General features: G+C 71.8%; 51 protein-coding genes (1 of these 51 only partly in view). 21 read left to right on the forward strand and 30 right to left on the reverse strand.

Features of this window, described 5'->3' with window-relative positions:
• Positions 1-384: 384 nt before the first annotated feature.
• The 3 genes from AB0J02_RS08460 to AB0J02_RS08470 are packed head-to-tail and all read right to left on the reverse strand — an operon-like array spanning position 385 to position 3,640.
• Positions 385-1,434 carry an alcohol dehydrogenase catalytic domain-containing protein gene (locus tag AB0J02_RS08460; protein ID WP_363193038.1) on the reverse strand — a complete coding sequence of 350 codons (1,050 nt, stop codon included), beginning with the start codon at positions 1,432-1,434 and terminating at the stop codon, positions 385-387.
• Positions 1,435-1,491: 57 nt separating this feature from the next.
• Positions 1,492-2,688 carry an acyl-CoA dehydrogenase family protein gene (locus AB0J02_RS08465; protein WP_363192810.1) on the reverse strand — a complete coding sequence of 399 codons (1,197 nt, stop codon included), beginning with the start codon at positions 2,686-2,688 and terminating at the stop codon, positions 1,492-1,494.
• A gap of 37 nt (positions 2,689-2,725) precedes the next feature.
• Positions 2,726-3,640: an SDR family oxidoreductase gene (locus AB0J02_RS08470; RefSeq protein ID WP_363192811.1), complete on the reverse strand. Its 915-nt coding sequence runs from the start codon at positions 3,638-3,640 to the stop codon at positions 2,726-2,728.
• Between the two features lie 101 nt (positions 3,641-3,741).
• On the opposite strand from AB0J02_RS08470, the gene AB0J02_RS08475 reads away from it, so the two are divergent.
• Complete coding sequence (locus AB0J02_RS08475; protein WP_363192812.1) at positions 3,742-4,668, forward strand: cyclase family protein; 927 nt, start codon at positions 3,742-3,744, stop codon at positions 4,666-4,668.
• 334 nt (positions 4,669-5,002) lie between these two features.
• Here the strand turns inward: AB0J02_RS08475 and AB0J02_RS08480 are convergent, their stop codons facing one another.
• The 3 genes from AB0J02_RS08480 to AB0J02_RS08490 form a co-directional block, all read right to left on the reverse strand.
• A complete protein-coding gene (locus AB0J02_RS08480) occupies positions 5,003-5,464 on the reverse strand; it encodes an ATP-binding protein (RefSeq protein ID WP_363192813.1) in 462 nt (153 codons plus the stop codon).
• 457 nt (positions 5,465-5,921) lie between these two features.
• Positions 5,922-6,782, reverse strand: a complete 861-nt coding sequence (locus AB0J02_RS08485; RefSeq protein WP_363192814.1) for an acyl-CoA dehydrogenase family protein — start codon at positions 6,780-6,782, stop codon at positions 5,922-5,924.
• A gap of 1 nt (position 6,783) precedes the next feature.
• Positions 6,784-7,932: an acyl-CoA dehydrogenase family protein gene (locus AB0J02_RS08490; protein WP_363192815.1), complete on the reverse strand. Its 1,149-nt coding sequence runs from the start codon at positions 7,930-7,932 to the stop codon at positions 6,784-6,786.
• 164 nt (positions 7,933-8,096) lie between these two features.
• Between AB0J02_RS08490 and AB0J02_RS08495 the strand changes: the two genes are divergently transcribed.
• Entirely contained in the window at positions 8,097-9,644 is a 1,548-nt protein-coding gene (locus AB0J02_RS08495; protein WP_363192816.1) for an AMP-binding protein, read from the forward strand.
• A gap of 15 nt (positions 9,645-9,659) precedes the next feature.
• Here the strand turns inward: AB0J02_RS08495 and AB0J02_RS08500 are convergent, their stop codons facing one another.
• Together AB0J02_RS08500 and AB0J02_RS08505 are read right to left on the reverse strand one after the other, a co-directional pair.
• Entirely contained in the window at positions 9,660-10,157 is a 498-nt protein-coding gene (locus AB0J02_RS08500; protein ID WP_363192817.1) for an EF-hand domain-containing protein, read from the reverse strand.
• A gap of 139 nt (positions 10,158-10,296) precedes the next feature.
• Positions 10,297-10,671 (reverse strand): STAS domain-containing protein, encoded by a 375-nt coding sequence (locus tag AB0J02_RS08505; protein WP_363192818.1) that lies wholly within the window; start codon positions 10,669-10,671, stop codon positions 10,297-10,299.
• 314 nt (positions 10,672-10,985) lie between these two features.
• Between AB0J02_RS08505 and AB0J02_RS08510 the strand changes: the two genes are divergently transcribed.
• Both AB0J02_RS08510 and AB0J02_RS08515 read left to right on the forward strand, forming a co-directional pair.
• Positions 10,986-11,558 carry a sigma-70 family RNA polymerase sigma factor gene (locus tag AB0J02_RS08510; RefSeq protein WP_363192819.1) on the forward strand — a complete coding sequence of 191 codons (573 nt, stop codon included), beginning with the start codon at positions 10,986-10,988 and terminating at the stop codon, positions 11,556-11,558.
• Positions 11,555-12,811: an MDMPI N domain containing protein gene (locus AB0J02_RS08515; RefSeq protein WP_363192820.1), complete on the forward strand. Its 1,257-nt coding sequence runs from the start codon at positions 11,555-11,557 to the stop codon at positions 12,809-12,811. Before AB0J02_RS08510 ends, AB0J02_RS08515 begins: the two co-directional genes overlap by 4 nt.
• Before the next feature lie 23 nt (positions 12,812-12,834).
• On the opposite strand, the gene purU is transcribed toward AB0J02_RS08515, so the two are convergent.
• Together purU and AB0J02_RS08525 are read right to left on the reverse strand one after the other, a co-directional pair.
• Positions 12,835-13,713 carry a formyltetrahydrofolate deformylase gene (purU, locus tag AB0J02_RS08520; protein ID WP_363192821.1) on the reverse strand — a complete coding sequence of 293 codons (879 nt, stop codon included), beginning with the start codon at positions 13,711-13,713 and terminating at the stop codon, positions 12,835-12,837.
• Between the two features lie 64 nt (positions 13,714-13,777).
• Positions 13,778-14,278, reverse strand: a complete 501-nt coding sequence (locus AB0J02_RS08525) for a hypothetical protein (RefSeq protein ID WP_363192822.1) — start codon at positions 14,276-14,278, stop codon at positions 13,778-13,780.
• Positions 14,279-14,395: 117 nt separating this feature from the next.
• On the opposite strand from AB0J02_RS08525, the gene AB0J02_RS08530 reads away from it, so the two are divergent.
• Positions 14,396-15,664, forward strand: a complete 1,269-nt coding sequence (locus AB0J02_RS08530) for an ABC transporter substrate-binding protein (protein ID WP_363192823.1) — start codon at positions 14,396-14,398, stop codon at positions 15,662-15,664.
• Positions 15,665-15,685: 21 nt separating this feature from the next.
• Here the strand turns inward: AB0J02_RS08530 and AB0J02_RS08535 are convergent, their stop codons facing one another.
• Both AB0J02_RS08535 and AB0J02_RS08540 read right to left on the reverse strand, forming a co-directional pair.
• Complete coding sequence (locus AB0J02_RS08535) at positions 15,686-17,218, reverse strand: hypothetical protein (RefSeq protein ID WP_363192824.1); 1,533 nt, start codon at positions 17,216-17,218, stop codon at positions 15,686-15,688.
• Positions 17,219-17,374: 156 nt separating this feature from the next.
• Complete coding sequence (locus AB0J02_RS08540) at positions 17,375-18,763, reverse strand: transcriptional regulator (RefSeq protein ID WP_363192825.1); 1,389 nt, start codon at positions 18,761-18,763, stop codon at positions 17,375-17,377.
• Positions 18,764-19,078: 315 nt separating this feature from the next.
• On the opposite strand from AB0J02_RS08540, the gene AB0J02_RS08545 reads away from it, so the two are divergent.
• Genes AB0J02_RS08545 through AB0J02_RS08555 form a run of 3 tightly spaced genes read left to right on the forward strand, consistent with a single transcriptional unit; the run spans position 19,079 to position 22,181 of the window.
• Complete coding sequence (locus tag AB0J02_RS08545) at positions 19,079-19,765, forward strand: bifunctional DNA primase/polymerase (RefSeq protein ID WP_363192826.1); 687 nt, start codon at positions 19,079-19,081, stop codon at positions 19,763-19,765.
• Positions 19,766-19,821: 56 nt separating this feature from the next.
• Positions 19,822-20,607: an ABC transporter ATP-binding protein gene (locus AB0J02_RS08550; RefSeq protein WP_363192827.1), complete on the forward strand. Its 786-nt coding sequence runs from the start codon at positions 19,822-19,824 to the stop codon at positions 20,605-20,607.
• Positions 20,604-22,181, forward strand: a complete 1,578-nt coding sequence (locus tag AB0J02_RS08555; protein ID WP_363192828.1) for a transporter — start codon at positions 20,604-20,606, stop codon at positions 22,179-22,181. The genes AB0J02_RS08550 and AB0J02_RS08555 overlap by 4 nt, the downstream gene beginning before the upstream one ends.
• 265 nt (positions 22,182-22,446) lie before the next feature.
• Here the strand turns inward: AB0J02_RS08555 and AB0J02_RS08560 are convergent, their stop codons facing one another.
• The gene (locus AB0J02_RS08560; RefSeq protein ID WP_363192829.1) at positions 22,447-22,779 is read right to left on the reverse strand and encodes an RRXRR domain-containing protein; all 333 of its coding nucleotides are present in this window, start codon (positions 22,777-22,779) and stop codon (positions 22,447-22,449) included.
• A 121-nt stretch (positions 22,780-22,900) separates the two neighbouring features.
• Between AB0J02_RS08560 and AB0J02_RS08565 the strand changes: the two genes are divergently transcribed.
• The gene (locus tag AB0J02_RS08565) at positions 22,901-24,280 is read left to right on the forward strand and encodes a PAS domain-containing protein (protein ID WP_363192830.1); all 1,380 of its coding nucleotides are present in this window, start codon (positions 22,901-22,903) and stop codon (positions 24,278-24,280) included.
• 32 nt (positions 24,281-24,312) lie between these two features.
• Here the strand turns inward: AB0J02_RS08565 and AB0J02_RS08570 are convergent, their stop codons facing one another.
• The gene (locus AB0J02_RS08570) at positions 24,313-25,077 is read right to left on the reverse strand and encodes an SIS domain-containing protein (RefSeq protein WP_363192831.1); all 765 of its coding nucleotides are present in this window, start codon (positions 25,075-25,077) and stop codon (positions 24,313-24,315) included.
• Between the two features lie 213 nt (positions 25,078-25,290).
• Between AB0J02_RS08570 and AB0J02_RS08575 the strand changes: the two genes are divergently transcribed.
• Positions 25,291-25,983, forward strand: coding sequence for a metal-dependent transcriptional regulator (locus AB0J02_RS08575; RefSeq protein WP_363192832.1), 693 nt, complete (start codon positions 25,291-25,293; stop codon positions 25,981-25,983).
• Positions 25,984-26,478: 495 nt separating this feature from the next.
• Positions 26,479-27,342, forward strand: a complete 864-nt coding sequence (locus AB0J02_RS08580; RefSeq protein WP_363192833.1) for an alpha/beta hydrolase — start codon at positions 26,479-26,481, stop codon at positions 27,340-27,342.
• 15 nt (positions 27,343-27,357) lie between these two features.
• Here AB0J02_RS08580 and pdxH read toward each other — a convergent pair whose 3' ends face one another.
• Positions 27,358-27,996, reverse strand: a complete 639-nt coding sequence (gene pdxH / locus AB0J02_RS08585) for a pyridoxamine 5'-phosphate oxidase (protein WP_363193039.1) — start codon at positions 27,994-27,996, stop codon at positions 27,358-27,360.
• Between the two features lie 367 nt (positions 27,997-28,363).
• Between pdxH and AB0J02_RS08590 the strand changes: the two genes are divergently transcribed.
• On the forward strand, positions 28,364-29,491 hold the full coding sequence (locus tag AB0J02_RS08590) for a citrate synthase 2 (protein WP_363192834.1): 1,128 nt from the start codon (positions 28,364-28,366) through the stop codon (positions 29,489-29,491).
• Between the two features lie 251 nt (positions 29,492-29,742).
• On the opposite strand, the gene AB0J02_RS08595 is transcribed toward AB0J02_RS08590, so the two are convergent.
• Genes AB0J02_RS08595 through AB0J02_RS08630 form a run of 8 tightly spaced genes read right to left on the reverse strand, consistent with a single transcriptional unit; the run spans position 29,743 to position 39,847 of the window.
• The gene (locus AB0J02_RS08595) at positions 29,743-30,354 is read right to left on the reverse strand and encodes a TetR/AcrR family transcriptional regulator (RefSeq protein WP_363192835.1); all 612 of its coding nucleotides are present in this window, start codon (positions 30,352-30,354) and stop codon (positions 29,743-29,745) included.
• Positions 30,342-31,085, reverse strand: coding sequence for an enoyl-CoA hydratase family protein (locus AB0J02_RS08600; RefSeq protein WP_363192836.1), 744 nt, complete (start codon positions 31,083-31,085; stop codon positions 30,342-30,344). Before AB0J02_RS08600 ends, AB0J02_RS08595 begins: the two co-directional genes overlap by 13 nt.
• A complete protein-coding gene (locus tag AB0J02_RS08605; protein WP_363192837.1) occupies positions 31,085-32,656 on the reverse strand; it encodes a 4-coumarate--CoA ligase family protein in 1,572 nt (523 codons plus the stop codon). Before AB0J02_RS08605 ends, AB0J02_RS08600 begins: the two co-directional genes overlap by 1 nt.
• 38 nt (positions 32,657-32,694) lie before the next feature.
• Positions 32,695-33,867 carry an acyl-CoA dehydrogenase family protein gene (locus AB0J02_RS08610; RefSeq protein WP_363192838.1) on the reverse strand — a complete coding sequence of 391 codons (1,173 nt, stop codon included), beginning with the start codon at positions 33,865-33,867 and terminating at the stop codon, positions 32,695-32,697.
• On the reverse strand, positions 33,864-35,747 hold the full coding sequence (locus tag AB0J02_RS08615) for a biotin carboxylase N-terminal domain-containing protein (protein ID WP_363192839.1): 1,884 nt from the start codon (positions 35,745-35,747) through the stop codon (positions 33,864-33,866). The genes AB0J02_RS08610 and AB0J02_RS08615 overlap by 4 nt, the downstream gene beginning before the upstream one ends.
• Positions 35,748-35,754: 7 nt before the next feature.
• Entirely contained in the window at positions 35,755-37,353 is a 1,599-nt protein-coding gene (locus AB0J02_RS08620) for a carboxyl transferase domain-containing protein (RefSeq protein WP_363192840.1), read from the reverse strand.
• Positions 37,350-39,053 carry an acyclic terpene utilization AtuA family protein gene (locus AB0J02_RS08625; protein WP_363192841.1) on the reverse strand — a complete coding sequence of 568 codons (1,704 nt, stop codon included), beginning with the start codon at positions 39,051-39,053 and terminating at the stop codon, positions 37,350-37,352. The genes AB0J02_RS08620 and AB0J02_RS08625 overlap by 4 nt, the downstream gene beginning before the upstream one ends.
• The gene (locus tag AB0J02_RS08630; RefSeq protein ID WP_363192842.1) at positions 39,050-39,847 is read right to left on the reverse strand and encodes a TIGR03084 family metal-binding protein; all 798 of its coding nucleotides are present in this window, start codon (positions 39,845-39,847) and stop codon (positions 39,050-39,052) included. Before AB0J02_RS08630 ends, AB0J02_RS08625 begins: the two co-directional genes overlap by 4 nt.
• A gap of 157 nt (positions 39,848-40,004) precedes the next feature.
• Between AB0J02_RS08630 and AB0J02_RS08635 the strand changes: the two genes are divergently transcribed.
• Both AB0J02_RS08635 and AB0J02_RS08640 read left to right on the forward strand, forming a co-directional pair.
• On the forward strand, positions 40,005-40,853 hold the full coding sequence (locus AB0J02_RS08635) for a helix-turn-helix transcriptional regulator (protein ID WP_363192843.1): 849 nt from the start codon (positions 40,005-40,007) through the stop codon (positions 40,851-40,853).
• Entirely contained in the window at positions 40,813-41,016 is a 204-nt protein-coding gene (locus tag AB0J02_RS08640; protein WP_363192844.1) for a DUF397 domain-containing protein, read from the forward strand. The genes AB0J02_RS08635 and AB0J02_RS08640 overlap by 41 nt, the downstream gene beginning before the upstream one ends.
• A 24-nt stretch (positions 41,017-41,040) precedes the next feature.
• On the opposite strand, the gene AB0J02_RS08645 is transcribed toward AB0J02_RS08640, so the two are convergent.
• Entirely contained in the window at positions 41,041-41,991 is a 951-nt protein-coding gene (locus tag AB0J02_RS08645; RefSeq protein ID WP_363192845.1) for an EamA family transporter, read from the reverse strand.
• Positions 41,992-42,165: 174 nt separating this feature from the next.
• Here AB0J02_RS08645 and AB0J02_RS08650 point away from each other — a divergent pair, with 174 nt between their 5' ends.
• A complete protein-coding gene (locus AB0J02_RS08650; RefSeq protein ID WP_363192846.1) occupies positions 42,166-43,056 on the forward strand; it encodes a LysR family transcriptional regulator in 891 nt (296 codons plus the stop codon).
• Between the two features lie 140 nt (positions 43,057-43,196).
• On the opposite strand, the gene AB0J02_RS08655 is transcribed toward AB0J02_RS08650, so the two are convergent.
• Positions 43,197-46,043 carry an FAD-binding and (Fe-S)-binding domain-containing protein gene (locus tag AB0J02_RS08655; RefSeq protein ID WP_363192847.1) on the reverse strand — a complete coding sequence of 949 codons (2,847 nt, stop codon included), beginning with the start codon at positions 46,041-46,043 and terminating at the stop codon, positions 43,197-43,199.
• Between the two features lie 343 nt (positions 46,044-46,386).
• Here AB0J02_RS08655 and serC point away from each other — a divergent pair, with 343 nt between their 5' ends.
• Positions 46,387-47,505, forward strand: a complete 1,119-nt coding sequence (gene serC / locus AB0J02_RS08660) for a phosphoserine transaminase (RefSeq protein WP_363192848.1) — start codon at positions 46,387-46,389, stop codon at positions 47,503-47,505.
• An 81-nt stretch (positions 47,506-47,586) separates the two neighbouring features.
• Here the strand turns inward: serC and AB0J02_RS08665 are convergent, their stop codons facing one another.
• Positions 47,587-48,591 (reverse strand): WD40 repeat domain-containing protein, encoded by a 1,005-nt coding sequence (locus AB0J02_RS08665; protein WP_363192849.1) that lies wholly within the window; start codon positions 48,589-48,591, stop codon positions 47,587-47,589.
• Between the two features lie 68 nt (positions 48,592-48,659).
• Here AB0J02_RS08665 and AB0J02_RS08670 point away from each other — a divergent pair, with 68 nt between their 5' ends.
• Both AB0J02_RS08670 and AB0J02_RS08675 read left to right on the forward strand, forming a co-directional pair.
• Complete coding sequence (locus AB0J02_RS08670) at positions 48,660-49,337, forward strand: GDSL-type esterase/lipase family protein (protein WP_363192850.1); 678 nt, start codon at positions 48,660-48,662, stop codon at positions 49,335-49,337.
• 42 nt (positions 49,338-49,379) lie between these two features.
• Positions 49,380-50,372, forward strand: coding sequence for an aldo/keto reductase (locus tag AB0J02_RS08675; protein WP_363192851.1), 993 nt, complete (start codon positions 49,380-49,382; stop codon positions 50,370-50,372).
• 136 nt (positions 50,373-50,508) lie between these two features.
• On the opposite strand, the gene thpR is transcribed toward AB0J02_RS08675, so the two are convergent.
• The 3 genes from thpR to AB0J02_RS08690 form a co-directional block, all read right to left on the reverse strand.
• The gene (gene thpR / locus AB0J02_RS08680) at positions 50,509-51,069 is read right to left on the reverse strand and encodes an RNA 2',3'-cyclic phosphodiesterase (RefSeq protein WP_363192852.1); all 561 of its coding nucleotides are present in this window, start codon (positions 51,067-51,069) and stop codon (positions 50,509-50,511) included.
• An 83-nt stretch (positions 51,070-51,152) separates the two neighbouring features.
• Positions 51,153-52,502, reverse strand: a complete 1,350-nt coding sequence (locus AB0J02_RS08685; protein ID WP_363192853.1) for an MFS transporter — start codon at positions 52,500-52,502, stop codon at positions 51,153-51,155.
• Positions 52,503-52,572: 70 nt separating this feature from the next.
• Entirely contained in the window at positions 52,573-53,010 is a 438-nt protein-coding gene (locus tag AB0J02_RS08690) for a MarR family transcriptional regulator (protein WP_363192854.1), read from the reverse strand.
• 153 nt (positions 53,011-53,163) lie between these two features.
• Between AB0J02_RS08690 and AB0J02_RS08695 the strand changes: the two genes are divergently transcribed.
• A complete protein-coding gene (locus AB0J02_RS08695; protein WP_363192855.1) occupies positions 53,164-53,346 on the forward strand; it encodes a ribbon-helix-helix protein, CopG family in 183 nt (60 codons plus the stop codon).
• A gap of 19 nt (positions 53,347-53,365) precedes the next feature.
• Here AB0J02_RS08695 and AB0J02_RS08700 read toward each other — a convergent pair whose 3' ends face one another.
• Positions 53,366-54,814, reverse strand: a complete 1,449-nt coding sequence (locus tag AB0J02_RS08700; protein WP_363192856.1) for an NCS2 family permease — start codon at positions 54,812-54,814, stop codon at positions 53,366-53,368.
• Between the two features lie 254 nt (positions 54,815-55,068).
• On the opposite strand from AB0J02_RS08700, the gene AB0J02_RS08705 reads away from it, so the two are divergent.
• Positions 55,069-55,323 (forward strand): DUF2530 domain-containing protein, encoded by a 255-nt coding sequence (locus AB0J02_RS08705; RefSeq protein ID WP_363192857.1) that lies wholly within the window; start codon positions 55,069-55,071, stop codon positions 55,321-55,323.
• A 39-nt stretch (positions 55,324-55,362) separates the two neighbouring features.
• Positions 55,363-56,364, forward strand: partial view of an HAD-IC family P-type ATPase gene (locus AB0J02_RS08710; RefSeq protein WP_363192858.1) — the 5' end (the start) only. Its footprint extends 1,398 nt past the window's final position; only the first 1,002 of its 2,400 coding nucleotides appear in the window; the start codon lies at positions 55,363-55,365; its stop codon lies beyond the right edge, outside the window.

Here is a 56,364-nt window from a genome sequence, read left to right on the forward strand (position 1 = left end):
CAGCCACCCACGAGACCTCCATCACCAGAAGAGCCCGAAGGAACCGGCACTCAGCCACCAACGAGACCCCCATCGCCGCTGGAGGCGCTGAATCACCGGCGCTCAGTCGCTCGCGAGACAGACGAGGGCGGCCGGAGTGGGCGGCGATCCGAGCACCCCACCGGCCCTCAGGCCACGTACGAGACGGGAGGGGACGGTCGGGGTATGTGCGCGCGCAGCACAGACCACGCGGTAGCGGCGGCCGAAGGAGTGGGCGATGCCATCAAGATGGCGAGCACGGACATACCCCGGGCGGCCCCGGACCCACCCCGACACCTGCCGGAACGAGACGGAAAGCCGCCGGCGAAGCACCAGACGGCCACCCTCCACTCCTGGCGACAGGTTCTAGAACGTCAGAACCCCCCGGGCGACCCGCCCGGCCTCCGCGTCCGCGACCGCCTCCCCGAACTCCTCCACCGGATAAGTCCGTGTCACCAACTCATCCAGCAACAACCGCCCTTCCCCATAAAGATCCGCGTACAGCCGAATATCCCGCTGCGGCCGAGACGACCCGTACCGACACCCGAGCACGGACTTGTCCAGGAACAACGCGGCCGGCACAAAAGACGCCTCCGCATCAGCCGCCGGCATTCCGAGCAACACCGCCTGCCCATGCCGGTCCAGCAACTCGATCGCGGCCCGCACCAGCCCCACCCGCCCCACGCACTCGAAGACGTGATCGGCCCCGTCCGGCAGAACCCCCCGCACATCCGCCACATCCGTCAGGAACTCGGTCGCCCCGAACTGCCGCGCAACCCCCTCCTTCCCCGGGTTGGAATCGACGGCAACGATCCGCGACGCCCCGGCGATCCGGGCCCCTTGAAGCACGTTCAGCCCCACACCCCCCGCCCCGATGACCACCACGGAGTCCCCCCGGTCGACCCGGGCCCGGTTCAGCACGGCCCCGACCCCGGTCAGCACCCCGCACCCGATCAACGCCGCCGACGTCAGCGGAATCTCCTTGGGGATCTTCACGGCCTGCACGGCCTTCACCACGGTCCGCTCGGCGAAGGCGGAGTTCGAGGCGAACTGATAGACCGGCTCACCGCCCCGCGAGAACGGCTGCCCCGGCCGCCCGATCGCGTTGCGGCACATGGTCGGCCGCCCCCGGTCGCACTCGGCGCAGGTCCCGCAGTTGGCCAGCGTGGACAGCGACACGTGATCCCCGGCGACGACATGCGTCACCCCGGCGCCCACGGCCTCCACCACACCGGCCCCTTCGTGCCCGAGCACGACGGGCCGAGGAAACGGAATGGTCCCGTCGATCACCGACAGATCGGAGTGGCACAACCCGGCGGCGGCAACGGCGACAAGCACTTCTCCGGCCCCGGGCTCCCGCACTTCCAGGTCATCCACAACAACAACCTGCCGCCCGTCAAACAAAACACCCCGCATACGACCCCGCCCCGCACCCGCACCCGCACCCGCACCGCGATTCAACCCACTCATGACCTACGCCTCCCTGGGCAGGCCGAGCACGCGCTCGGCGATGATGTTCCGCTGAATCTCGTCCGACCCGCCATAAACGGTGTCGGCCCGGCTGAACAGGAACAACCGCTGCTGCTGATCAAGCTCGTACGGGGCCGCGGCCGACCAGTCCCGGGGCCCCACGGCCCCGCCCGCCCCCCGCACCCGCAGAGCAAGCTCCCCGAGCCGCTGATGCCACCCGCCCCACAACAGCTTGGCGACGCTGGGCGCCCCGCCCCCCACGGCGTCCGGCGCGCCCCCCAAGGTCCGCAGGGCGTTCCACCGCATGACCCGCAGCTCGCCCCACATCCGTACGAGATCCCCGGCGATCACCGGATCAGCCACCGCGCCGGACTCCACGGCACCCGCCACCACACCCCGCAACTCCTCCTCGAACCCGACCTGTTGGGCCAGGGTGGAGACCCCCCGCTCAAACCCGAGGAGTCCCATGGCGACCGTCCACCCGCCCCCCGCCTCCCCCACGACATCGGCCGCGAGGGCCCCTTCGAAGAACACCTCGTTGAACTCGCTCGTCCCGGTCAGCTGCCGGATCGGCCGTACGTCGATACGCCCCGGCTGATCCATCGGCACCAGCAGGAACGACAGCCCCCGATGCCGCCGCGACCCCGCTTCCGTCCGCGCGAGCACGAAGCACCAGTCGGCCTCATGGGCCAGCGAGGTCCACACCTTCTGCCCGGTGACCCGCCACCGCCCGTCCGCGCCCCGCTCGGCGGCGGTCCGCAGCGAGGCGAGATCCGACCCGGCGCCGGGTTCGCTGTACCCCTGGCACCACAGTTCCTCCCCGCGCGCGATGGGCGGCAGGAAGCGCCGCCGCTGCTCCTCGCTCCCGTACGCGAGCAGCGTCGGGGCGAGCAGGTTCTCGCCGATGTGCCCGTACCGCCCCGGGGCGCGGACCCGCGCGTACTCCTCGGCCCACACGACCTGCTGCGTCAGGCCGGCGACACGATTCCCGTAGGAGCCGTCACCCCACCCGATCCCGATCCACCCGCCGCGCCCCAACTCGGCTTCCCAGGCCCGCCGTTCACCCGCCGCGACGTGCTCACTACCGGGCCCGCCCCGCCCGGCAACACCGGAGAACCGCCCACCGATCAGTCGCTCCTCCAACCACGCCCTGGCCTCCAGCCGAAACGCCGCGTCCTCAGCTCCGAACCCGAACTCCACGCCACCACCGCCCACTTGGGAATGCACCGGCAACGGTTCACTGATTGGGCCGTTCCTTGGCGGCAGCGGCCCGCGCCATCTCCTCCAGCACCGCAAGCATCGGCATCGGATCGACACCGACCGTCCCGGGCAGGAAGTCGGCGATCCGCTCGGGCGTCCACGGCCCGTCCGCCGCGTACCCGGCCCGCAACTCCCGCGGCTGCGCCCACACGGCGATCTTCGGCCCGGCCACGGTGTACACCTGCCCGGTGATCTTCTCGGCGCGGGCCCGCTCGCTCAGCAGGTAGACGACGAGGGCCGCGACGTCCTCCGGCTCCCCGATCTCCTTGAGCTCCATCGGCACGTTCGCCGACATCCGGGTACGGGCGACGGGCGCCACGGCGTTCGCGGTCACCCCGTACTTGTGCAGCCCCAGGGCGGCGCTGCGCACCAGCGAGATGATCCCGCCCTTGGCGGCGCTGTAGTTGGCCTGGGCGACGGACCCCTGATGGTTGCCGCTCGTGAATCCGACAAGGGTCCCCGCACCCTGCTTGCGCATGACGGCGGAGGCCGCCCGGAAAACGGTGAACGTCCCCTTCAGATGCGTCGCGACGACCGGATCCCACTCCTCCTCGGACATGTTGAAGAGCATCCGCTCGCGCAGGATCCCGGCGACGCACACCACCCCGTCGAGCCGCCCGAACTCCTCCACGGCCGTATCCACGATCCGCTGCCCGCCGGCCATGGTCGACACGTCGTCGGCCACCGCCACGGCGGTGCCCCCCGCGGCCTCGATCTCCTTCACCACCCCCAGCGCGACCTCGGACGTGGGCTCGGATCCCTCCATGGACACCCCGTAGTCGTTGACGACGACCTTCGCGCCCTCGGCGGCGCACGCCAGCGCCACCGCGCGCCCGATGCCGCGCCCCGCCCCCGTCACGGCGACGACCTTGCCAGCCAAGAAGTTCCCCACGCCCGGCCCCTTCCCGCAGTTTCTGACGACCCGTTAGATTTCGCTCAGGTTCGGATTCTACGACCCGTCAGATACCGGAACACAAGACCCGGGAGGCCCCGATGCCGCTGCCCGCCGAGTTCCACGACATCGCCAAACGCGTGAACAACTGGGGGCGTTGGGGTGCGGCCGACGAGATCGGCACCCTGAACCTGGTCACGGACGAGGTGGTCCGCGAGGCGGCCTCCGAAGTTCGTACGGGCCGTCGCGTGCCCCTCGCGCTGCCGCTCAAGGAGGACGGCGTGCAGTCGGGCCTGATCCCCGGCCGCGTCAACCCGTTCCACACCATGGTCCAGATCAACCAGCAGATCTTCGGCCCGGGCACGGTCGCCACCAGCGACGACGCGGTGACGATGGGGCTGCAGGCAGCCACCCACTGGGACGCGCTCACCCACGTCTCGCACTCGGGCCGGCTCTACAACGGCCGCCCCGCGGACACCATCACGGCGCACGGCGGCTCGGAGTTCAGCGGCATCGACAAGGCCCCGTACATCGTCTCGCGCGGCGTCCTGCTCGACGTGGCGGCGGCGAAGGGGCTCGACCGGCTGCCCGGCGACCACGCCGTGACGCCCGAAGACCTGGACGAGGCCGCGGAGTTCGGCCGTGTCACGGTGCGCGCGGGCGACATCGTGCTGGTCCGTACGGGCCAGGTGCAGGTGTATCTGACCGGCGACAAGCACGGTTACGGCTATCCGTCGCCGGGCCTGTCGGTGCGGACCCCGGAGTGGTTCCACGCCCATGACGTGGCGGCGGTCGCGAACGACACCCTGACCTTCGAGATCTTCCCGCCGGAGATCGAGAACCTGTGGCTCCCGGTGCACGCGCTCGACCTCGTGGAGATGGGCATGCTGCAGGGCCAGAACTGGAATCTGGAAAGTTTGTCCACAGCCTGTGGAGAAGAAAGCCGCTACGCGTTCCTGCTCTCGGCGATGCCCGAGCCCTTCAAGGGGGCGACGGGCACCCCGGTCGCACCGGTCGCGGTGCTCTGAACTCCGGGGAAGGGTCAGGTAAGAGTCGGGGAAGGCCGGGGAAGGGGCGAAGCCTCAAGGGGCGCGAGGGCCGCGCCGGGAGCGGCCACGACCCGCACCCGGCAACGAACCCGGCACCCCCGAGGCGACGATCCGGATTTTCGCCGAGGGCCCCCGTCACAAGGGCCCTCGACGTCCCCTCACAGCGAATCGCTGACCATAAGCGTGATCAAACGGACACTCCACGTCAACAGCCGTCCGGGTATTTGCCTTTAATGCGTCTATTGTTCGGGGCGCGCACGGAAGCATGGGGCGGGGGCGGACCCGGCGCGTTCGCACCTGGGCCCCCTCGGCATCACACCGCCTCGACAACCACTCCGTCATACACAGGGAGCCCCCTGACGGCGGACGCGGCGCAGCGGTCGATCTCGCACCAGATCGCCTTGCCCGCCCCCTCGGGCCGCCAGCCCCAGCGGTCGGCGAGCCCGTCGACGAGTTCCAGACCGCGTCCGTTCGTCTCCTCGCCGGCCGCGTGCCGGGGAGCCGGCGGGCGGTCGCTGGAGTCGGCCACCTCCACCCGCACCGTGCCCGGACACTGCTCCTGGATCCCGGGCAGCACCATGCGGAGCACCGCCGGATGCCCGGTGTGCACCACCGCGTTGGTGACCAGTTCGGAGACGAGCAGGATCAGCGTCTCGGCGAGCGGCTCGTCGGCCTGTATCCCCGAACCGGCGAGGCGCGAGCGCACCCACCTCCGGGCCCGCCCCACCTCTGCGGGGTCGGCCCCGACCTCCAACTGAACCTGAAGCACCTGCACCGCTCACACCATCCGAACCGGCGGACACGTCGCCTCGCGCCACTGACCATCCTGGACACTGCCATGGATCACAGTCCGTGATCCCGTTGCTGCACAGCATGGTTGACGTACAGTCACCCCAACAAGCGCTTCGGGCATATTCCAGCGCGAAGGAGTACGCGTACGGCATACTGTGCGACGCGTCTCGCGGGGGGTCGAACAGGCGGGCGTGACGCTCCGCCCTGCACTGCGAGCGGCGCACATCCCCGGTCCGGAGGCCGCCTCGGAGGCAACCCCGGCACCTTCGCTCGGGTTCAGCACCACTCGCATCTGCCACAAGGTACCGGAGCCGAACCCCGACTCCACGCCGTGACGACCCTCCCGAAGGACACAACCCGGTATCGACGTACGGTCACTGTCCGTGCACCCTTGCGGGCACCCTTCCGGGGCTCCGTCCCTCATGGCATCGGCCGGGCCCTCACAGGGCGGCGGCGAGCGCTTCCTCGGCGGCCCGCGCGCTGCCGCCCAACTCGGCCCGCACCCAGGCCCGCTTCAGATGCAGATGGACGTCGGCCTCCCACGTGAACCCCATGCCACCGTGCACCTGGAGGCAGTCGCGGGCTCCCTGGACGGCGGCCTCGTCGGCGAGCAGTTCGGCCGCGGCGATCTCGACCGGGTCCCGGGTGACGGCAGCCGCGTAGACGGCGGCGCGGGCCACCTCTACCCGTACGAGCATCTCGGCACACAGGTGCTTGACGGCCTGGAACGCTCCGACGGGCTGCCCGAACTGCTCGCGTTCCCGGGCGTGTTGGACCGCCGCCTCCAGGGTGCGACCGGCCGAGCCGAGCTGTTCCGCGGCGTACAGGAGGGTGGCCTCGGCCGGGGGCGCCGCCTCGTCACCGGGCACCTTGTGCAGCGGGGTGAGGGGGTCGACCGACGCGAGCGGCTCGGCGCCCCGGGTCTCCCCGCGCACCACGTCGGCCGCGTCCAGCCAGGGCACGAGCGCACCGAACGGGCGGGTCACGACCACGTCGCCGGATGCCGCGCCGGGCACGTCCCCGGCCGCGAGGAACGTCGCCACCAGGGGCCCCGGCAGCAGCGCCCGCCCGCACTCCTCGAACATCACGACGGCCTCCGGCAGACCGAGCCCGGTACCGCCCGCCGCTTCCGGCAGGCACAGCGAGAAGAGGCCCGCCGCCCCGAGCTCCCGCCACAGCGCCCGGTCGAGCGCGGGCCGCCCCACCGCGCCGCGCAGCGCGTCCCGGCCGAACCGCCCGGCGAGCAGCTCCCGGGTCCCGCCCCGCAATGCCCGTTGTTCCGGCGTCAGTTGGAAGTGCATGTCAGCGGCCTCCCCGCGGCCCTCTGGGCAGTCCGAGAATGCGCTCGGCGACGATGTTGCGCTGGATCTGGGACGTACCGGCCGCGATCGTGTACGACAGCGACGACAGCCGGTCGAGCGTCCACTCCTGGCCGGCGTCCAGCGCCCCGGCGGGTCCGAGGACCCGGGCCGCGGCGTCATAGAGCCGCTGCCGTGCGTGCGAGTACCGCAGCTTGAAGACCGATCCGCCCACGCCGGGCACCCCGCCGCTCGACTGCGCCTCGCTCACGTTCCACTGCGTGAGCCGCCACAGGGCACTGAACTCGGCGGACAGCAACGCGAGTTCGCGGCGCAGTACGGCGTCGTCCCAACGTCCGCTCTTGCGCGCGTGCGCCGCCAGCTCGCCGAGGACCCGCCGGCAGGCGACGACCTCGCCGACGAAGGCGGTCCCGCGCTCGAAGGACAGCGTCACCATCGTGACGCGCCAGCCGTCGTTCTCGTCGCCGACCCGGTTGGCGACCGGCACGCGTACATCGTCGAGGAACATCTCCGCGAACTCCGTGGACCCGGCGAGCGTGCGCAGCGGGCGCACGGTGATCCCCGGCGTGTCCATCGGCATGGCCAGCCATGAGATGCCGCGGTGCCTGGGCGCGTCGGGGTCGGTCCGCACGAGCAGCTCGCACCAGTCGGCGACCTCGGCGTGCGAGGTCCAGATCTTCGAGCCGTTGATCACGTACGTGTCGCCGTCGCGTACCGCACGGGTGCGCAGAGCCGCGAGATCGGAGCCCGCGTCCGGCTCGCTGAACCCCTGGCACCACACCTCGTCGCCGCGCAGGATGGCCGCCAGCCAGCGGGCTCGCTGCCGCTCGCTGCCTTCGGCCGCGACGGTCGGTCCGGCGTGCAGCAGGCCGACGAAGTTCGCGCCCACGTACGGCGCGCCCGCCTTCTCCGTCTCCTCCAGGAAGAGCAGCCGGGTGGTCGGCGAGGCGTCCCAGTGGACGTCCCCGTACCCGGCGTCGTAGAGCCTGCGCTGCCAGGCCGTGTCGTAGGCGCGCCGGCCCGGCCAGTCGTCGGGCGACGGCTTCGCGGGCAGCGTGGGGAGCACGTTCGCGAGCCACTCCCGCAGCCGCGTCCGGAACTCCTCTTCCTCCTCGGTGTACGTGAGGTCCATCCGCGTACCCGCCCCTCCGCCACATCTGATGACCCGTCAGATGAAGGCTAGTCCCGCGCCTCTGGACCGACAAGAAGCACGGACTTACCCTCTCCTCAGAATCTGACGTGCCGTCAGTTGTGGCGGTCGTGAAGTCACTCGCGCACTCGTTGGAGGTCACGGCAATGACGCGGAGCACCGCACACGCCCTGGGCGCGTCCCGCACACTCTGGGAACTGGTGGAGCGACGGGCCGCGCTCACCCCCGACCGTCCGGTCCTGCTGCAGGGCGCCCGGGCGCTCACCTTCGGCGCGTTGCGGGACCGCGCCGAGCGCGTCGCGGCGGCCCTGTACGAGCGGGGCGTCCACCCGGGCACCGTGGTCGCCTGGCAACTGCCCACCCGCATCGAGACAGCCCTGCTCACCTTCGCCCTGGCCCGGATCGGCGCCGTCCAGACCCCCGTCATCCCGTTCTACCGGGATCGTGAAGTCGGCTTCGCGCTAAGGGAGTCCAAGGCCGACTTCTTCGCGACCCCCGGGGTGTGGCGCGGCTTCGACCACACGGGGATGGCCCGCCGGCTCGGCGCGCGCGGCGTCTTCGAGGCGTACGAGAACCTGCCGGAGGCCGATCCGGCCGCGCTGCCGCCACCGCCCGCCGACGGCACGGCGGTCCGCTGGATCTACTGGACCTCCGGGACGACCTCCGACCCCAAGGGCGTGCTGCACACCGACCGTTCGCTCATCGCGGGCGGCTCCTGCCTGGCGCACGCGCTGCACCTGTCCGCCTCGGACGTCGGCTCCATGGCCTTCCCGTACGCGCACATAGCGGGCCCGGACTACACGGTGATGCTGCTCCTGTACGGGTTCCCGGCGGTGATGTTCGAGCAGTTCGCCCTGCCGGACGCGCTGGACGAGTACCGGCGGCACGGGGTCACGGTGGCCGGCGGGTCGACGGCGTTCTACTCGATGTTCCTCACCGAGCAACGCAAGGACCCCGAGCGGAAGTTGATCCCGACGCTGCGCCTGCTGGCAGGCGGCGGCGCGCCGAAGCCGCCCGAGATCTACCACTCGGTGGTGCGCGAGATGGGCGTCCAGCTCACGCACGGGTACGGCATGACCGAGGTGCCGATGATCACGATGGGGGCGCCGGACGACACGGCGCACCACCTGGCGACCGCGGAGGGCCGCCCGCCCGAGGGCATGGAGATCCGCATCGTCGATCCGGACGGGAGCGGCGAGCGGCTCCCCGCCGGGACCGACGGCGCGGTGCGGCTGCGCGGGGAGGCGGTCTGCCAGGGCTATCTGGACCCGCGCCAGAGCGCGGACGCCTTCGACGCGGACGGCTTCCTGATCACGGGCGACCTCGGCCACGTACTGCCCAGCGGGCACCTGGTCCTCACCGGCCGGGCCAAGGACATCATCATCCGCAAGGGCGAGAACATCTCGGCCAAGGAGATCGAGGACCTGCTGCACCGGCACCCCGCGGTCCAGGACGCGGCGGTGATCGGCCTGCCCGACGCGGAGCGCGGGGAGCGGGTCTGCGCGGTCCTCGAACTCCGGCCGGGAGCCGAGCCGTTGACCCTGGACGCGGCCACGGCGTACCTGCGGGAACAGGGCCTGTCCACGTTCAAGCTGCCCGAGCGACTGGAGGTCCTGGACGCCCTCCCCCGCAACGAGACGCTCCGCAAAGTCCTCAAGTACAAGCTGCGCGAGCGGTACGCGGACGGGGGGTGAGCCTGCCCGGAGGGCTCAGTCCGGGACGGTGAAGTACCGCGCGAAGCCCTGGACGACCTCTTCCTCCGAGATCCGGCCGTCCCCGTCCGCGTCCAGCGCCGCGGCCGCCTCCGAGGCGACCTCGGCCTCGACCCCCAGCACTCTCAGCACGCGCTCGGCCGCGTCCGCGCCGAGCCCGGCGCCCTCCGGGTCCGCCACCGCGATCGCGGCGCGCAGGAACGGCCGGGCGATCTCGGCGAACCGCTCGGGGCTGTCCCGCAGCCGCTTCACGGCCCCGGTCACGAACTCGCCCCGGGTCACCCGCTGGTCCCCGTCCACGTCCGCGATCCCGGCCATGCCCTGCCAGAACGCCTCGGCCCCGGCGAACAGCGCCTGCCCCTTGTCGCAACGGGCGGTCGTGCCGAACTCGGCGAGCAGCGCCTTCGCCGCGACGTAGAAGTCCTCGCGGTCGATGTATCCGTTGCCGTCCTGGTCGAAGCCGGCGAACCGGGCCGCGATCCTCCGCTCGTCCATGCTGATGAGCCGCCTCTCGCATCGGTGGGTCCTACATCTGGGAGCGTACGTCGGCAGGCGGCACCCAGGGCCACAAGTGCGACGTTTGTGGCAGGACCGGCGAATTTCCGGGACATGGATGTGGCCCGGCGGCCGCCCCTCAGGCCGACATCGGCTCCGCCTCGTCGTCCACCGCCGCCGCGACGTCCGGGTACACCTCGAAGAGGCGGCGGACGCCGAGGGCGCCGAGCACCCGGTTCACGTGCGAGCCGTCGACCGCGCCCTTGGCCGGCAGGATCACCCGCAGCCGTCCCTGGCAGGAGCGCATCAGACGGCGCGCGGCTATCAGCACCCCGACGCCGCTGGAATCGCAGAACAGCACGTCGGAGAGGTCGAGCACGAGACTGCGGCGCCCGTCGGCGACCGCTTCGTGGACCTGCTGGCGCAGCGCCGGGGAAGTCACGAGGTCCATCTCGCCCGATACCCGCACGACGGCCCAGTCGCCCCGTCCTGTTTCGGTCACCCTGAGCGTCACTCGCCGCGCCTCCTCTCACTCACCGATCCGGAATTCATCACTACGCTTGCACTGCGCGGCTGCCCGGGGGCAACGCGCTGAAACACCCCCGCAGGCCTATCACATATGACCTGGTTAAGGCCTGGCCGGTCACATTCGGGAGCTTCCGGTCGGAGGGCCGGGGCCGGACCGGCCCCGGCCCTTCCGCTCTTTATCACCCACTGCCCCACCGATACGCACAATGCGGCAAAGGGTCGTGCGTTGTCGGCACCGAGCATTACATTCGAGTAGTAAGAACGCAGTTCAGAAATACGGGCGGTCGGTGAGGGGGCCCCATGCCCAAGGACACTCCGTCCCGCTGGGACCGGAGGATGCAGCAGCGCCTCGCGCACGGCGAGGCCGCCGCGCTCGGCGAGCTGTACGACCGGTTCGCCTCCCTGGTGCACGGTCTCGCCCACCGCGTCCTGGACGACGAGGACGCCGCCGACCAGATCACCCGCGAGGTCTTCGCCCGGATCTGGGAGAACCCCGACTCCTACGACCCCAAACAGGGCCCCCTGCGCTCCTTCATCGCCACGCTCGCCCACCACCAGGCCGTCCAGCGGCTGCGCCAGACCGAATCCGCCGCCCTCGTACGCACCGGCCTCGGCACCACCGAGGACCTGGAGCGCAAGGTGCGCCGCGCCTCCGCCGCCGCCCGCGCCGACTACATCGTGACGTCGATGCCCGCCCCGCTGCGGGCCGCCCTGGAGCTCGCCTACTTCCAGCGCCGCGACTACCGCCAGACCGCCGCCGACCTCGGCGTCACCGAGGACGAGGCGCGCCGCCGCCTCCGCCTCGGCCTGCAACTGCTGTCCACGGCACACGACAGCGGCACACCGCCCGGCCGGTACGGGAGGCCTGCGTGAGCGGGGCACACGGGCCAGGACGATTCGACCCCTTCGACGACGATCCGGACGGCGGACAGCACCCCGGCGGACCCGCGGACGCGCCCCGTATACCGACACCCCGCGTCTCCGTCGAGGACACCGGGCGCCCGCTCCCCGACCTGCCCGCGCCCGAGCGCCTCGTCCTGGACCACCGCGTCCTCAAGTCACTGCTCGGCGCCTGGGCGCTCGCCGCCTGCTCGCCCGAAGAAGCCGCGGCCGTCGACGACCATCTGGGCGACTGCGGCACCTGCGCCGAAGAAGCACTGCGGCTGCGCGACGCCGTCGGCCTGCTGCACGCCGAGGAGTCCCTCGACCTCGACCCGCTGCTGCGCTCCCGCGTCCTGGAGGGCTGCCTCACCCGACGCCCCGCGCGCATCCCCGTCCCCGCCTGGGCCGCCCCGTACGACGCCGAGACCGCCCGCCTCGACGCGCTGCTCCAGGACATCGGCGACGGCGAGTGGCACGCGCCGGTGCGCCTGCGCTGGTACGAGCAGGAGGAGCAGGTCAGCCGCAGGACCACCGTCGCCGGAGTCATCGCCCACCTCACCAGCGTCGACGGTCTGATCGCCCGCGCCATCGGCCTCGACGACCCCCTCGGCACCCCCGCCCCGGACGGCCTCGGCCCCGCCGCCCGCACCGAGGCGTACTGGACGGCGTCGCACTACCCGCCGACCCGCGCCGTGCGCGCGCCCTGGCGGGACCAGTCCCACTCCCTGATCCGCACGGTCTCCTTCGCCGGATCGGGCGCGCCGGGCGCCGACGGCTCGGGCCAGCTCCCGGTCCCGTACGGCGACTTCGACCTGGCCCTGCGCGACGCCATGATCGACCGGGCCTTCGAGTGCTGGATCCACGCGGGGGACATCGCCGACGCGGTGGACTACCCGTACGAACCGCCGGCCCCGCGCCACCTCAACCGCATGATCGACCTCGCCGCCCGGATGCTCCCCGGCTCGCTCGCCGCCCGCCGCGGTACGGCTCCCCCCGGTGAGCCCGGGCGCAGTCTGCGTCTGGAGGTCGAGGGCGCGGGAGGCGGTGAATGGCTGATCGCGCTCGACGGGGGCACCGACGGCTCCGCCGGGCGGCAGGTCGCTCATGTCGCCCTGGACGGGGTGGAGTTCTGCCGCCTTGCCGCGGGTCATGTGTCGCCGGACGAGGCGGCCGCCGGGCAGGTCGGCGACCGGGTCGCGATCAGGGACGTGTTGTCGGCGACGGCGGCGCTGAGTCGGATGTAGGGGCCCCGCCGGCCCGCGGCGAACTACGCGAACACGACCGTCCGGCGCCCGTTCAGCAAGATGCGCCGCTCCGCGTGCCACTTGACGGCCCGCGCCAGCGCCTGGCACTCCACGTCCCGGCCGATCGCGACCAGCTGGTCCGGCGTGACACCGTGCCCGACCCGCTCGACCTCCTGCTCGATGATCGGCCCCTCGTCGAGGTCGGCGGTCACGTAGTGCGCGGTCGCCCCGATCAGCTTCACGCCACGGGCGTGCGCCTGGTGATACGGCTTCGCGCCCTTGAAGCTCGGCAGGAACGAGTGGTGGATGTTGATGATGCGCCCGCTCAGCTGCTTGCAGAGGTCGTCCGAGAGGACCTGCATGTACCGGGCGAGCACGACCAGCTCGACCCCCTCGTCCCGCACCAGGTCGATGACCTGCTGCTCGGCCATCGCCTTGGTCTCCTTGGTGACCGGGATGTGATGGAAGGGGATGTCGTACGAGCCGACGAGCTCGCGGAAATCCGTGTGGTTGGAGACCACGGCGGCGACGTCGACGGGCAGCGCGCCGATCCGGGCGCGGAAGAGAAGATCGTTCAGGCAGTGGCCGAACTTGCTGACCATCAGGATGACCTTCATCCGGTCAGAGGCCCGGTGGATCTGCCAGTCCATCTGGAACGAGTCGCCGATCGCGGCGAAGCTGGCGCGCAGCTTCTCCGCGGTGACGGGGGCGTCCGCGCTGAAGTGGACACGCATGAAGAACAGTCCCGTGTCGTGGTCACCGAACTGCTGACTGTCCTCGATGTTGCAGCCGGTCATGAAGAGGTAGCTCGACACGGCGTGCACGATGCCCTGCTTGTCGGGGCAGGAGAGGGTGAGGACGTACTGCTCGGGGCCGGTGGCGACAGGTGCGGACGCGTTCATGCGAAAAGGTTCGCACATCGGCGGCGCCGGGGGCTTCCCCGTCTTGGGAACCGGACCGCCGGTGTCACGCCGCCCGGGTCATGATCCGCAGCACTTCGAGGGTCTGGGGCGGCGCCTCGGGGTCGTCTCCGTCGCTCGTGGCGAGCCGCACGTGCGCGTCCCGGGCCGACCGCACGGCCTCCGGCCATCCCGGGTCGTCCACATAGGCGGAGACGGGCGCGTCGGGTCCGACCTGGTGCATGATCCGCAGGACGCGCAGCACGGCGGTGTCGACCAGGGCGGCCTCCTGCGAGTCCCTGAATATCGTCCCGACGTATTTCTCGGCGGACCAGTTGTCCAGCCAGGTGTCCTCGACCAGACGGTAGACGGCGTCGGTCACGTCGCCGTACCCGTCCACGCCGGCCAGCCAGACGTTTCGCTGGAACGACGGGTCGGAGAGCATGTGCAGCGCGGAGCGCACATTGCTGCGCCAGCGCCACCACGGCATGTCGTTGAGTGGCATGCCGTCCATCTTTGTGGAGCGACGGCCGCGACGGGAAGAGTTCTCCGAGCTTTGCACGGTCATCGATCGTACGTCCCGGCCGCCGACGCCCCGACCACCCCCCGTAATTCACCTGCGTGTCACCACACGTTGACCGCGGGTCACTCGGCGGTTCGGGATGCGGCGGAATCGTGCGGGTCCATGACCGGTCGGCGTCACACCACCATCAAGAGCACCCTCCGTATCGCTGCCGTCGTCACGGGCGCCGCCCTGGTGACCGGCTGCGGACTGGTCCCCGGGGCCACCGGGGGCGCCGGGGACCGGACGGTCACCGTGATGACCTGGGCCCCGGAGAAGACCGACGCGACGAACATGCCCGGCATGCCGGCCATGGCCCAGGCGTACGCGCGCTGGGTCAACGCCCACGGCGGCATCGGCGGCCGGCAACTGAAGGTCCTCACCTGCAACGACCACAACGACAGCGTGGAGGCCGCGAAGTGCGCCCGCTCCGCCGTCGACCAGCACGCCGTCGCCGTCGTCGGCTCCTACAGCCAGCACGGCCGCGCGTTCCTCTCGCCGCTGGAGTCCGCCGGCATCCCCTACATAGGCGGCTACGGCGTGAGCGACGCCGAGTTCACCAGCCCGCTCTCCTACCCGGTCAACGGCGGCCAGGCCGCCCTCCTCGCGGGCAATGGCGAGCAACTCGCCGACGCCTGCGAACGCACCGTCCTGATCCGCCCCGACACCATCGCCGGTGACGAACTCCCCTCCCTGCTGAACACCGGCCTCGCCCTGCGCGAACGCCCCGCCGCCACCGACCTGCGCGCCGCGGAGAACGCCACGGACTACGGCGGCCAGGCCCGCCGGGCACTGGCCACCGCGAGCGCGGGAAGCGCCGGAGGCGGCTGCGTCGCGGCTGTCCTCGGGGACCGCACGGACACCTTCTTCGACTCGTTCCGGCGGCTGCGCGCGGACTATCCGGCGGTACGCACGGCGTCCGTCCTCGGCAGCGTCGACCAGACCGTCATCAACCGCACCGGCGGCGCGAGCAGCCCGTACGAGGGCGCGTACGTCACCGGCTGGTACCCGGCGGCCGACGACGCGCGCTGGAAGCCGATGCGCGCGGCCATCGGCGAGCAGGCCTTCGGCGACAACCGGATCGACCCGGCGGACGCGGGCGTGCAGACCACCTGGATCGCGTACACCGTCCTGAAGCAGACCATCGAGAAGCTCGGCGACGCCGACGTGACCGCGCGCGCCCTGCAGACCACCCTCGACACGGGCGTCAAGATCACCACGGGCGGGCTCACACCACCGCTGCGCTGGGGCTACGACCACATGTCGGCGGCCGGTGACTTCCCCCGCCTGGTCAACTCCCGGGTCGCCTTCCAGCAGGTGCGCCAGGGCCGTCTCGTCGCGACCCGCAAGGGCCTGGTGGACGTGATGGACACGCTGGCGAAGGCGCCCTGAGCAGGGCGCCCGCCCACAGCCTCACAGCTGTACGGCCGTCCGCTGGGTCAGCCCGAACTTCGAGGCGATCTGGTTCCACAGCCCGGCGGCCTTCGTCTTCTGGGTGGAGGCCGTTGCGCTGGACGAGTCACCCGCGTGGCGCTGGCCCGTCACCTTGGCGTGCCCCTTGTGGCACCCCTTCTTCCCCGCCGCCTGGTCGCCCCACGCCGCGTAGTGGCTGTCCGCCGACGCGGACGCCTTCCACGCCCGGGTGAGCGCGTCCTTCAGCTCGGCGTTGCCGGGGAGCTGGTCCACGGCGAGGCCGTTCAGGCGCGTCACCAGGTTGTTGCGCTGAGTCGCGGCGTCCCGCAGGGCCTGCGAGGCCGGGCCGAGCTCCTTGCAGCCACCGATGTTGGCGACGGCCCCGACAACGGCCTCGCGGCTGTTGTTGGAGTCGGCGAGCAGCTTGTCCAGGGCGACGGCCTGCGCCTTCGCCGGGTCCGCGGCCGGCGACGACTGGTCCGAGGCCGCGGGCGAGGAGTCCGAGACGGTCTTGGTCGCGTCCGACTTGCTGTCGTCGTCACCGCCGCTGAGCAGGGCGCCCGCGCCGACACCGACGATGAGGAGTCCGACGCCGATCGCCGCGATCAGCGGCACCTTCGAACCGGTGCGGGGCTTGCGGCGCGGCTGCTCCGGCTCGTACGAGTGCTGCTGCGGCGGTACCTGGGGCCCGCGCCCGCCCGGGGCCTGCTGGGCGTGCGCGGCGCGCTGCGGGTGCGCGGTGTGCTGCTGGGCGTGCGGGTCGAAGCGCGGCATCTGCTGCGTCGACGCGGCCTCGCCCTCCGGCTCCGTACGGAACAGGGCGTCGAACTCGGCCGGCGGCTGCCGCTCGCCCGGGGCGCCGGGGCGGATGTCGTAGGGCATGCCCTGCGGCTGCGACGGCTGTGCGGGCACCGGCGGTATGTACTGGGTCGCCTCGCTGTCCGGGCCCCCGGGCACCGCGTCGGGCAGCGCGCCCGGCATCGGCTGCTGGACCGCGCGGCCCAGGTACTGGGTGGCGTCCGCGACAGGAGCCTCGGGCGGCAGCGGAGCGGCCGCGTACTGCTGAGGCTGCTGGTTCTGGTGCTGGTACTGGTTCTGGTGCTGCGGCGGCTCCGCGACCGGCGCGATGTACTGCGTGGCGTCGCCGTCGAAGGACTGGCCGTACGAGGCGCCGTAGGCACCGCCGTGCGAGCCGTCGTAGCCGGTGGGCGCGGCGGGCGGCAGCGGGGCCGCCGGACCGTGCTGCGGCGGCAGCGCCTGGGCCGGCATCTGCGGCGGCAGCGGGCTGCCCGCCTGCTGCTGCGCGGCCGGCTGCCCCCACTCGTACGTCGGCATCGGCCCGGCGGCCTGTGCCTGCTGGGACTCGGGCCCCCACGGCCGGCCCCACGGGGCGGCGCCCGCGGGTCCTGCCTGGTCGCCGAACGTGCCCGGCAACAGGGGCTCTCCACCGTCCGCGGGCAGCACGACGCCTTCGTGCGCCTGCCGTGCCGCGGGGAGATGCGGATCTTCGCCCTGTCCGCGCTGCTGGGTCACCGGGACTCCTACGTATGGGGGACCTTCGGAATCGTCGGCTCACGCTACCGGGTCCCCGTACGCCCGTGCTACGCACCTCAAAACCCGGAAGCCTCCCCCGTGACCGGAGTAACAAAACAAGGCTGCCGGGCGCTGATTACGCGCCCCGCCCCAGGATCACGCCGCCTGAAGCTCCACGCGCGCCCCGAACTCCCGCACCACGGACTCCTCCCGGAACGGTTCCAGCCGTTCTCTGAAGTCCTCCAGATACTCCGCGCCCCGGTTGGAACGCAAGGTGTTGAGCAGCTCCACCGCCCGGTAACCGGTGTGGCAGGCCTGCTCCACCTCACGCTGCTGCACCTGCGCCGTGGCCAGCAGGACGAGCCCGATGGCACGCCGTCTGGCCCGCGACTCCGGGTGCCCGTCGAGCGCCTCCTGCGCACATCGCGCGGCATCCCGCGCCTGCCCCAGATCCCGGTGGCAGTGCGCGAGTTCGTCCGCGAGATAGGCGTGATCGAAATGGCCGATCCACACCGGGTCGTCCCCGGAGTCCGCCCGCCCCTCGGCCCGCTCCAGCGCGGCAACCGCCTTGCCGGAGGCGTCCTGTGCGGACCTGGCGTCCCCGAGAAGCGCGTGACCGCGCGCCTCGGCGGCGTGGAACATCGCCTCCGCACGCGGCGTCACACGCCCGCGCGTCCCCTCCTGCGCCGCGCGCGCGAGCTGCGCGATCTCGCGCGGATTGCCGAGCTGCGCCGCCAAGTGACTCATGGACGCGGCCAGTACGTACCCGCCGTACCCGCGGTCCCCGCCGGCCTGGGCCAGCCGGAGCGCCTGGATGTAATAGCGCTGGGCCAGGCCCGGCTGCCCGGTGTCGACCGCCATGTATCCGGCCAGCTCCGTCAACCGGGCGACGGCGGCGAACAGTTCACGCCCCACCGCCTCCCGGTACGACCCGGCGAGCAGCCCGCTCACCACACTGTTCAGGTAATGCACCACCACCGGGCGCACATGCCCGCTGCCGTACTGGTGGTCCAGATCGGTCAGCGCCTGCGTCATCGCCCGCACCGCCGCCACGTCCGAGGGGCCGACACGCGGCCCCGCGGACCGCGCGACCTGCGCGTCGGGCACGGAGATCAGCCAGTCGCGGCTCGGTTCGACGAGCGCGGACGCCGCCACCGACGACCCGGACAGAAAGTCCCTGCGCCCCACGTCACTTCGCCACAGCTCACACACCTGCTCGATGGCGCCGAGCACGGTCGGCGAGAACTGCAGGCCGACACCGGACGCGAGGTTCTTCCCGTTGGCCATGCCGATCTCGTCGATCGTCACGGTGCGGCCGAGCTTGCGGCCGAGAGCCTCGGCGATGATCGCCGGCGCCCGGCCGCGCGGCTGCTGCCCGCGCAGCCAGCGCGCCACCGACGTCTTGTCGTAGCGCAGGTCGAGACCGTGCTCCGCTCCGCACATGTTGACCCGGCGGGCCAGGCCCGCGTTCGAGCAAGCCGCCTCCTGGATGAGTGCCTGCAGCCGTTCGTTGGGCTGTCGCGCGACGAGTGGCCGTGCGGCCATGGCGTACCCCCTGCTGTGCCCGTCTCCCGGTGTCCGGCTGCCGATGGACAGCCGGTCGATGGATCACTGCCCGGCGGAGAAACGGAAGATGCACCACAAACGGGTACCAAAGCGCCCGCCCGGCGTGGCGTCGCCACGCGTGGCCTCCTCCCGCGATCTCCCCCTCGTACAGTCACCGCACTACCCATCCCCCGCTGCCGCCTCGCATGCGCGCCCCCACCCATGCATCCATGCGCCCCGCATGCCGGAACGATGCTCCCGTCCCACCCTTGTATGCGCCCGTAACCCCTGATGGTGGCGGGAGTTGAGAACGTCGTGGAAGAGACCATCGCAGGCACATCGGACGTCACCTCACCCGTCACAGCTGCCGGACAGATCCCCCAGCAGCGCGGCGACTCCCTCCTCGACACGGCCGTGCGCTACGCGGAAGAGCGGCACTGGGACGTGGTCCCCGGCACCTGGCTGGAGTTCGACGGCGGCGTCCAGCGCTGCTCGTGCGACGACGCCCGGTGCGCCACGCCCGGCTCCCACCCCGCGCGCCCCGACTGGGCGTCGCAGGCGACCGGCAGCGCGACGGTGGCCCGCCGCATGTGGTCCAAGCACCCGAAGGCGGCGATCCTGCTGCCCACGGGCCGTACGTTCGACGCCATCGACGTGCCGGAGACCGCCGGATTCCTCGCACTCGCCCGCATGGAACGCATGGAACTCACGCTCGGCCCGGTCACCCGCACCCCCGACCGCCGCATGCAGTTCTTCGTGCTGCCCGGCGCCACCCTCAAGGTCCCCGACCTCATCCGCAAACTGGGCTGGCCCCCCGCCTCCCTCGACCTGGTCTCGCTCGGCGAGGGCGAGTACGTGGCGGCGCCGCCCACCCGCTTCGGCAGCCAGGGCGCGGCCCAGTGGGCCTGCCGCCCCACCGCCGCCAACCGCTGGCTGCCCGACGCGGAGGAGCTCATCTCGCCCCTCGCGTACGCCTGCGGGCGCGAGCGGGGCCGCGGCTAGGCGCTGTCGTATCGTGCGCAGACGCACGACGACGCCGACGAAGGGAGCGGGCCCAGGTGACCTCGGCCGAGGAGACTGCAGCCGTACGCGTACACGACCTCTGGAAGTCCTTCGGGCGGCAGACGGCGGTCGCGGGCATCGACCTCGTGCTGCCCGCCGGCAGGTTCATCGGGCTCGTCGGCCCGAACGGGGCCGGCAAGACCACCACCCTCTCCATGGTCACCGGACTGCTGCGGCCCGACCGCGGCACCGTGCACGTGGCGGGCCACGACGTCTGGGCCGACCCGGCCGAGGTCAAGGCCCGCATCGGCGTCCTGCCGGAGGGCCTGCGCCTCTTCGAGCGGCTCTCCGGACGTGAACTCCTCGCCTACACGGGCAGACTGCGCGGCCTCCCCGGCGCGGAGGTCGACAAGCGCGCGGCCCAGCTCCTCGACGTGCTCGACCTGTCCTCGGCGCAGCACAAACTGGTCGTCGACTACTCGACCGGCATGCGCAAGAAGATCGGCCTCGCCGCGGCACTCCTCCACAACCCCGAAGTCCTCTTCCTGGACGAGCCGTTCGAGGGCGTCGACCCGGTCTCGGCCCAGACGATCCGCGGCGTCCTGGAGCGCTTCACCCGGGCCGGGGCCACCGTCGTCTTCTCCTCCCACGTCATGGAGCTGGTGGAATCGCTCTGCGACTGGGTCGCCGTGATGGCGGCGGGCCGCATCCGGGCGCAGGGCCCCCTGGCCGAGGTCCAGGGCGACGCGGCCTCACTGCAGCAGGCGTTCCTGCACCTCGTCGGGGCGGACGGCCGCAACGACGGCGGCACGCTGGACTGGCTGGGCGGCGACCGACGATGACCCGCGTCCTCGTCCAGCTCAAACTCGCCCTGCTCCGCAACGGCCTGCGGCAGTCCGCCGGCCGGCGCGCCGCCTACATCGCCTCCGTCACCGTCGTCCTGCTGATCGCGGCGCTCCAGCTCCTCGGCCTCGTCCTCCTCCACGGCACCGCGCACGCCGCCACCGTCGGCATCCTCCTCACCGCCCTGCTCGCACTCGGCTGGGCCGTGCTCCCCCTCTTCTTCCCCAGCGGCGACGAAACCCTCGACCCGACCCGCCTCGTGATGCTGCCGCTCCGCCCCGACCCGCTGGTACGCGGACTGCTCGTGGCCTCACTCGTCGGCATCGGCCCCCTGTTCACGCTCTGCCTGACCGCCGGCGCGGCATACGCGGCCGCGCGCGGGCCCGCGGCCGCGGTCGTCGCCGTACTCGCGGTCCCCCTCACCGTCCTCACCTGCGTCGCCCTCGCGCGGGCCGTCGCCGCCGCCAACATCCGGCTGCTCACCAGCCGCAAGGGCCGCGACCTCGCCGTCCTCAGCGGCCTCGTCGTCGCGATCGGCGCACAGCTCGTCAACTTCGGCGCGCAGCGGCTCGGTTCGGCGGGCGGAGTGGGGGCGCTCGACCCCGTGGCGGACGTACTGCGCTGGATCCCTCCGGCCTCGGCGATCGGCGCGGTCTCCGCCACGAGCAGCGGCTCGTACGGTCCGGCAGCGGTCCAACTGCTGCTCTGCGTCGCCGGTTTGGCGGCCGTGCTGGTCAGCTGGCGGCGCTCCCTGACCCGCCTGATGACATCCCCCGACGGGTCGACCATCCAGGCCGCGGAGCCCGGCCGCCGCGGCCGCCGCACCGGCAGCGGCCGGCGCCTGCTCCCGGCCGGCCGCACCGGCGCCGTCATGGAGCGCGGCCTGCGCTACGTATGGCGCGACCCGAAGACCAAGGCCGCCTGGGTCACGTCCCTCGCCATCGGCCTGATCATCCCCGTCCTCAACGCCGCCCAGGGCACCGGCTCCGTCTACTTCGCGTGCTTCGCCTCCGGCATGCTCGGTATCCAGATGTACAACCAGTTCGGGCAGGACACCTCCGCCTTCTGGATGGTGGCGATGACCATCGCATCGCCCCGGGACGCCTACGCCGAACTGCGTGCCCGGGCCCTGGCACTCCTCCTGATCACGCTCCCCTACGCCACCCTCGTCACCGTCGTCACGACGGCGATGCTCGGCGCCTGGGCGGACCTCCCGGAGGTCCTGGGCCTCTCCTTCGCCCTCCTCGGCGCGATGCTCGCGACGGGCGCCTGGTCCTCGGCCCGCTTCCCCTACTCGATCCCGCAGGAGGGCTACAAGAACGTGGCCCCCGGCCAGGCCGGCCTCGCCTGGATCTCCATCTTCGGCGGCATGGTGGCCGCGGCCCTCCTCTGCGCCCCCGTCCTGGCCCTCACGATCACCCTGCACGCCTCGGGCGCCGACAGCTGGTCCTGGCTCCTCCTGCCCGTCGGAGCGGCCTACGGCGCGGCGGCGGCCTGCCTGGGCCTGCGCCTGGCGGCCCCGCGCACGGCGGCGCGGCTGCCGGAGATCCTGGCGGCGGTGAGCAAGGGCTGACGAAACGCAGGCGACCCACGAGCCATGGTTCCTCCCGTACGAGACGGTCGGAAGCCGGCCGGACGTACCGGCGGCTCGCGGGTCGGGTGACTGCTTGGGAATAGGGCCGGCTGCACGCACGACACACGTGCTGGTCCGACGCCGAATCCGAGACGCGACGACGGGCCGCTAGCCCGCAGTCACCTCAGACGTCCGGTGTGCATACATGCTCCGAACCACCTCCTCTCCTCTGTGCAGCACAGCCTAGGAACCGGTACGACAGCTCTCAACCGGTTTTTCGCGGCCTTGGGAAACCCGCCTCCTGCCGGAGGCCGTGGCCGTAGCCCCGCTGGACGAGGCCGGCCTCGGACTCGGAGTGGGTTCGGTCCCGCAGACGGATGGTGAACGGGACCTGCCGCGCGACCACGGCTCGCTCCTTGCCCAGAAGCTCGCGAGCGCGCGCAGGGTGACAGGGCATCAGCGGCCGCCCTTCCCTGGCCAGTACGAACACCCGGCCGGTGTGACGCCGACGGGATCCGCTGGTGGCCTCTCTTCTTGTGGGACAGGGCGGCTCGTAGGGGTGGTTGCCGCAGGATGCATGCTGGTGGGGTGAGCTCATCGGATTCTGCAAAGTTGACCGAACTCCGTGTGGGATGCGTCACGTTCGAGTTGAATGATCTGAAGCAGTACGGAGACTGCGCGGTATTCGTAGCGCCGACACAGCCTGCAGGGGGTGCCAGGTGAGTGCTTCCCGGCGTAGTGGGACCACCGATGCGCTCGGGCCCGACGAGCCCGAGCCGGACGGGGCCGATCTGCTGGCCGCGTTGCTGGACGGGATGGATGCCGCGCTGTGCGCTTTCGATGCCGATGGGGTCGTGACCCATTGGAATCGGGAGGCCGAGCGGATTCTGGGCTGGACGGCCGAGGAGGCCGTGGGGCGGACCGGGTTCGCGGGGTGGGCCGTGCGGTCGGCCGACGCGGTCGAGGTGCAGGAGCGGTTGCTGGCCGCCATGCACGCGCCGGGGCGGCAGGTGAACGAGTTCGCCCTGGTGACCAAGGACGGGGGGCGGGTTCTCGTCCGTACGCAGTCCGCCGCCGTCCGGGCTCCCGACGGCAAGCCCGCCGGGGTGTACTGCGCCTTCAGTGAGGTGCACACGCAGATCGATCTGGAGCGGTCCATCGCGCTGAGCGAGGCGCTGTTCGAGGACGCCGCGTGGGGTGTGGTGCTGGTCGACGCGGATCTGCGGCCCGCCGTGGTGAACGCGCACGCCGCGCGGGCCCTGAACTCCGGGCGCAGCGCCGTGCTCGGGCGCCCGCTGGGGGATCTGATCTCCCAGGGCGTGGAGGAGCTGGAGAGCGCGCTCACGCATGTGCTGTCGGAGGGTGCGCCGCCTTCGCCCACGGAGGTGTGGGTGACGCTGCGGCTGACCGGTGAGAGCGGTGCGCGGCAGGAGCGCAGGTGCTGGCGGAGCGGGTTCGTGCGGCTGGCGTCGCCGCTGGCCGAGGAGCCGGTGCCGCTGGGCGTCGGCTGGCTGTTCCAGGACGTGACGGAGGCCAAGCAGATCGAGCAGGAGGCCGCGACGCTGCGGTTCCGGACGCATCAGCTGCACCGGGCGGCGCGGGCCGCCGCCGAGTGCGAGGATCCGGCCGAGGCGGCGACGGTGCATCTGGATTTCGCGCTGGCCGGGTTCGCCGACCACGCAGTGATCGACCTGGTGGAGAACGAGGAGCCGCTGCGTCTCGTGCGTGCCGCCGCTACGCCGTCGGGCGCACCCGGGCCCAGCCTGCTGGTGCCGCGGGGCGCGCTGCCGGTGCGGTACGGGGAGGGGCATCCGGCGGTGCAGTGTGTGGAGCGGGCGGGTTCGGTGCGGTCCGCTGCGCCGGAGCCGGCGGGGGCCGGTGCCGGGGAGTGGGCGGCGGCCCGGCAGTGGCCCGAGGGGTCCGTGTACGCGCTGTGCGCGGTGTTGCGCAGCCGGGGGCGGACGCTGGGGGTGGTGACGTTCCTGCGGGGCGTCAGCCGGGCCGGGTTCGAGCGCGGGGACGCGATGTACGCGGAGAGCGTGGCCGTACGGATCGCCGCTCTGGTGGATCTGGCGGCCCTCGGTTCGGCCGGGGCCTGAGGGCCGCTCCCGGTCGCCGTACGGGGCGCGGCTCAGTGCTGGTAGAAGATGCGGTCGCGGTACTCGGCGAAGACCTTGGCGTTCCAGTCGTGGCCGCCGTCGACGTTCCCGGAGCGGAGCAGGGGCGGCTGGATGCCGCGGTCGGCGAGGGAGGTGGCGCAGGTGGCGAGTGTGGCCTGCATGACGGCGCTGGTGGTGACGGTGGAGGCGGAGGCGAAGGGGGCGTCGATCCCTTCGTGGCCGAGTTCCGCGTCGCCCACGTCGATCTTGGAGTCCAGGACGATGTCGCAGTGGTCGCGCAGGTACGTGCCGGAGGAGTGGCGGGAGGCGGGGGCGTCGGGTCCGGTGGCGTAGGCGAGGGAGGTCACGCCGATGACCTTGAGGCCGAGCGCGCGGGCGTTCATGGCCATCTCCACGGGGAGCGCGTTGCGGCCGGAGAGGGAGATGATGACGAGGGCGTCGCCGGCCGTGGCGGGGCTGGAGTCCAGGACCGCGGCGGCCAGGCCGTCGACCCGCTCCAGGGCGGAGCCGAGGGTGGCCGGCATGACGTCCACGCCCACGGCGCCGGGGACGGCGAGCAGGTTCATCAGCGCGAGGCTGCCCGCGCGGTAGACGACGTCCTGTGCGGCGAGCGAGGAGTGGCCGGCGCCGAAGGCGAAGAGGCGGCCGCCCGCGACGACGGTGTCGGCGAGCAGGGTGCCGGCCGCGGTGATGTTCTCCGTCTCCTCGTCGCGGACCCGCTGGAGCAGGCCGATCGCGGTGTCGAGGTACTGCGTGACCGGCTTGCTCTCGCGCATCGGCGTAGCCCCCTGAGTCGTGGTGTCGCGGATCACGGTGCGGTCTGGACCTGGGCTGTGTCAATACGGTCAAGGGCCCGCGGGGCCGCTGTTTTCCCGGCGCGGGACGGTTGTCAGTGGGATGCGTCAGAATTGGGGGCAGGGCCAGCGCATTAGCGACGCGGCGAGCCAGCGGAGCTGCTGCGGAGCAGAAGAGCTACACGAGGGGCACGTATGTCCGGACTGATCGACACCACGGAGATGTACCTCCGCACCATCCTCGAGCTCGAAGAGGAAGGTGTGGTCCCCATGCGCGCCCGGATCGCCGAGCGGCTCGACCAGAGCGGCCCGACGGTCAGCCAGACCGTGGCCCGTATGGAGCGGGACGGCCTGGTGGCCGTCGCCGCCGACCGGCACCTGGAGCTGACCGACGAGGGACGCAGGCTCGCCACGCGCGTGATGCGCAAGCACCGGCTCGCCGAGTGTCTGCTGGTCGACGTGATCGGCCTGGAGTGGGAGCAGGTGCACGCGGAGGCGTGTCGCTGGGAGCACGTGATGAGTGAGGCGGTGGAGAGGCGCGTCCTGGAGCTGCTGCGGCACCCGACCGAGTCGCCGTACGGGAACCCCATTCCGGGGCTGGAGGAGCTGGGCGAGAAGGACAGGGCGGACCCGTTCCTGGACGAGGGCATGGTCTCCCTCGCCGATCTGGACGCGGGCGCGGACGGCAAGACGGTCGTCGTGCGGCGTATCGGGGAGCCGATCCAGACGGACGCGCAGCTGATGTACACGCTGCGTCGTGCGGGGGTGCAGCCCGGTTCGGTGGTCAGTGTGACGCAGTCGCCGGGTGGCGTCCTGGTGGGCAGCAGCGGGGAGGCGGCGGAGCTGGAGGCGGATGTCGCCTCGCATGTCTTCGTCGCCAAGCGCTGAACCTTCCCCGGCGGTGTCAACCGCCGTGACGGGCAGGGCAGTTGCCCCGCCCCCGTGCGCCCGGCACATGCACCCAGAAAGCACGATTCACTGCGCAGAACCGCAGCGGCGGGGCGTTCTGCGTGCAAGGCTGTCGCGTGAGGCATATGACCGGAGGGGCCAGGTATGGACCACGGTACGGACCACCTGCCGTTCGAGACGCGACGATGCCGGGGAGTGCGGGAAGCAGAGGACCCCGGCGCCTTGCGGCGCCGGGGCCTGCCCTCCCCTGTTCCGACCCGGAGCCCCGAGCTCCCAGGGTCGTCCCCAGCGGACCGATTTCCCCGAGCGGTCCGCCTCCCGAGGAAGAGATCCCCTCGGCGACGCAGGTCATTCCTTGAGCTCTGTCACTCAAATGAGGGGTGTTGTCCGAGAGCGCCACGTTCTCGAAAAAAGGTTCGATAGCGTGCGCGGGTACGCGACTGCAGGCGCGACCACAAGGGGGTGCCGGGGCCTATGGCGCGGCGCATCGACGTGACCGGAGCGGGCGGGGTCCGCCTGGCCGCCTGGGAGTTCGCCGACCCGCCCAAGACGGGCGACGGCGGGCGGACCCCCGGAGTCCTGTTACTGCACGGCCTGATGGGCCGGGCGTCCCACTGGGCCGGTACCGCGCGCTGGCTGGCCGAGCGGCACCGGGCGGTCGCCCTGGACCAGCGGGGGCACGGGCAGAGCGACAAGCCCCCGCAGGGGCCGTTCGACCGGGAGGCGTACGTGCTGGACGCGGAGGCCGCCCTGGTCCAGCTGGGACTCGAACCCGCGGTGCTGATCGGGCACTCGATGGGCGCGCTGACGGCCTGGCAGCTCGCCGCCCGCCGCCCGGACCTGGTGCGGGGTCTCGTCATCTGCGACATGCGGGCCTCGGCGCTCGGCGCCGCCTCCCAGCGGGAGTGGGAGGACTGGTTCAAGTCCTGGCCGCTGCCCTTCACGACGCTCGCCGACGTACGGAAGTGGTTCGGGGAGGACGATCCCTGGGTGGAGCGGACCAATCCGGCACGCGGGGAGTTCTACGCCGAGGTGATGACCGGGTCCACCGACGGCTGGCGCCCGGTGTTCTCGCGGCGCCAGATGCTCCAGGCCAGGTCGACGTGGGTGTACGACGCGCACTGGGAGGAGCTGACCGCCGTGCAGTGCCCGACGCTCGTCGTACGGGGCCTCGACGGGGAGCTGGGGCGGGCGGAGGCGCAGGAGATGGTCCGCGTGCTGCCCCGCGGCGAGTACGCGGAGGTGGCCGACGCGGGCCATCTGGTCCACTACGACCAGCCCGAGGCGTGGCGCGCGGCGATCGAACCGTTCCTGGACGGGGTGCTGGCCGAGCTGTGACGCGCGGCCGGCCGCTCAGGGGGCGAGCCGCTCGGTCCGCCAGGTGCCCGCTCCCGCCGCGGTGTACCGCAGCCGGTCGTGCAGCCGGTTCTCGCGGCCCTGCCAGAACTCCACGGTCTGCGGGGTGACCCGGAAACCGCCCCAGTGCGGCGGCACCGGAACCGCCGAGCCGGGCGGATAGCGGCGGGCCAGCTCCGCGTACGACGCGTCGAGTTCGTCCCGGCCCGACAGCACCGACGACTGCGCGCTGGCCCACGCCCCCAGCTGCGACCCGTGCGGCCGCGACCGGAAGTACGCCGCCGTCTCCTCCCGGGACGTACGCGCGGCCGTCCCGGTGACGAGGACCTGCCGGCTCATCGGGTGCCAGGGGAAGAGCAGCGCGACGTGCGGGTTGGCGGCCAGGTCGCGGGCCTTGCGGGAGCCGTAGTTGGTGTAGAAGACGAAGCCCTCGTCGTCGTACGACTTCAGCAGTACCGTGCGGGAACCGGGCCGGCCCTCGGCGTCCGCGGTGGAGACGACCATCGCGTTCGGTTCGGCGCACGGGGAGCCGGGCGCCGCCGCCTGTTTGAACCAGCGCGTGAACTGCTCCATGGGGTGCGCGGGGAGATCGGCCTCCAGGAGACCTCCGTCGTGGCTGCGGTACTGCTCCCGCATCACGGCGGGATCGGGTACGCGACCGTCGAACTCCGGGCGGCCTGCGGGGTCTGCGTGGTCGTCGTGGGCGCTCACGGCGTCATCCTGCCGCACCCGGCGGCCCCGAGGTGAAACATGGCACTCAGTGCCGCAAGCTCTCGCCATTCGTGGCACTGAGGGTTATCGTCCAGAGGCCGAAACGATGCCGAAACAGATCCCGGATCGGTTGGGGTGATCCCGCGTCCTACGGGGCATCACCGGGGTGACCGACCCGGAGCGCGAGTCGTGCGAGACCGCGCATCCACTACTCCAGAGTCGCGAAAGAGCCAGCACAGCAGCGAGCACGCACAGTCCAGTTCCCCGTCCCCGCATGCAGAGGAGCCGCCTGATGTCCGACCCCGGCTTTGACCCCGGCTTTGACCCCGGCTTTGTACCTGGCCTCGAAGGAGTCGTCGCGTTCGAGACGGAGATCGCCGAACCCGACAAGGAGGGCGGCGCCCTGCGGTACCGGGGCGTCGACATCGAGGATCTGGTCGGCCATGTGTCGTTCGGGAACGTCTGGGGGCTGCTCGTCGACGGCTCCTTCGACCCCGGACTGCCGCCGGCCGAGCCGTTCCCGATCCCCGTCCACTCCGGCGACATCCGCGTCGACGTGCAGTCGGCGCTCGCCATGCTGGCCCCCGTGTGGGGCCTGAAACCCCTCCTCGACATCGACGAGGAGCAGGCCCGCGACGACCTCGCCAGGGCCGCCGTCATGGCCCTCTCCTACGTCGCGCAGTCCGCCCGCGGGCAGGGCGTCGCGATGGTGCCGCAGAGCGAGATCGACAAGGCGCAGTCCGTCGTCGAGCGGTTCATGATCCGCTGGCGCGGCGAGCCCGACCCCAAGCACGTCGCGGCCGTCGACGCGTACTGGACGAGCGCGGCCGAGCACGGCATGAACGCCTCGACCTTCACCGCCCGGGTCATCGCCTCGACCGGCGCGGACGTCGCCGCCGCGCTCTCCGGTGCCGTCGGCGCCATGTCCGGGCCGCTGCACGGCGGCGCTCCCTCCCGCGTCCTCGGCATGATCGAGGAGATCGAGCGGACCGGGGACGCCGAGGGCTTCGTCCGCAAGGCGCTCGACAAGGGCGAACGGCTGATGGGCTTCGGGCACCGCGTGTACCGGGCCGAGGACCCGCGGGCGCGGGTGCTCCGCAGGACCGCGCGTGAACTGGGCGCTCCCCGCTTCGAGGTCGCCGAGGCCCTGGAGAAGGCCGCGCTGGCCGAGCTGCACGCGCGCCGGCCCGACCGGGTGCTCGCCACCAACGTGGAGTTCTGGGCGGCGATCGTGCTCGACTTCGCCGAGGTCCCGGCCCATATGTTCACTTCGATGTTCACGTGTGCGCGGACCGCCGGTTGGAGTGCGCATGTTCTTGAGCAGAAGCGGACGGGGCGGCTGGTTCGTCCCTCGGCCCGGTATGTGGGGCCGGGTTCACGTTCCCCGCGCGACATCAGCGGCTTCGCCGGGATCGCCTAGCAGCTCGGGGGGTCCCCTTCGTTGGCGGCTGCGGGCCGGTGGGGGCCGGTCGCGCAGTTCCCCGCGCCCCTGGAGGCATGCGGCTTCGCCGCGCCTCCAGGCCTGAGGCGGCGCACGAAGTGCGCACCTCAGGGGCGCGGGGAACTGCGCGAGAAGCCCCACCGGCCCGCGGACGCACGACCTCCCAGGGGCGCGGGGAACTGCGCGACCAGCCCCCACCGGCCCGCAGCCGGTGAACAACCGGGCGGCGCCTACGGCGAAAGCGCCCCGTCCACAATCCCGGTCCACGCGGAGACGACCCGCTCGCGCCGCGCAGCGTCGTCCGTCAACAGATTGGCGAGACCCAGCCCCCGCCCCATGTCCAGCAACCCCTGCACGACCTCCCGCACCCCGGGCACGGACTCATCCGCACCGAGCAGCCGTACGGCGATCCGGTGGGTCTCCCGGCCGACCCGCGCCTCCAGCTCCGCGACCCGGCCGCCCAGCGCGGGCTCGTTCGACGCGGCGACCCACAGGTGCAGCGCCGCGCGGAACAGCGGGCCCGTGTAGAGGTCGACGAGGGCGGCGACCGCCTCGGCCCGGCCTTGCGGGCGCAGGGCGCGCAGGGCCGTGGAGCGTTCCTCGGCGACGTACTCGACGGCGGCGGTGAACAGGTCCTCACGGGTCGGGAAGTGGTGCTGGGCCGCACCGCGCGAGACCCCGGCGTGTTCGGCGACGACGGAGACCGTGGAGCCGGACCAGCCGTGCTCGGCGAGGCACGCCACGGCGGACTCCAGGAGCTTTTGCCGGGTGGCGCGCGAGCGGTCCTGTTTCGGCGACGTCGCGGCTCGCGCGTTCGCTGCACGTGGGGTCACAACACCCATGCGGGGTCCCGTCGTTCGAGAAAGGCGGTCATCCCTTCGCGGGCCTGGGAGGAGCCGAACAGCCGCGCCGACAGCGCTGTCAGCGACTCCGCGTCCCGGTCGAAGGCTTCCAGGACCTTAACCGTGAGCAGTTGTTTCGTCTCGGCCAGGCCCTGCGGGGAGGCCTTGCGCAGCCCGTCGAGGACCGGTCCGAGGGCCTGGTCCACGTCCGGTCCGGCCACGGTCACGAGCCCGATGCGCGCCGCCTCCGCCGCGTCGAACCTCTCCCCGGTCAGGTAGTAGCGGGCGACCGCGCGCGGGTCCAGGCGGGGCAGCAGCGGCAGGGAGATCACGGCGGGGGTGACCCCGATGCGCACCTCGGTGAAGGCGAACGTCGACGCCGAGGCGGCCGCCGCGATGTCGCAGGCGCCCAGCAGGCCGAGGCCGCCCGCTCGTACGTGCCCGTCGACCCGCGCGACCACGGGTTCGCGCAGCTCGACGATCTGCCGGAGCAGCCCCACCAGCGTGTCCGGGTCCGGGGGGTCGCGCAGGTCGGCGCCCGCGCAGAACGTGCCGCCGGTGTGGGTGAGGACCACGGCGCGTACGTCGTCGTCCTTGCCGGCGCGGGCGAGCCGCTCGGTGAGTTCGCCGACGAGGGCCGTGGAGAGCGCGTTGCGGTTGGCGGGCGAGTCGAGGGTGAGGGTGGTGACGCCGCGCGAATGCGCGTGGTGGACCAGGTTCGTGGCGGACATCAGCTCTCCCTCAGTTGGCGGCGCAGGATCTTCCCCGATGCCGCGCGCGGCACCTCCCCGACGAACGCCACGCGGCGGATCTTCTTGTACGGGGCGACGCGTTCGGCGACGTACGCCATGACGTCCTCGGCGGTGAGGCCCGTGCCCCCTTCGGTGCGCACGACGAACGCCTTCGGGATCTCGTTGCCGTCGCCGTCGAGCACCCCGATGACGGCCGCGTCGGCGATGCCGTCGTGGGTGAGCAGCAGGGCCTCCAGGTCGGCGGGGGCGACCTGGAACCCCTTGTACTTGATGAGTTCCTTGACCCGGTCGACGACGAACAGCCAGCCGTCGCCGTCCACTTGGCCGACGTCCCCGGTGTGCAGCCAGCCGTCGCGGTCGATCATGTCGTCGGTGGCCTGCGAACGGCCGAGGTAGCCCTTCATGACCTGCGGGCCGCGGATGAGGACCTCTCCGGGTTCGCCGGGGGCCACCTCCTTCGCCGGGTCGTCCAGGGACAGCAGCCGCATCTCGGTGGACGCGATGAGCTTGCCGACGGTGCCCGGCGGCGCGTCCTCGGCGTTCAGGGGGACGACGTGGGTGCCCGGCGAGAGTTCCGTCATGCCGTACGCCTGCCCGACGGGCGGCAGGCCGAGGCGGCGCGAGCAGGCCAGGGCGAGTTCGGCGTCCAGGGGCGCCGCCGCGCTGATGATGTACTCCAGCGACGACAGGTCGTAGCCCTCCACGGCCGGGTGTTTGGCGAGGGCGAGGACGATCGGCGGGGCCACGTACAGGGCGTTGATGCGGTGTTTCTCGATCGCGGCGAGGAACGTGTCGAGGTCGAAGCGGGGCAGGACGACGACGGTGGCGCCCTGCCGGAGCGGGGCGTTCATCAGCGCGGTCAGGCCGTAGATGTGGAAGAAGGGCAGGACGGCGAGGATGCGGTCGCCGGGGCCCATCGGGATGAGGGGTTCCAGCTGCGAGAGGTTCGTGGCGATGTTGCGGTGGGTGAGCATGACGCCCTTGGGGACGCCGGTGGTGCCCGACGAGTAGGGGAGCGCGGCCACGTCCTCGGCCGGGTCGAGCGCGACGGCCGGCTCCGGGGCGCTCGTAGCGAGCATGTCGAGCAGCGAGTGGTGGCCGCTCTGGCCCGCCGGGTCGCAGACGAATATCTCCCTTACTCCGCCCGCGAGTTCGGCCGCCGCGCGGGCCGGGGCGAGCAGCGGGGTGACGGTGACGATCCAGCTCGCAGCGGAGTCCCGCAGCTGTTTCGCGAACTCCTCCGGCGTGGCCAGCGGGTGCACCGTCGTCACGGAGGCGCCGGCGCGGGTGGCGCCGTAGAAGGCCACCGGGTAGGCGACGGTGTTGGGGCTGTGCAGGGCGACGACGTCACCCTTGCGGACACCGGCCTCGGCGAGACCGGCGGCCACTCTGCGGTGGAACCGGTCGAGCTGGGCGTACGTGAGGGTCGTGCCGGCCACTCCGTCGACGAGTGCGGGGGTGTCACCGCGGGCGGCGGCACCCCCGAGCACGGCGTCGTGAATGGGCTCGTCGACGACGGCTACGTCTTCGTACTCACTCCGGTACACCATGCTGAACTCCTCGTCGGCGGAAGGCAGTCAGGCGGTTCTCAGTACGACTTGGGCAGTCCCAGGGTCTGGTGGGACACATAGTTGAGAATCATTTCCCGGCTGACCGGGGCGATACGCGCGACGCGTGAGCCGGTGATGAGAGAGGCGAGGCCGAATTCGCGGGTGAGACCGTTGCCGCCGAGCGTGTGCACGGCCTGGTCGACGGCGCTCACGCAGGCCTCGGCGGCCGCGTACTTGGCCATGTTGGCGGCCTCACCGGCCCCGATGTCGTCGCCGGCGTCGTACAGGCGGGCCGCCTTCTGCATCATCAGGCGGGCCAGTTCCAGTTCGATGTGGGCCTGGGCGAGGGGGTGGGCGATGGCCTGGTGGGCGCCGATGGGGGCCCGCCACACGGTGCGTTCGCGGGCGTAGTCGACGGCACGGTTCAGGGCGTAGCGGCCCATGCCGATGGCGAACGCGGCGGTCATCACGCGCTCCGGGTTGAGCCCGGCGAACAGCTGGAGCAGGCCCGCGTCCTCGTCACCCACGAGAGCGTCGGCGGGCAGCCGCACGTCGTCAAGGGTCAGCTCGAACTGCTTCTCCGGAGCCTGGAGTTCCATGTCGATCCGGCGTCGCTCGAAGCCCGGGGTGTCGCGCTCCACGATGAAGAGGCAGGGCTTGAGGTTCCCGGTGCGGGCGTCCGACGTGCGGCCCACGATGAGGGTGGCGTCGGCGATGTCGACGCCCGAGATGAACACCTTGCGGCCGGTCAGCACCCAGGAGCCGTCGTCGTCCCTGCGGGCGGTGGTGGTGATCCGGTGCGAGTTGGATCCGGCGTCGGGTTCGGTGATGCCGAAGGCCATGGTGCGGCTGCCGTCGGCGAGCCCCGGCAGCCAGGCCCGCTTCTGCTCCTCGGTGCCGAAGCGGGAGATCACGGTGCCGCAGATCGCGGGCGAGACGACCATCATGAGCAGCGGCGAGCCGGCGGCCCCCAACTCCTCAAGCACTATGGAGAGTTCGGCGATACCGCCGCCTCCTCCGCCGTACTCCTCGGGGAGGTTGACGCCGAGATAGCCGAGCTTGGCGGCCTCGGACCACAGCTCCTCGGGGTGCCCCTCGGCCGCGGTGATCCTGGCCATGTAGTCGCGGCCGAACCGCTTGCCGAGTGCGGCGACGGCGGCGCGCAGCGCCTGGTGCTCTTCGGTCTCGAGAACGGTGCCGACAGTGCTCATGCGGACGTTTCCTCCACGGCTTCCTCGACTTCCACGGCTTTCACGACTACGGCCAACAGGGAACCGACCTCGACCTGGTGGCCGACGGCGGCGTGCAGAGCGGTGAGCGTTCCGGAGGCGGGGGAAGAGATGCGGTGCTCCATCTTCATGGCCTCCAGCCAGATCAGGGGCTGCCCGGCGGTCACGGCGGCGCCCTCGGCGAGCCCTTCGGCGACGCGGACGACGGTGCCGGGCATCGGGGCGAGCAGGGAGCCGGGGGCGCGCTGCTCGCTCGGGTCGGTGAAGCGGGGCAGGGCGGTGAGCGCGGTGCCGTTCACGTACACCCGGTCTCCGTAGGTGGCGACCGTGAACTTCCTTCGCACACCCGCGACTTCGAGTACGACGAGGCGGGGTGAGGCGTGCACGACGCGTACGTCCCCGTCGGCTTCGAGGCCGGTGCGGGTGTGCCGGTAGCGGACCTCGTGCTCGGTGCCGTCCGGTTCGCTGCGATAGCTCCGGACCTGTGGTTGTGAGGGGACGTTGCGGAAGCCGCCGAACCGGTGTCCGCGGGCGCCCGCGAGTGCGGCGGCCAGCGGCGCGTACGGGTCCGGTTCCGGGGTGGTCAGCTCGGCGAGATACCGGTCGTAGAACCCGGTGTCCATGCGGCCGTCCGCGTACTCGGGGTGGCTCAGGGAGCGTACGAGCAGGTCGCGGTTGGTGACCGGGCCGTGCACCTCGGCGCGTTCCAGGGCCCCGGCGAGGGCGCGGACGGCGGCGGCACGGGTGGGCGCGTACGCGACGACCTTGGCGAGCATGGCGTCGTAGTGCACGCCGATGGTGTCGCCGTCGGCGTACCCGGTGTCGAGCCTCACCCCCTCCGGCACGGCCAGGCGGTGCAGGGTCCCGGTCTGCGGGGCGAACCCGGCGGCCGGGTCCTCGGCGTACAGGCGGGCCTCGACGGCGTGCCCGCGCGGGCCCGGCGGCTCCTCGTCGAGCGCCTCGCCTTCGGCGATCCGCAGTTGCAGCGCGACCAGGTCGATGCCGAACACGGCCTCGGTGACGGGGTGTTCGACCTGGAGGCGGGTGTTCATCTCCAGGAAGTGCGCGGTGTCACCGGCGACGAGGAACTCCACGGTCCCGGCGCCCACATAGCCGGTGGCCCGCACCGCCTTCTCGGCCCACTCACGTACTCGGGCGTCCACTTCAGCTGTGAGCCCGGGTGCGGGCGCCTCCTCGATCACCTTCTGGTGTCTGCGTTGCAATGAGCAGTCGCGCGTGCCCAGCACCCACACGGTGCCGTGCGTGTCGCCGAGCACCTGCACCTCGACGTGCCGTCCGCCCTCCAGGTACGGCTCGACGAACACCTCGCCGTCCCCGAAAGCGGACAGCGCCTCGGCGCGGGCCGCCTCCCATTCCGCACCCAGATCGGCGAGTTCGCGTACGACACGCATGCCGCGGCCACCACCACCGGCGGCGGCCTTCACGAGGACCGGCAGATCGCTCTCGGTGACCTCGCCGAGCGGTGCGATGCCCATCAGCTGCTTGGCGCGCGTCTTGGAGGCCATCGCCTCGATCGCCTCGGGCGGCGGCCCGATCCAGACGAGTCCGGCGTCGGTGACGGCGCGCGCGAACGCGGCGTTCTCGGAGAGGAACCCGTAGCCGGGGTGGACGGCGTCGGCGCCCGCGTCCAGGGCGGCCTTCACCACGAGGTCGGCGCGCAGGTAGGTCTCGGCGGGCGTGGCGCCCGGCAGGCGCACGGCGAGGTCGGCCTCGCGCACGTGCAGCGCGCCCGCGTCCGGGTCCGAGTGCAGGGCGACCGTGCGTATGCCCAGCTCACGGCAGGTACGGAAGACGCGGCAGGCGATCTCGCCACGGTTGGCGACAAGAACGGAGGAGATCACGTGAGGCTCACATCCTGAAGACGCCGAAGCCGCCGCGGGCGCCCTCGTACGGTGCGGTGTGCAGGGCGGACAGGCAGATGCCGAGGACGGTGCGGGTGTCGCGCGGGTCGATGACGCCGTCGTCGTAGAGCCGTCCGGACAGGAACATCGGCAGCGACTCCGACTCGATCTGCTGCTCCACCATGGCGCGCAGCGCGGCGTCCGCGTCGTCGTCGTACGGCTGCCCCTTGGCCGCGGCGGACTGCCGCGCCACGATCGAGAGGACGCCCGCGAGCTGCTGGGGCCCCATGACGGCGGATTTGGCGCTGGGCCAGGCGAACAGGAAGCGGGGGTCGTAGGCGCGCCCGCACATGCCGTAGTGCCCGGCGCCGTACGAGGCGCCCATGAGGACGGACAGGTGGGGGACGCGTGAGTTGGAGACGGCGTTGATCATCATCGAGCCGTGCTTGATGATGCCGCCCTGCTCGTACTCCTTGCCGACCATGTAGCCGGTGGTGTTGTGCAGGAAGAGCAGCGGAATGTCCCGCTGGTTCGCCAACTGGATGAACTGCGCGGCCTTTTGGGACTCCTCACTGAAGAGCACCCCTTGCGCGTTGGCGAGAATCCCGACGGGATAGCCGTGCAGGGCCGCCCAGCCGGTGACGAGGCTCGCGCCGTACAGCGGCTTGAACTCGTCGAAGTCGGAGCCGTCGACGATCCGGGCGACGACCTCGCGCGGGTCGAACGGCACCTTCAGGTCCTCGGGCACGATCCCGAGCAGCTCCTCGGGGTCGTACTTGGGCTCCTCCGCCACCCGCGGATCGGCGTACGCCTTGCGGTGGTTGAGGCGGGCGACGACGCGGCGCGCCTGCCGGACCGCGTCCTGCTCGTCGACGGCGAAGTAGTCGGCGAGGCCGGAGGTGCGGGCGTGCATCTCGGCGCCGCCGAGCGATTCGTCGTCGCTCTCCTCGCCGGTCGCCATCTTCACCAGCGGCGGCCCGCCGAGGAAGACCTTGGCCTTCTCCTTCACCATGATCACGTGGTCGGACATGCCGGGGATGTACGCGCCGCCGGCCGTGGAGTTGCCGAAGACGACGGCGACCGTGGGGATACCGGCGGCGGAGAGCCGCGTGATGTCGCGGAAGATCCCGCCGCCCGGGATGAAGATCTCCTTCTGCGAGGGCAGGTCGGCGCCGCCGGACTCCACCAGCGATATGCACGGCAGTCGGTTGGCGAAGGCGATCTCGTTGGCACGCAGGGCCTTCTTCAGGGACCACGGGTTGCTGGCGCCGCCGCGCACGGTCGGATCGTTGGCGGTGATCAGGCACTCCACGCCCTCGACGACACCGATGCCGGTGACGAGGGAGGCGCCCACGGTGTAGTCGCTCCCCCACGCGGCGAGCGGCGACAGCTCCAGGAAGGGCGTGTCGGGGTCGACGAGCAGCTCGATCCGCTCGCGGGCCAGCAGTTTGCCGCGCTTGCGGTGCCTTTGTACGTACTTCTCGCCGCCCCCGGCCAGCGCTTTCGCGTGCTCGGCGTCGAGCGCGGCGAGCTTGTCGAGGAGGGCCGCGCGGTGGGCGGCGTAGTCGTCGGACCGGGTGTCCAGGGCGCTAGCCAGGACGGTCACAGCAGAGCCTCCGGTATGTCGAGGTGGCGGGAGCGCAGCCATTCGCCGAGCCCCTTGGCCTGCGGGTCGAAGCGGGCCTGCGCGGCGACGCCCTCGCCGAGGAGGCCCTCGACGGTGAAGTTCAGGGCGCGGAGGTGGGGCAGGACGTGCCGTGTCACGGCGAAGTCGGCGGTCTCCGGGAGGAGTTGGTGCAACAGGTCGACGGTGAGGGTGTGGGCCAGCCACGGCCAGCCGGCTTCGCTCGTGGTCCATACGCCGATGTTGGCGTCCCCGCCCTTGTCACCGCTGCGGGCTCCGACGAGGTGACCGAGGGGCGCGCGGCGGGTGGGTCCGGCCGGTGGTTCCGCGGGGAGGACGGGTTCGTCGACGGGAGCCAGTTCCTGTGTGGCGCCCTCGTACGGCGGTACGGGGTGCCGCTCGCCGTCCGGCAGGACAGCGACGTGCGGGACGTCTTCACGCGGGACGTACGCGGCCTCGAAGACGCCGTACGGGGAGCCCTTGCCGGGCGGCGCGGTGACGTGGAACCCGGGGTAGGACCCGAGTGCCAGCTCCACGGCGGCCCCGCTCAGCGCGCGCCCGACCGCGTCCTGGTCCTGGTCCCGTACGACGAGCCGCAGCAGGGCGCTGGCGGTCTCCTCCGTGTCGGCGTCGCCCCGGTCGGTCCTGGCCAGCTCCCAACGAACGTCGCTCGGCCGCGACTTGGCCCTGCCCAGCGCTTCGTCCATCTGCTGCCGGACCAGCTCGGCCTTGGCCTCGATGTCGAGCCCGGTGAGCACGAAGACGACCTCGTTGCGGAACCCGCCGAGCCGGTTCAGGCCGACCTTGAGGGTGGGCGGCGGCGCCTCGCCGCGGACGCCGTGGATACGGACGCGGTCGGCGCCGGCCTCCTCCAGCCGTACCGAGTCGAGCCGGACGGTGACGTCGGGCCCGGCGTACCGGGCGCCCCCGGTCTCGTACAGCAGTTGGGCGGTGACGGTGCCGAGGTCGACGAGGCCGCCGGTGCCGGGGTGCTTGCCGATGACGGCGGACCCGTCCTCGTGGATCTCGGCGAGAGGGAAGCCGGGGCGGCCCAACCTCTGCGCGTGCGCGGCGAATTGGGAGTAGTTGCCGCCGGTGGCCTGGGTGCCGCACTCCAGGACGTGCCCGGCGACGACGGCCCCGGCGAGCCGGTCGTACGCGTCGGGGGCCCAGCCGAAGTGCCAGGCGGCGGGCCCGCTGACCAGGGCGGCGTCGGTGACGCGGCCGGTGACCACGATGTCGGCGCCGGCCTCCAGGCAGGCGGCGATTCCGGTGCCGCCGAGGTAGGCGTTGGCGGTGAGGGCGCCGGGGAAGCGCCCGGTGCCGAGCAGGTCGTCGCCCTCGACGTGGGCGACGCGTACGGGGAGGTTCAGTTCGGCGGCCAACTCCCGTACGGCAGCGGCGAGTCCGGCGGGGTTGAGTCCCCCGGCATTGGCGACGATCTTGACTCCCCGCTCCACGGCGAGCCCGAGACACTCCTCCAGCTGCCGCAGGAATGTACGGGCATAGCCGCGCCCGGGGTCCTTGAGGCGGTCGCGGCCGAGGATCAGCATGGTCAGCTCGGCGAGATAGTCACCGGTGAGGACATCGAGCGGCCCGTCGCCCAGCATCTCCTTCATGGCGTCGAACCGGTCGCCGTAGAACCCGGACGCGTTGCCGATCCGCAGCGGCGGCCGGCTCATGCGGCGGACCCCTTCGGCGCGCGGCCCTGGCCGGGCGGCCCGGCGAAGGCCTGCGCGATGTCGAGCCAGCGGTCGGCGTCGGGACCTTCGGCGCGTACGGCGAGGTCGTCGCGGTGGGCGCGCTGGGTGACGAGGAGACAGAAGTCGAGGGCGGGCCCGGAGACACGCTGTGCGGCACCCTCGGGCCCGTACGTCCACAACTCACCGCTCGGCCCGAGGAGTTCGATGCGGAACTCTCCCTCGGGGGCCGTGACTCCGTGCACGGCGAAGGCGAAGTCCCGGGCGCGCACGCCGATCCGGGCGACATGCCGCAACCGGCCGGAGGGCGGCCGCACGACACCGAGCGCCTCCGCGACGTCTTCGCCATGGGCCCAGGTCTCCATGAGGCGCCCGGTGGCCATGGACGCGGCGGACATCGGCGGTCCGTACCAGGGGAACTTGGCCTTCGTCGCGGCGGCGCCCCGCAACACCTTCTGCAACTCCTCGCGCCCGTCCCGCCATTGGGCCAGCAGCGCCGCGGGCTCCTGGGCGGCGCCCTCGTCGGCGCCGTCGTCCACGAACGAATCCGGCGCGGCGATCGCCTTGGCGACCTCCCCGGCGAACGCGTCCGGGTCCCCCATGGCGAGCAGCGCGGCGCGGTCGGTCCAGGCGAGGTGGGCGATCTGGTGGGCGACGGTCCAGCGCGGGGCGGGAGTCGGCGCGGCCCACCGCTCGGGCGGCAAGTCCCGTACGAGTGCGTCCAGTTGCAGACTCTCGGCCCGCAGATCGTCGAACACGACCAGCGTTTCGGACACGGTGCGCTCCCCTCGGGGCACGGCGGTGTGCGGCGTGTTCGGAGCATGGCAGCGGGGCTGGAAACAATCAAGCATGCTTGCATGAAAAGTTCCGGCTCCCAGGAGTACACGTACAGCTACTCTCTGCTACGGGACAACAGGAACGGGGTGCCCCCACATGGCCAACATCCGCTCGCTCGACCCCAGCGCCTCCCCACTGGACTTCTACGGCTCCGAGTTGCGCCGCCTGCGGGAGGAAGCGGACCTGAGCCAGGACCAGTTGGGCGCCTGCATCTTCTGCACCGGCTCACTCGTGGGCCAGATCGAGACGACCAAGAAGATCCCGACCCGCGACTTCAGCGAGCGGGCCGACGCCGCGCTCGGCACGGGCGGTCTCTTCTCCCGGCTGGTGGGGCTGGTGCTGCGCAGCCAACTGCCCACGTGGTTCCAGCCGTACGCGGAGCTGGAGGCGCGGGCGTCGTACATCTCCACCTACCAGTGCCAGTTGATCCACGGGCTGCTCCAGACCGAGGAGTACGCGCGGGCGCTGCTCGGCGTGGACCATCCCGAGCGGGTCGACGAGCAGGTGGCGGCCCGCAAGGAGCGCCAGCGCATCCTCGACCGCGCCGTTCCCCCCGCCCTGTGGGTGGTGCTCGCCGAGGCGGTGCTGCACCAGGAGGTCGGCGGCCGGGACGTCATGCGGCGCCAGCTGGAGCATCTGCTGCGCTTCGCCGCGGGTCCCTGGCTCAACATCCAGGTGCTCCCCTTCTCGGTGGGTCAACACACAGGGATGATGGGTTCGTTCACCCTCCTCCGCTTCGACGAGGACCCCGACCTCTTCTACGCGGAGAGCTACGACCAGGGGCACATGACGGCCAATCCACAAGTGATCAGGGAGCGTTCGGTCGGTTACGCTCGCCTACAGGCCTGCGCTCTCTCCCCGGAGGAGTCGGCCCAACTGATCGTCCGCGTCACGGAGGAACGTTATGGGCAGGAACCCGAACCCGACAGACGCACAGTGGCGTAAGTCGTCCTACAGCGGCACCAGCGGCGGTGAGTGCGTCGAGGTCGCGGCGCTCCCCACCGCCGTGGCTGTCCGCGACTCGAAGAACCCGGCCGTCGGCCCCTTCCGCGTCACCCCGCACGCCTTCACCGCGTTCCTGGCGGCGGCTTCGCGGGGCCGCGTCTGACCCCGGCCGCCGCCGGGCCCGCGCTCAGCCCCGCTTTCGCCGCCCCACCTGCGTCCGCACCGCCCCCATGCTCGCCGCGATGACGAGGGCGATCGCCATGGCCTGGAGCCAGGACAGGGCCTGGCTCAGGACCAGGAAGCCGGCCAGGGCCGCGATGGCCGGTTCGAGGCTCATCATGACCGCGAACGTGGACGCGGGCAGGCGGCGCAGGGCGATGAGTTCGAGGGTGTAGGGCAGGACCGAGGAGAGGACGGCGACGGCCGCGCCCAGGCCGATCGTCACCGGGTCGAGGAGCCGGGTGCCGGAGGCCGCGATGCCGAGCGGCAGGCTGAGCACCGCCGCCACGGCCATCGCGAGCGCGAGCCCGTCGGCCTGCGGGAAGCGGCGGCCGGTGCGGGCGCTGAAGATGATGTACGTCGCCCACATCGCGCCCGCCGCGAGCGCGAAGGCGACGCCCACCAGGTCCAGGCCGCCGAGCCCGTCCCCCGCGCCGCCGAGCAGGAACACGCCGCACAGCGCGAGGCCCGCCCAGAGGAAGTTGACCGCGCGGCGCGAGGCCAGCACGGAGAGGGCGAGGGGGCCCAGGACCTCGAAGGTGACCGCGAGGCCGAGCGGGATACGGGCCGCGGCCTGGTAGAAGAGCATGTTCATGGCGCCCATGGCGACGCCGAACGCGACGACCGTGCCCCAGTCGGCGCGCGAGTGGCCGCGCAGCCGCGGGCGGCACACCACCAGCAGCACGAGCGCCGCCACGACCAGGCGCAGCGTCACCACGCCGACCGCGCCGACGCGCGGCATCAGGCTCACCGCGAGCGCGCCGCCGAACTGGACCGAGACACAGCCGGTGAGCACCAGGCCGACCGGGCCGAAGGTGCCCCAGCGGCCCTCGGCGGCCGGTTCCGCGCCGCCGGCCCCCGTGAGGACGACGGCCTCCGGCGCGGGCGACTGCGGCTGTTCGGTGCGCGAGCCGTTCACAAGGCCTCGTTTCCTCTCCCCGGTCAGGAATGCACTGCCCCTCGGCCATGAGTGCATTATTTTGAACTTACGCGTCCACGGTGCTGGACTGGACGCGCCGCGTGAACCTCCACGCTAGAACCGCCGGGCGCGGCCTGTGAAATGCCTTCTGCGCTCCCGTTATGCTCCGCGAACATGAGCCGGGACCGGGACCACGCCATCGAACTGCGCCACCTGCGCTGTTTCCTCGCCATCGCCGAGGAGGGCAACGTCACCCGCGCCGCCGCGCGCCTGCGCCTCACCCAGCCCGCCGTCTCCCGCACCCTCGCCGCCCTGGAGACCGCGCTCGGCGTCCGCCTCGTCGACCGCTCCACGCACCACGTCGCCCTCACCCCCGAGGGCCACGCGTTCCGCGAGAAGGCGGCCGTCGCCGTCGCCGCGTTCGAGGACGCGCTCGCCGCCGCCCGCACCACGCGGCGCCCCCTGCGTCTGGGCCACGCCTGGTCCGCGGCGGGCGATTTCACGACGCCGCTGCTACGTCGCTGGCGGCAGGCCCACCCGGACGTGCCGCTGGAGCTGCTGCGGATCGACGACCGCACGGCCGGTCTCACCCGCGGCGCCGTCGACGTCGCCCTGCTGCGCGGCCCGGTCGACGCGCCCGGCCTCGTCACCGAACTCCTGCACCGCGAGACGCGGGTGGCGGCGCTCCCCTCCGACAGCCCGCTCGCCCGGCGCCCCGCACTCACCCTCGCCGACCTGCGCGACCAGGTCATCGCCCTGAACACCGTCTCCGGCACCACCACCCTCGACCTGTGGCCGCCGACCGCCCGGCCCACGGTGACCCTGCCGGTCGCCAACACCGACGACTGGCTCGCCGCGATCGCCGCGGACCAGGCGGTCGGCGTCACGTCGACCGCCACGGTCGGGATGCATCCGTACCCCGGCGTCACCTACGTCCCGCTCACGGACGCCCCGGCCCTCCCCGTCCACCTGGCCCGCCGCGAGGGCCCCGGCCACCCGTCGGCCCCCGCGCTGATCGCACTGGCCCACGAGGTGGCAACCGAGGGCCACGGGACCCCCGGCTGACCAGGACCTCCGGTCGACCGGGCCCCGCCCGAGCGGGCCCCTGGTCGGGCAGACCCCGCCAACCGGGACCCCGGTCGACCGAGACCACCGGTCAGCCGACACCCCCTGCCAACTGAAACCCCGGCCGGCCAGGCCACCGGTCAGCCCAGCCCGTCCGCCAGGATCTCCGCGAGATGTCGCGCCCGCACCCCCGCCAGCTGCTCCACCTGCGTCCGGCACGAGAATCCGTCGGCCAGCACCAGCGTTCCGTCGCCGGCCTCCCGCACCGCGGGCAGCAGTGCCTCCTCCGCGCAGGCCACCGACACCTCGTAATGCCCCTTCTCGAAGCCGAAGTTGCCCGCGAGGCCGCAGCACCCGCCGCTCAACTCGCCCTCCAGACCTACCCGTTCGCGCAGCCGTCGGTCCGCCGCGTCGCCCAGCACCGCGTGCTGATGGCAGTGGGTCTGGCCCACGACCGGCCGGTCGATCCGCGGCGGCGTCCACTGCGGCGCGTACCGCTCCAGCGCCTCGGCGAAGGTGACCACCCGGTCGGCGAGCCGGCGCGCCCGGGGGTCGTCCGGGAGCAGCTCGGGCAGATCCGTGCGGAGCGCGGCCGCGCAGGACGGCTCCAGGACGACGACGGGCCGCTCCCCGGCGAGCACCGGCTCCATCAGGTCGAGGGTGCGGCGCTGCACGGCGCGGGCCCGGTCGAGCTGCCCGGTGGAGACGTACGTCAGCCCGCAGCAGACCCGCCCGCGCACCGCCGGTGTCCGGCCGTGCGTCCGCGTCGGCGGCAGCGCCACGGCGAGCCCGGCCGCCTCCAGGACCCGCGTCGCGGCCTGCGCCACCTGCGGCGCCAGATGATCGGTGAACGTGTCCGGCCACAGCACCACCTCCGGACCGTCGCCGCGGGCCCGCGCCGCAGCGAACCGCCTCCCGAGCCCGCGATGCCAGGCACCGCTGAACGTCCCCCGCGCCACCCGGGGGATCTCCCGCTCCCCCGCGATCCCGCCGACCCGTTTCGCCAGCCCCGCCAACGCCCGTACGCCACCGAGGCAGTTGACGATCCCGGCCGTCCGCGTCCGCTCGACCAGGCGGAGCCAGCGCGGCAGCCACCCCATCGCGTAATGCGCCATCGGCCGGCGCCGCCCCTCGTAATGGTGGTGCAGGAACTCGGCCTTGTACGTGGCCATGTCGACGCCCACCGGGCAGTCGCTCCTGCACCCCTTGCAGGACAGGCACAGGTCGAGCGCGTCCCGTACCTCCTCCGAACGCCACCCGTCGGTGACGACCTCGCCGGCCAGCATCTCGTGCAGCAGCCGCGCCCGCCCGCGCGTGGAATGCGCCTCCTCACCGGTGGCCCGGAACGACGGGCACATCACGCCACCACCCGAACCGGCCGACTCCGTACGGCACTTGGCGACCCCGACGCAGCGGCGCACCGCGGCCGAGAAGTCCCCGCCGTCGTGCGGATAGCCGAAGACGACGTCCACCGGTTCGCGGGGCAGCACGGCGAACCGCAGGTTCTCGTCGAGCCGGGCCGGCCGCACCAGCATCCCCGGGTTCAGCACGTCGGCGGGGTCCCACACTCCCTTGACCCGCTCGAAGAGGCCGACCAGCTCGCTCCCGTACATCGTCGGCAGCAACTCGGCGCGCGCCTGACCGTCCCCGTGCTCGCCGGACAGCGATCCGCCGTGCGCGGCGACCAGCACGGCGAGTTCCTCGGAGAACCGCCGGAAGCGCCCGATCCCCGCCTCCGTCAGCAGATCGAAGTCGATACGGACATGAATGCAGCCGTCACCGAAGTGCCCGTACGGGGTGCCGCGCAGCCCGTGCTCCCGCAGCAACCCCCTGAACTCCCGCAGATACGGGCCCAGTCGCGCGGGCGGCACGGCGCAGTCCTCCCAGCCGGGCCACGCCTCGCTGCCGTCCGGCATCCGCGTCGCCGTCCCGCTGGCGTCCTCCCGGATCCGCCACAGCCGCCGCTGCCCGGCCGGATCGTCGACCACGAGCGCGTCCACCACGTCCGCCGCCCGCACGATCCCCTCGGCGGCGGCCCGCGCCTCACCCGGCGTCGCGCCCCCGGTCTCCACGAACAGCCACGCCCCGCCTTTCGGCAGCCCCGAATCCGCCGGTACGAGGTCGGCGGCCATCCCCTCGACGGTCAGCGGCCCGTACGGCAGCAGGCCCGCGGCGGCTTCCGCGGCCGCGCTCTCGTCCGGATAGCCGAGCACGGCCAGGGCCTTCGCGATGGGCGCCCCGACGAGCTTGACGGTCGCCTCGGTGACGAGCCCGAGCGTGCCCTCGGTGCCGCAGAAGAAGCGGGCCAGGTCGGTGCCGTTCTCGGGCAGCAGCGCGTCGACGGCGTACCCGGAGATCCGCCGGGGCAGCCCGGCGAACGGCGCGAACCCGGTCCTGATCGTCGCCAACTCCCGCTCCACCAGGGCCCGCAGCCCCTGCGGCGCGCCGTCCCAGCCCTGCCCGAGCCGGTATGCGGCACCGTCCGCGCCGACGACGCTCAGCGCGGCGACACTGTCCGCTGTCGTGCCCCACGCCACGGAGTGCGAGCCGCACGAGTTGTTGCCGATCATCCCGCCGAGCGTGCAGCGGCTGTGCGTCGAGGGGTCGGGCCCGAACCGCAGCCCGTGCGGGGAGGCTGCCGCCTGGAGCCGGTCGAGTACGAGTCCCGGCTGCACGACGGCCGTTCCCGCCGCCGGGTCGAGGTCCAGGACGCGGTTCATGTACCGGGTGAAGTCGACGACGACCCCCGTCCCGGTGGCCTGCCCGGCGATGGACGTGCCGCCGCCGCGCCCCACCACCGGAACGTTGCGCTCCGCGCAGAGGGCGAGGGTGGCCCGGACGTCGTCCGCGTCCTTCGGGGCGACCACGCCGAGCGGGACTCTTCGGTAGTTGGACGCGTCCATCGTGTGCAGCGCGCGGGCGCCGATCCCGAAGTCGACGTCGCCCCGGACGACGTCCCGTAGGGCCCTACCGATGTCGTCAGCCATGCCCCCAGCATGCATGTCGCTCACCGCTCGGGGGAGGGTGCCGGTGGGGCGGGTGGGCATCGGCGGCCCCCTGAGATGGCGCACGCGGTGCGCGTCTCAGGGGCGCGGGGAACGGCGCGACCAGCCACGACGAGAGCCGCACCCGCACGACGGCGAGACGCGGCAGACGCCAAGGCGCTCCGGGGCGCGAAAAGCCCCACCGGCCCGCGGCCACAAAACGACCTGGACCGGCCACGACGACAGCCGCCCCCGGCAATCCCCCACCACCCTTCGGACGAGACTCCCCATCTCAGCCGCCGGACAAAGCCCAGGCCCGCCAAATCCACCGGCTACCCTCCAAGGCGTGGCTGAGATCCAGATTCCCGCTGACATCAAGCCCGCCGACGGACGTTTCGGCGCTGGCCCCTCCAAGGTGCGTACGGAGGCGTTGGACGCCCTGGCCGCCACCGGTACCTCCCTGCTCGGCACCTCCCATCGCCAGGCCCCGGTCAAGAACCTGGTCGGCCGCGTCCGCGAGGGCGTGAAGGACCTGTTCCAGCTCCCCGAGGGCTACGAGGTCATCCTCGGCAACGGCGGCTCCACCGCCTTCTGGGACGTGGCGACGCACGGCCTGATCGAGAACAAGTCGCAGCACCTGAACTTCGGCGAGTTCTCCTCCAAGTTCGCGAAGGCGTCGAAGCTGGCCCCGTGGCTGGCCGAGCCGACCGTGATCAGCTCGGACCCGGGTACGCACCCGGAGGCGAAGGCCGAAGCCGGCGTCGACGTCTACGGCCTGACCCACAACGAGACCTCGACCGGTGTCGCCGCCCCGATCAAGCGTGTCGCCGGTGCCGACGAGGGCGCGCTCGTCCTGGTCGACGCCACGTCCGGCGCGGGCGGCCTGCCGGTCGACATCGCCGAGACGGACGTCTACTACTTCGCTCCGCAGAAGTCCTTCGCCTCCGACGGCGGCCTGTGGATCGGCGTGTTCTCCCCGGCGGCGATCGAGCGCGCCGAGCGGATCCACGCGTCCGGCCGGCACGTCCCGGAGTTCTTCTCGCTGCCGACGGCGATCGACAACTCCCGCAAGAACCAGACGTACAACACCCCGGCGCTCGCCACGCTCTTCCTGCTCGGCGAGCAGCTGGACTGGATCAACGGGCAGGGCGGCCTCGCCTGGTCGACGGCGCGCACGAAGGACTCCTCGACCCGCCTGTACTCGTGGGCCGAGGAGTCGAAGTACGCGACGCCGTTCGTGACGGACGCGGCCAAGCGCTCGCAGGTCATCGGCACGATCGACTTCTCCGACGACATCGACGCCGCCGCCGTGGCGAAGGTGCTCCGCGCCAACGGGATCGTCGACACGGAGCCGTACCGCAAGCTGGGCCGCAACCAGCTCCGCGTCGCCATGTTCCCGGCGATCGACCCGGCCGACGTGCAGGCGCTGACCGCCTGCGTCGACTACGTCATCGGCCAGCTCTGACGCACCCCCGGTTCGCCGGAGGGGCACGGACCAGCCCCTCCGGCGAACGAGGCGACCAGAGACCGGTCGCCCGCTACCGGATCACTTCGCCTTGGGCCGCCGCAGCAGCCGGCCGATCCCGATGACCGCGATCAGCGCGACGGCGGCCCCGACGGCTCCGGCCTTGCCGGTGAACCCGCCACCGTCCCCGTCGCTGCCCGAACTCCCGCTCTCACCGCCGGAGTTGCCGCTGCCGCCCGCGCCCTCCACCTCCACGGGCTTCACGGAACTGCCCTTCCCCTCACTGCCGTAGAGGAGGGTCTTCCCGTCGAGGGTGTACGTCACCGATTCGCCCTGGGGCTGCAACGGCACGTTCAACTGGCCCTGCCTTTTGGGCTTTCCGTCGTTCCAGGAGTACGCGACGCCGCCGAAGTACCCGCGCAGGGCAAGCTGCTTCCCGTCGGGCGAGAAGGCGCCGTCGGTCACCCACAGGTCGATGTCGGCGACGCGCTTGAAGACGTTCGTGGCGGAGGAGTCGAGCGGGTCGGGACCCTCGTACAGGCCGCCCCCGTCCTCGCCCTTCTCCACGATGTAGACGCGCCCGGTCTTCGGGTGGACCATCATCGCCTCGGCGTTGCGCGGCCCGTCCGCGTACTTCACGACGTACTGAGTGGCCCGTACGGTCTGGTCGCGCAGCTCCTTCGGCTCGGGCAGCTTGTAGATCCACACGTGGTCCCACTTGCCGCCGAGGTTGTCCCCGATGTCGCCCACGTAGAGATCGCCGTCGGGGCCGACGGAGATCGCCTCGACGTCGCGCGGGGAGCCGATGCCGGTGAGGGTGAGGGTGGCGAGGGTCTTCCCGGTCCGCCCGTCGACCGCGTACAGGTACGCGCCGTCGTCGCTGTCGTTGTGGGTCCAGTAGACGCCGGGGTGGGCGCGGGAGGCCGCGAGGCCGCTGGACTCGGTGATCCGCGGGTCCTGGATGGTGAACCCGTCGGAGCCGGCCGGCGGGTCGTCGGCGAGGGCGGGACCGACCGCGAAGACCGAGAGCAGCACGGCGGCGGCCGCGACCCCACCCACCCGTGATGACGCCTTGTACGAACGCATGCCCCCAGCTTGCCAGGCGTGTTCGGACTCACACGCACGCGGCCCGGGTGATCGACGATGATGATCCGATGCTCAGGTTCATGTTCGTCGGCGACTCGATGACGATAGGAAGCGCGGGCGAGCACACCTGGCGCCACCGCATGTGGCAGCACCTGCGCGCCACCGGCACCGAGTTCGCCGTCGTAGGCCCCCGCACCGCCCTGTACGGCGACAGCCACGACTACGCCGAACCGGACTTCCCGCAGCACCACTTCGCGGGCTGGGGCGAGGGCTGGCTGCACATGGCCCCGGCGATCGCGGCCACCGTCACCGAGACCCGCGCCGACGTCCTGCTGATCTCGCTGGGCCTGATCGACCTCGGCTTCTACACGAACGCCGGGCAGACCGCGGAGAACGTACGCCGCTTCGTGACCGGGGCCCGCGCGGCGAACCCGGCCCTGCGCATGGTCGCGCTCCCGGTGATCCCGAACATCCGGGCCGAGTCCGACGCCCCCTTCGCGGCGCAGGTCGCCCACTTCAACTCCCTGCTGGCGAAGGCGGTCGCGGATCTCGACGAGCCCCGCTCACCGCTCCTGCTCGCCTCGGTCCCGGAGTCGTACGACATCCACACGGACACCTACGACGGCACGCATCCGAACGCCTCGGGCGAGCACAAGCTGGCCGGCGCGTTCGCGGACGCGCTGCACCAGGCGTGGGGCGTCGGCGGCCCGTACCCCGCCCGGCCCGCAGCGGATCCGGTGTCCTGATCCGCTTGCCTAGAGCGCACTCCACGTCCTTGGCTGGAAACCATGAAGTACACACAGCTCGGACGCACGGGACTCAAGGTCAGCCGACTGGTCCTCGGCACCATGAACTTCGGACCGCAGACCGACGAGGCGGCCGCCCACTCCATCATGGACGCGGCGCTGGCCAGTGGCATCAACTACTTCGACACCGCGAACGTGTACGGCCAGGGCGAGAACAAGGGCCGTACCGAGGAGATCATCGGCAGCTGGTTCGCCCAGGGCGGTGCGCGGCGCGACAAGACCGTTCTCGCCACCAAGGTCTACGGCAACATGACGGCCGACAACAGCCACGTCTGGCCCAACCACGACCGGCTCTCCGCCGTGAACATCCGGCGCTCCGTCGAGGCCAGCCTCAAGCGCCTCCGGACGGACTACATCGACATCTACCAGTTCCACCACATCGACCGGGCCACCCCGTTCGAGGAGATCTGGCAGGCGGTCGACGTCCTGGTCCAGCAGGGCAAGATCCTTTACGCGGGCTCCTCCAACTTCCCCGGCTACAAGATCGCCCAGGCCAATGAGACGGCCGCCCGGCACGGCCGCGTCGGCCTCGTCAGCGAGCAGTGCCTCTACAACCTGGCCGAGCGCCGCGCGGAGATGGAGGTCATCCCGGCCGCGCAGGAGTACGGCGTCGGCATCATCCCGTGGTCCCCGCTGCAGGGCGGGCTGCTCGGCGGTGTGCTCAAGAAGGAGAGCGAGGGCAAGCGCCGCAAGGCCGGCCGCAGCGCGAGCTCGCTGGAGAACACCGAGGTGCGCGAGCAGGTCCAGCGGTACGAGGACCTGCTCGACAAGCACGGCATCGAGCCCGGTGAGGCGGCCCTGGCCTGGCTGCTGACCCGGCCGGGCGTCACGGGCCCGATCGTCGGCCCGCGCACCCAGGAGCAGCTGGACTCGGCGCTGCGCGCGGTCGAGCTCGAACTGAGCGAGGAGGTCCTGACGGGGCTGGACGAGATCTTCCCGGGTCCGGGGCCGTCCCCCGAGGCGTTCGCCTGGTAGAGCGCGCCGGACGCGCACACGTCGCGGCGGCCGAGGCCTACGCGCCGACGGCCGCCGCGACGGCCACCACGACGAACATCAGCACAAGTACCCCGGCCATGATCCGGTTCCGCGTCTTCGGGTCCACGTACCGAGCCTAACGCGCGCCCGGCAGCGTCCAGGCGGCGACCTTCTCGTAGCGCGGCCGCTCCCCCGGCACCCCGGACACCGGGAGGTTGCTGCGCACGAGCGCCAGCTCGTCCACGGTCCAGGCCGCGCTCTCGAAGGCGACGAGCGCCTCGGCGTACGGCCCGAGGCCGAGATCGGCCCGGCTGCCGCGCGCCAGCGTCAGATGCGGGCGGTAGCGGCGGTGCTCCCCGGGCAGCCCGGCCCGCCGGCCGGCCGCCTCCGCCCGCTCGGCCAGCCGCCCGAGCGCGGCGACGTCCCCGCGCACCCCGGCCCACAGGGCTCTCCCGCCGAAGTGTCCGCCCCCGCGCAGCGCGAGTTCGAACGCCTCCGTGCGCGCCGCGGCCCGCGCCAGCCGTTCCGTCAGCTCGGGCACGGTCGCTTCCGGTACGTCGCCGTAGAAAGCGAGCGTGAGGTGCCAGCCGGGCCGGCCGGTCCAGCGCAGTCCGTCGTGGTCCGCGAGACGGTCGACCGCGCGGCCGAGTTCGGCGAGGACGGGGGCCGGGGGCAGCACCGCTGCGAAGAGTCTCACCGCGCCAGTCTCACGTACGGCGATACGGCGAAGGGCCGGACGGAGAGATCCCGTCCGGCCCTTCCCCCGCTCGCGGACGAGGCTCACGCCACCGCGGCCAGCTCCCGCGGCTCGCGCGGCACGAACTGCAGATGGCGCTCGCCGCGCCGCAGGTCGACCTTGAGGCGCAGGTTCGCCGCGCGGGCCAGCATCAGGCCGACACCGGCCGCCGCCACGGCGCAGATCACACCGCCGATCGTGAAGCTGACCCGGACCCCGTACTGGTCGGCGATCCAGCCGAAGAGCGGTCCGCCCAACGGCGTACCGCCGGTGAACACCATCATGAACAGGGACATGACGCGGCCGCGCATCTCCGGGTCCGTGCCCATCTGGACGGTGGAGTTGGCCGTCACGTTGACCGTCAGGCCGAGGATGCCGAGCAGCACGATGAGCGGGGCGAACGCCCAGACGCCCGGCGCCCACGCGGCCAGGAACTCCAGGACACCGAAGCCGATCGCGGCGCCGACCAGGACCCGCAGCCGGGTCGAGCGGCGGCGCGCCGCGAGCAGTGCGCCGGCCAGCGAGCCGATCGCCATCAACGTGTTGAACAGGCCGTACTGGCCGACCCCGCCGTGGAACACGTCGTCGGCGTACGCGCTCAGCCAGATGGGGAAGTTGAAGCCGAACGTGCCGACGAATCCGACGAGCACGATCGGCCAGATCAGCTCGGGGTGGACCGACACGTAGCGCAGTCCCTCCCGCAGCTGTCCCTTGCCGCGAGGGGTCCGCTTGATCTCGTGCAGCTCGCGCGTGCGCATCAGCAGCAGACCGGTGAGCGGCGCGAGGAAGGACAGGCCGTTGGCGAGGAACGCCCAGCCGGGGCCGACGGCCGCGGTCAGCGCGGAGGCGACGGCGGGGCCGATGAGCCGCGCGGACTGGAAGTTCGCGGAGTTCAGGGACACCGCGTTGCGGACCTGGTCCGGGCCGACCATCTCGGAGACGAAGGACTGCCGTGTCGGGTTGTCGACGACGGTGACCAGGCCGGTGAAGAACGCGGCGACGTAGACGTGCCAGACCTGCACGTTGCCGGAGAGCGTGAGCGCGGCCAGGAACAGGCCGGACAGGCTCATCGCGCCCTGGGTGCAGAAGAGCAGGCTCCGCTTGGCGAACCGGTCGGCGATCACGCCGCCGTACAGCCCGAAGAGCAGCATCGGCAGGAACTGCATCGCCGTCGTGATGCCGACGGCGGCGGACGAGCCCGTGATGGACAGGACCAGCCAGTCCTGGGTGATGCGGGCCATCCAGGTGCCGGTGTTGGAGATCACTGCCCCGGACGCGAACAGGCGGTAATTACGCACCTTCAGGCTCGCGAACATCGAGGGCTTGCGGGGGTGGGCGGTTTCGTCGTGGGCGGTTGGTGCGGGGGCGGAGTCTGCTCCGGATCCCGTACTCAAAGTGGGTTCGCCTCCTCGGCGGTCGTCGTGCTCGGAAGTGTTCGAAGTGTTCGAAGTGTTCGAAGTGTTCTCAGAGTTGGGCGAGCTTCTCCAGTACGGGGGCGGCGGCGCGCAGCTTGGCCCACTCGTCCTCGTCGAGTCCGACGGCGAGGTCGGCCAGCCACGCGTTCCGCCTGCGGCGGGACTCGGCGAGCATGGCCTCGGCCTGCTCGGTCGAGGTGACGACCTTCTGCCGGCGGTCCTCGGGGTGAGGCTCCAGCCTGACCAGTCCCTTGGCTTCCAGGAGCGCGACGATGCGGGTCATCGACGGCGGCTGCACATGCTCCTTGCGGGCCAGCGCGCCCGGGGTCGCCGAGCCGCATCCCGCGAGGGTGCCGAGCACCGACATCTCGGTGGGGCTCAGCGATTCGTCGACCCGCTGGTGCTTGAGTCGGCGGGACAGGCGCATCACGGCGGAGCGCAGCGAGTTCACGGCGGCTACGTCATCGCCATGGGAGAGGTCCGGCATGTTCGTTAGCGTAACTCATTACTGTGTCTAACTACTACCGCATGGGCCCAGGCTGCCCGTGATTCACGCCACCGAACCCCTACATCACCCATACGAGTGAGTCGGTTCCAGAAAGTGACACGCCGGGCGGCGTGCTCCCGCGACCCTGTCCGCATGGGATCGACTGTGCTCAGCCTGCGGATAGACGGTGAGCTGCTCGACCGGCTCAAGGGACATGCCGCGAAAAGGGGAATGAGCGTCCAGGACTACGTGGCCCGGACGCTCGTTCGAGACGACTTCGACGAACGCTTCAAAACGGCGGTCGAGGAGACGGAGAGGTTCTACGGGGCGGCCTGAGCCGCCCCGCGGGACCGCATCACGTCAGGCCGAGCGCCGGCATGAGGTAGTAGAAGGTGAAGACCGCCGATACCGCGTACATGGCGACCGGCACCTCCTTGGCCCGGCCCGCCACGACGCGCAGCACGGTGAAGGTGATGAAGCCCATGCCGATGCCGTTGGTGATCGAGTACGTGAACGGCATCATCAGCATCGTCACGAACGCCGGGATCGCGATCGTGTAGTCGCCCCAGTCGATGGCCCGGATGCCGCCGGACAGGATCAGGAACCCGACCGCGAGCAGCGCGGGGGTGGCCGCCTGGGACGGGACCATCGTGGCGATCGGCGTGAGGAACAGCGCGACCGCGAAGAGGCCACCGGTGATGACGTTCGCGAAGCCGGTCCGGGCGCCCTCGCCGACACCGGCCGTGGACTCCACGAAGCAGGTGGTGGCGGAGGACGACGAGGCGCCGCCGGCGGCGACGGCGATGCCGTCGATGAACAGGACCTTGTTCATGCCGGGCATCTGGCCGCGCTCGTCGGTCAGATGGGCCTCGTCGCTGATGCCCATGATCGTGCCCATCGCGTCGAAGAAGCACGACAGCAGCACGGTGAAGACGAAGAGGATGCCGGTCAGCACGCCGACCTTGCTGAACCCGCCGAACAGGCTGACGTCGCCGACGAGCCCGAAGTCCGGGGTGGAGACCGGGTTCCCGGGCCACTTCGGGGAGGTCAGCCCCCACGAGGGCACCTTGGCGACGGCTTCCACGATCACCGCGACGACGGTCATCACGACGATGGAGATCAGGATCGCGCCCGGCACCTTGCGGACCAGGAGCGCCAGCGTCAGCAGCACGCCGAGGACGAAGATCAGCACGGGCCAGCCGTTGAGGTGGCCGTCGGCGCCGAGCTGCAGCGGCACGGTGGTCTGCGCGGCGTCCGGCATACGGGAGACGAAGCCGGAGTCGACGAGGCCGATCAGCATGATGAAGAGGCCGATACCGATCGCGATGCCCTTGCGCAGGCCGAGCGGCACGGCGTTCATGACGCGCTCCCGCAGGCCGGTGGCGACGAGCAGCATCACCACGAAGCCCGCGAGGACGACCATGCCCATCGCGTCCGGCCACGACATGCGCGGCGCGAGCTGCAGGGCGACGACGGTGTTCACGCCGAGGCCCGCGGCGAGCGCGATCGGCACATTGCCGATGACACCCATGAGCAGCGTGGTGAACGCGGCGGTCAGCGCGGTGGCGGTGACCAGCTGGCCGTTGTCGAGCTGATGCCCGTACATGTCCTTCGCGCTGCCGAGGATGATCGGGTTCAGCACGATGATGTAGGCCATCGCGAAGAACGTGGCGAAACCGCCACGGACCTCACGGCCGACCGTCGAGCCACGCTCGGAGATCTTGAAGTACCGGTCGAAGCCGTTCTTCGGGGCCGACGGCGGCTGTTCGTTGGCATCGACCGGAGCGGTGGCCGAAGTGGACATGGGTGACCTCAGCGGTATTCAGAGCGGAGCTTCTGCGGGCGGGAACGTGATCGAGTCTGGTCCTCGCGTGATCACCAATCGGTTACCCCGATGTTTCCGTTGGCATTTCGTACGAACAGAAGTGGCCAGACTCAGGCCGTTTCAGTATGAACATATGAGCCGGAATTCGCTATCTCCGCGCGTAGACCCTTGCGGCACACGGGTGACAAGGGGTTGCGGCCAGTTCCGAAACCGATCCCTCGTAAGCTGTGCACATGGCGAAGTGGACCCCCAAGCACGAGGCACCTGAACCCCTGGAGGGTCCTGTGGTCGCCACCATCACCGGCGGCACGATCCTGTGGTTCGTCCTCTTCCTCGTCCAGCTGCCGTTCTACGGCTGGTTCGACGACCGCGGACAGACCTGGTGGGTATGGACCTGTCTGGCCGGCGCGGGCCTCGGCCTCATCGGCATCTGGTACGTCCGCGGCCGTGACGCGGCGATCAAGCGGGCCGCGGCAAAGACTCCGTAAGGGGGGCGTACCCCCCATATCGCCCGTACTGTCGTTCCCATGACGCACATCGACGCGGGCTCCGAACTGGATCCGGTGCACCCGGTGCCCATGCCGGAGCGGGCGACGGGGCTCACCGGTGCCGAGGTCGCGGAGCGCGTCGCCCGCGGCGAGGTCAACGACGTGCCCGTGCGCAGCTCGCGCTCGCTCACCGAGATCATCCGCGCGAACGTCCTCACACGCTTCAACGCGATCATCGGCGTGCTCTGGCTGATCATGCTCATCGTCGCGCCGATCCAGGACAGCCTCTTCGGCTTCGTGATCATCGCCAACACCGGCATCGGCATCATCCAGGAGTGGCGCGCGAAGCAGACCCTGGACTCCCTCGCCGTGATCGGCGAGGCCAGACCGACGGTCCGGCGCGACGGGGCCGCCACCGAGATCTCCACCTCCGAGATCGTGCTCGGCGACCTGATCGAGATCGGGCCCGGCGACAAGATCGTGGTGGACGGCACGTGCGCCGAGGCCGACGGCCTGGAGATCGACGAGTCGCTGCTCACCGGTGAGGCCGACCCGGTCGTGAAGCGGTCCGGCGACCCGGTCATGTCGGGGTCGTTCGTGGTCGCGGGCGGCGGCGCGTTCCAGGCGACCAAGGTGGGGCGCGAGGCGTACGCGGCCCAACTCGCCGAAGAGGCGAGCCGGTTCACGCTCGTCCAGTCCGAGCTGCGCTCCGGCATCTCCACCATCCTCAAGTACGTCCAGTGGATGATGATCCCGACCGCGATCGGCCTGATCATCAGCCAGCTCGTCGTCAAGGAACACGACTTCAAGGACTCCGTCGCACGCACCGTCGGCGGCATCGTGCCGATGGTCCCCGAAGGCCTCGTCCTGCTCACCTCCGTCGCCTTCGCGATCGGCGTCATCCGCCTCGGCCGCAAACAGTGCCTGGTGCAGGAGCTGCCCGCCATCGAGGGGCTGGCCCGCGTCGACACGGTCTGCCTCGACAAGACCGGAACGCTCACCGAGGGCGGCATGGACATCGCCGAGCTGCGCGCCCTCGGC

The organism is Streptomyces sp. NPDC050264 (assembly GCF_040655895.1).
Classification (GTDB): Bacteria; Actinomycetota; Actinomycetes; order Streptomycetales; family Streptomycetaceae; genus Streptomyces.

Excerpts from the sequence above, each read along its gene's own strand:
- AB0J02_RS08460 (WP_363193038.1), bottom strand. The coding sequence starts at position 1,434 with ATGCGGGGTGTTTTGTTTGACGGGCGGCAGGTTGTTGTTGTGGATGAC.
- AB0J02_RS08475 (WP_363192812.1), top strand. The coding sequence starts at position 3,742 with ATGCCGCTGCCCGCCGAGTTCCACGACATCGCCAAACGCGTGAACAAC.
- AB0J02_RS08485 (WP_363192814.1), bottom strand. The coding sequence starts at position 6,782 with ATGCACTTCCAACTGACGCCGGAACAACGGGCATTGCGGGGCGGGACC.
- AB0J02_RS08490 (WP_363192815.1), bottom strand. The coding sequence starts at position 7,932 with ATGGACCTCACGTACACCGAGGAGGAAGAGGAGTTCCGGACGCGGCTG.
- AB0J02_RS08495 (WP_363192816.1), top strand. The coding sequence starts at position 8,097 with ATGACGCGGAGCACCGCACACGCCCTGGGCGCGTCCCGCACACTCTGG.
- AB0J02_RS08500 (WP_363192817.1), bottom strand. The coding sequence starts at position 10,157 with ATGGACGAGCGGAGGATCGCGGCCCGGTTCGCCGGCTTCGACCAGGAC.
- AB0J02_RS08510 (WP_363192819.1), top strand. The coding sequence starts at position 10,986 with ATGCCCAAGGACACTCCGTCCCGCTGGGACCGGAGGATGCAGCAGCGC.
- purU (WP_363192821.1), bottom strand. The coding sequence starts at position 13,713 with ATGAACGCGTCCGCACCTGTCGCCACCGGCCCCGAGCAGTACGTCCTC.
- AB0J02_RS08525 (WP_363192822.1), bottom strand. The coding sequence starts at position 14,278 with ATGACCGTGCAAAGCTCGGAGAACTCTTCCCGTCGCGGCCGTCGCTCC.
- AB0J02_RS08530 (WP_363192823.1), top strand. The coding sequence starts at position 14,396 with ATGACCGGTCGGCGTCACACCACCATCAAGAGCACCCTCCGTATCGCT.
- AB0J02_RS08540 (WP_363192825.1), bottom strand. The coding sequence starts at position 18,763 with ATGGCCGCACGGCCACTCGTCGCGCGACAGCCCAACGAACGGCTGCAG.
- AB0J02_RS08555 (WP_363192828.1), top strand. The coding sequence starts at position 20,604 with ATGACCCGCGTCCTCGTCCAGCTCAAACTCGCCCTGCTCCGCAACGGC.
- AB0J02_RS08560 (WP_363192829.1), bottom strand. The coding sequence starts at position 22,779 with ATGAGCTCACCCCACCAGCATGCATCCTGCGGCAACCACCCCTACGAG.
- AB0J02_RS08570 (WP_363192831.1), bottom strand. The coding sequence starts at position 25,077 with ATGCGCGAGAGCAAGCCGGTCACGCAGTACCTCGACACCGCGATCGGC.
- AB0J02_RS08575 (WP_363192832.1), top strand. The coding sequence starts at position 25,291 with ATGTCCGGACTGATCGACACCACGGAGATGTACCTCCGCACCATCCTC.
- AB0J02_RS08580 (WP_363192833.1), top strand. The coding sequence starts at position 26,479 with ATGGCGCGGCGCATCGACGTGACCGGAGCGGGCGGGGTCCGCCTGGCC.
- pdxH (WP_363193039.1), bottom strand. The coding sequence starts at position 27,996 with ATGCGGGAGCAGTACCGCAGCCACGACGGAGGTCTCCTGGAGGCCGAT.
- AB0J02_RS08590 (WP_363192834.1), top strand. The coding sequence starts at position 28,364 with ATGTCCGACCCCGGCTTTGACCCCGGCTTTGACCCCGGCTTTGTACCT.
- AB0J02_RS08595 (WP_363192835.1), bottom strand. The coding sequence starts at position 30,354 with ATGGGTGTTGTGACCCCACGTGCAGCGAACGCGCGAGCCGCGACGTCG.
- AB0J02_RS08600 (WP_363192836.1), bottom strand. The coding sequence starts at position 31,085 with ATGTCCGCCACGAACCTGGTCCACCACGCGCATTCGCGCGGCGTCACC.
- AB0J02_RS08605 (WP_363192837.1), bottom strand. The coding sequence starts at position 32,656 with ATGGTGTACCGGAGTGAGTACGAAGACGTAGCCGTCGTCGACGAGCCC.
- AB0J02_RS08610 (WP_363192838.1), bottom strand. The coding sequence starts at position 33,867 with ATGAGCACTGTCGGCACCGTTCTCGAGACCGAAGAGCACCAGGCGCTG.
- AB0J02_RS08625 (WP_363192841.1), bottom strand. The coding sequence starts at position 39,053 with ATGAGCCGGCCGCCGCTGCGGATCGGCAACGCGTCCGGGTTCTACGGC.
- AB0J02_RS08635 (WP_363192843.1), top strand. The coding sequence starts at position 40,005 with ATGGCCAACATCCGCTCGCTCGACCCCAGCGCCTCCCCACTGGACTTC.
- AB0J02_RS08640 (WP_363192844.1), top strand. The coding sequence starts at position 40,813 with ATGGGCAGGAACCCGAACCCGACAGACGCACAGTGGCGTAAGTCGTCC.
- AB0J02_RS08650 (WP_363192846.1), top strand. The coding sequence starts at position 42,166 with ATGAGCCGGGACCGGGACCACGCCATCGAACTGCGCCACCTGCGCTGT.
- AB0J02_RS08655 (WP_363192847.1), bottom strand. The coding sequence starts at position 46,043 with ATGGCTGACGACATCGGTAGGGCCCTACGGGACGTCGTCCGGGGCGAC.
- AB0J02_RS08665 (WP_363192849.1), bottom strand. The coding sequence starts at position 48,591 with ATGCGTTCGTACAAGGCGTCATCACGGGTGGGTGGGGTCGCGGCCGCC.
- AB0J02_RS08670 (WP_363192850.1), top strand. The coding sequence starts at position 48,660 with ATGCTCAGGTTCATGTTCGTCGGCGACTCGATGACGATAGGAAGCGCG.
- AB0J02_RS08675 (WP_363192851.1), top strand. The coding sequence starts at position 49,380 with ATGAAGTACACACAGCTCGGACGCACGGGACTCAAGGTCAGCCGACTG.
- AB0J02_RS08690 (WP_363192854.1), bottom strand. The coding sequence starts at position 53,010 with ATGCCGGACCTCTCCCATGGCGATGACGTAGCCGCCGTGAACTCGCTG.
- AB0J02_RS08695 (WP_363192855.1), top strand. The coding sequence starts at position 53,164 with ATGGGATCGACTGTGCTCAGCCTGCGGATAGACGGTGAGCTGCTCGAC.
- AB0J02_RS08700 (WP_363192856.1), bottom strand. The coding sequence starts at position 54,814 with ATGTCCACTTCGGCCACCGCTCCGGTCGATGCCAACGAACAGCCGCCG.
- AB0J02_RS08705 (WP_363192857.1), top strand. The coding sequence starts at position 55,069 with ATGGCGAAGTGGACCCCCAAGCACGAGGCACCTGAACCCCTGGAGGGT.